The organism is Sphingobium terrigena (assembly GCF_003591655.1).
Classification (GTDB): Bacteria; Pseudomonadota; Alphaproteobacteria; order Sphingomonadales; family Sphingomonadaceae; genus Sphingobium; species Sphingobium terrigena.
The window spans coordinates 1-57,671 of the sequence record NZ_QVRA01000018.1 but is presented as its reverse complement, the minus strand read 5'-3'; the positions used below and the strand labels follow the sequence as shown (position 1 = coordinate 57,671).

Sequence of the window (57,671 nt, the reverse complement as noted above, 5' to 3'; positions counted from 1 at the left end):
ACGGGCGGGGCCGAATTTCGCGAAGAGTTTTCCGATAATACATCCCGTACCGCGCGGGAGGATCAAGCTGGCCATTTCATCGTTGACCAACGCCCGGAAACCAGGCCGTTCGATTGCAACGTGCATCGCGCTGGCGCTACCTAGCACCACTTTTTGCCGGTCTTCGTCGGCCACGCGACCGACAAGGATCAGGTATCGGGTGACCATTAGACGGCCATGATCGGCGTGAACGTTCGGACATATTCCACGCGATCGTTCAGCACGGTGTCTCCTGCCTGCAGCCAGCTGTGGGCCGAAAACGGCGACGGGTAGACGCCGAACACCAGCTGAGCGTCGGCACTAAGCGAGAGTCCGACATCAAGCGCCGCCAATGAGCTGGTGAGACAGTGATCGGAATTTATGCGTAGCATATGCGTGGCGAGGAAGGCGCCAGCGATTTTCGGCCACTGCCCCTCGGAGTTAGCCGAGATCCTGTCTGACAGTAACGTGCGGCGTTGGCATATCCACCGGACTGTATCGATAAGCGTCCTGCGCCGTAGGCGTCGGGCCGCCATAAGCTGAGCCAGAATGCAGTGGGCGAGCAATCGCTTGGTATTGGACCGCGTGACACACGGGATATCCCGCGTGGGAGTCGGAAGATTTGGCGCTGAATGCGATCTTCGCGGTTGAAAATCTTGAGACATCAGGCCTGCTTCGACCAGTTGGGCGATATCCGTTGGTTCGGCCATTTCCGACTGCATGGTTCGTTGGAACGCTGCATCGAGTGTGGGCGACAAGGCGAAATATCGTGCAGTTGCCAAGTTCAGAAAAACCACACGTCGATTAGCAACGCAAAAGGCGATATCGGCTCGGAGACTATAGCCGCGACTATCCATAGCGAGCATGTTGCCAATGTTTCTGAATGAAATCTGAGAAGGGCGCGCACTGCCCGAGCAGTGCGCGCCGCAGGCGGTCAGTCGTCCGAGATCCCCGACTGGTTCATGGGGAGCGTGAACGTGTCAGGGCCGCCTTTGTTGGCGCCCTTGGTTTCGGTCACGACCGACCCGAGATCGATGATGGGTTGGTCGAGTTCGGAATTTGCGCGGTCCATAACAAAGCTCCTTCATTTGCCGCGGATTGCGGCGGTGCAATGCTACCGGCCGGGGAGCGTATTCGAGACGTTATAAGTGCCCGATATGGGAGCTTATATGCGTGGCCGACGCTAGACCGGAGATGACGCTCACGTCGCTACGGATTGGGCCAATCTAATCAAATTCTTGCGCGGCCATCGCGCCGCCGCCCGATTTTATAAGAGCTGGAACGCGGCGCAATCTCCGCCGATGATAGGCCCAGATAGCGTCACGGATGGTCGATTCTCGACCGGACACGGTCGCGATCCAGACCGCTTGGAGTTCGCCAACACGGTCCTTGATCGACGACTCGCGCAACCGAGTCGCATACAGCTTGTCAGCCACGGTCGCGATCGCCGTCGCATGAAGCCGGTTGCGCGAGCCGGCTGCCAGTCGGCCGAACAATTCCGTCGTTGCGTCGGTGATCGCGCGGGTATCGTTTGGGTCAAGAGCGCCCAAGGTAGAAGACATGTCGATGCTGATGCTGGGGCTTGAGCGATGTTTGATCGCGAGACGCAAGACCTGGCCATGCCAGACATACAGATCCCGGAGATCTTGTTCGGTGAGGACGGGAAGCTGGAAGCCCCCGCCATGATGTGCCTCGATCAAACCCTCCCCTACCAGTCGGTGAATGGCATCGCGCACTGGCGCGATGCTTGTGCCAAATTCCTCGGCTATTGCCTGTGCGACAAGCGTGGTGCCGGGGGCGTAATATCCGCCGACGATCGCACGGCGCAGGCCTGCATAGACCCGCTCGGAGGTAAGCGCTTCGGGCGCCATCTTCCGCGCGACCTCAATCTTCGTCGTCAGTTGACGGACACGGAGCCGTTGGCCGTAGCCGGCTCGCGATCGAATCAACGTAATAGTCGCCGATGCATCTGATGCAGTGCTCTTCAAGAGCAGCAATATCATCGAGGAGTAGTTGCCGTGGAAACGCCATCTTATGATCCATGAACATCAGCGGGATCAGGAAATAGGAGGCTGGAAGCCCCACGCCGGAAGCGCAGCGCAGATGATCCTCAATCGAGGATTTCGGATTGCCCGACTCGATCTCTCGCAGCCAGCGCACACCGATGCCGACATCGGAGGCAAGCTGCTCCTGCGTCTTCCGTTCTTTCCGTCTCCGCTCTTCGATGCACTTTCCCGAGATCACCTTGATCTGCGCAAGGACAGTCGCATCTCCAATGCTGGATGTGCTTTGAAGCGACACGTGCAGGTTCTCCCTGACTGTTGCTCAAAGCTCCCTTTGCACAGTTCGACAGGGCGGAAACTGGTGTTAAATATGCCCGCGGTCAAATCCAATCGTTTCCAAATTGGAAGACGGCGAGGGTCGCAACACCGGAAGTGCGGCCCCTTAACTAACGTGGATACCGTTAATTTTTCTTTGCCCGTCTTGGTCTCTGGCCGGCGATACGGCGATAAGCCTGGGCAAGGTCCTTATCTTCCGCGGTTCGGAATGAAGCAAGACCGACGACGTAAAGCTTGCCGACTGGTGGGCTCTGCGCAAATCGATCGGATGCGACCAAGCGTTCGCACACCAGCTGCATGATCTCGGCGAGTTCCGCCGAAGATCCAACAAAGCAGGTCTTGTCGCCCGTGCATTGCAGGCAGGAGCGCGTCTCGAGCTCGGCCGCGATATCGTCGGGATCCATGCGCTCGAGAAGCGCGACCGCGACGGAAAAAGTCGCCCCATAAGGAATGAAGTCGCGCAGGACCTGTGCCAGGCGGTAGTGGCACGCAAGGAACAGGTCGATTCCCTGGTCCGACAGTCGCAATTTGTAGGTCCTTGAGGCCGCCTTTCCCATTTTCCCCTTCCCTGCGACTCGTGCCTGTCTCCTTATGGCTTGACGAGATTTGAGCCCAAATGGGCACTTGATGAACGATTAGAGACCCAAATTGCGGCACGGATGTGCCGATTGCGGTCCGCGATTGCCGCCTTCGGCACGGCAGTGCCCTGCCTATTGCGGTACCCCGATCACTTACTTCATGACGCGGTCATCCCGATTTGGGGTGACGGCGAGCACCGTTCGACAACTCAGCGCTCCCAGCCCGATCCCGATCAATTTCCCCGGTCATCGCAGACGCGATTCCCGGACAGAGGAGGCGTGTCTGATGACCAAACGAATAGTCTTGAACAGTCTGGGCGGCGTCTTGCTTGCGCTCATCACTATGCCAGCTTCGGCCTGCCCCCGGCAAGTTGCCGCGCCCGTCAGCACACCGGCGCCGCGGGTTCGGGTCATCGCGACGGCCGATGGTTTTGCCATCGCGGCGAAGACTGAGGCTCCTGCGGCGGCGGCGCCCCACTCGGCTGTGCCGCTCGGCGTACAGATGCAGATCGACCGTGATGCCTTCGAGTGCAGCACGCGTCGCTTCGCGAGTGCCCGCCCGTGAGTGGCGCGACGTCCAGGGCGGTTCGGCGCGTGTCACTGATTGCTTGCGCGATGACGCTTGGTCCGAGCGCGATCGCGCAGTCGGCGCAAACGGCGGAGCAGAGCGATACGGCGCCGTTCAGTGCTGCAACGGAGGAAGCGCAGCAGAAGCTGCAGCAGACCTTCACCAACCTGAAGTTCGACGACTTCGGACCGGCACCCGTCAAGGGTCCCATCTATCAGGCGACCGCGGGCGGACGCATCATCTATTATGCGCCGGAGAGCGAGCAAATCCTCTTTGCCGCAGTCTACGACAAGAATGGCGTCAACATCACGGCGTTGGCCCAGGATGCGAGCGCGCGAAAGAAGCTCGGCGTGTTGGATCCTGCGAAGGCACTGGCGATCGGGCCCGAAGGTGCGCCGACGGTGATCGAGTTCACCGATCCCGAATGCCCCTATTGCCGCGCGCTCGAGAAATTCTGGATCGCCAAGGCAGCAGAGGGGAAACCGGTCCGGCGGCTCATTTATTTCGTGAGCGGCATTCACCCGCAGGCCGCGGCGAAGTCCGAACACATCCTCTGCTCGGCGGACAAAGAGGCCGAGTTCAAGTCGATCTATGGCGGCGCGCAGCCGGCAAGCTTGCGCAAATGCGCGGCGGGCCATGCCAAGGTCGAGGCCGATGCGATCGCCGTCCAGAAGATCGGTATCAGCGGCACGCCGACGCTGATCATCGACGGCAAGCTCGTCTCGGGCTTCCAGCAGGGTGAGCTTGAGCAATTTCTCGCGGACCATTCGGCGAAGATCGATGCGAAGCATTGACGATCGTCGCGCGCGAACGCGCGCGCCCTTCCTTCTTGGCGGCCGTTCGGGGGGCCGGTCCGGGCGTAGCGCCTCGGCCCCACCGACACGGGCCGGAATGCCGACGGCCGTGGCTCCTTTGGAGCCGTCCACCACGCCGCTCGGCCGCCAACGTGTCCTCACGGTGTCGGCAGGCATCTTCCCGGGCGGCTCTACCAGTGCACGGAGTGGCAAAATGATCAGGAAAATTGGCAAGCATGTGTTCGGGGTCGCGAATATCGGCGTCCCTTTGGTTTTGTTCGCAACGATGAGCGGGGGCGCCCACGCGTTCACCGCGCCCGCAACGGGCGACCTTGGCTACGACATCTACAACATTGTCGTGAACAAGGGCGTCAAGGGCCCGATGGGGTTCGTCGCCGGCGTCGCGGCCTTCCTCTTCGGCGTGTCGCGGCTGTTCTCGAACGTCATGATCGGGATCCCGACGATCGTCGCCGCGGTGTGCCTCATCAAGGCGGACACCATCCTCCAGACCTTCGGGATGGTCGTCTGAACTGATCGGCCGTGCGGGGCCGATCAAGTCCCCGTGCGTCCCACGAGCCGGGCCGAGAGGCCTGGACACGACAACCCGGGCTCTTCGGGCTGTCTTGAAGCAGGAGGAGAAGAGCGTTGGACGAACGTCTGCCCCAGTATCTTCATCTGCCGGTCCAGATCCTCTGGTTCGGCGCGGATGAATTCATCCTGGTCATGTCGACGATCTTTGTCGCCGTCATCGTTGGCGGCGTGATCGGATGGACGCTGATCGGCGCTCTTCTCCTTTTCATCCCCTGGAAGCGCACCAAGCCGCGCGGGTTCATCCCCCACCTCGCCTGGCGCTGGGGGCTGCTTCGCTTCCGTCATTATCCGGGTCCGACCCAGACCCGCTTCTTCGAGTAGAATGGCCATGGCGCTTTTCCGCAAATCACGCCCGAAGGACTGGGATCCGCTCGCCGACAAGCCGGCGAGCTGGGGCATCCACCGCTATCTTCAGGGTTCAGCCAATCTCTTCGAGGAGAACAGGCTGCTCAAATTCGCGATCGCCGGTCTGTTCGGCATCACCGCTGTGCTCGGCATGCTGATCTACACCTCGAACCAGAATCAGCGGACGGTCATCGTGCCGTTCGGGACGGGCGGCGACCTCTATGTGACGGGAAATGCGCCCTCGGCGCCGTACCTGCGCACGATGACGCGAAACATCGTCAGCCTGTCGGGTACCTATTCGGCCTATTCCGCCGATCCGCAGTTCCAGGAACTGCTGAGCATCGTCCACCCCTCCGCCTATAACAGCATCCGCGACACCCTGACCGCCATTCTCGACGAGCTCTCGGACAATCCGACGCTTTCGATCGCGACCTATATCCGGCCAGACCAGCCCGTCCTGACCACCAGCACCGACATCGTCGTGCCGGTCGAAAAGGTCCGCGTGATCGGCGGCGTGATCCGCAAGTTCCGGGGCAATCTTCGGATTGGCTACGCGATCGACAACGGCCGCTTCTGGCTGACGTCCCTGCATGAGGAGAATTTCGATGCCGAAACTCGGTAATCGCGGCCGTGCGAGCCTGCTGACGGCCGGCCTCATCTTCGCGGCACCGCCGGCATTCGCCCAGGCGATTACCGCGCTGCCCGATCAGACCGCCTCGATCCGGCTGTCCAATCGCGACGTCAACCACATCATCTGCCAGGGCGGCGAGATCGAGGACGTCAAATTCTCGGCCGAAAAGGCGATCGCGGTCGAGCGAGGCGGGTCGGACGCGTGGATCAAATTCCTGGTGAAGGAGATCGACGGCGAAGGCACGCCGACGCGGACCTATGTGACCACGCCTTCCGAATTCTTCGTGTCGTGCAATGGGGCGATCTACCCGCTCTACACCGAGCCGTCGGACATCCCCGCGCAGACCGTGATCCTGGCCTCGGGCACCGCGCAGCGCGCCCGCGCCAATCAGGATCTGCTCGGTCCGCTGGTCGAGGAAGAGCGCGCCGTCTCGATTACGCTGTCGATGTTGCAGGACCGCGTGCCGGCAAGCTTTGCCGAGGTAGCGCCGATCGCCGGTGATATCGTCCTGCCGACCTTGCCCGCGGCGCGCCTCCATGAACGCCGGCGGTTTGCAATTGAAGGCGCTGGCCTTTCGGCATCCGAATATCTGGTTCAGGCGTCAGCCGACCTTGTCCTCGCCGAGCCCGAGTTCCTGGTGTCGTTGCTCGGCTCGAACATCTTCGCGGTCACGCTCGATCGTATCGCGCTGAAGGCGGGCGATAGCGCACGGCTCATCATCATTCGCCGGGGAGCTGTCCAATGAGCGAGAGACCAGAAGAGACCGCACCGGATGCCGCTGGGCCTGGTGAGCAGAGCCCTTTCCAGGCGCATCTCGCCGCTCAGGCGGCGCAGGACGGCGGTGACGACGCGCGGGGTGCGGCGCTGCTCGACTGGCGCGCGCGCTGGGACTCGCTGAGTTCGACGGGCAAGCTGCGCGTGAAGCAATTCGGCGTGGCCACGGCGATCGGCGTGCTTGGCTACGGCCTCTATTCTGCGAGCACGGCCGACAAGCCGGTCGTTGCGGCGCCCGAGGCCTCCAAGCTCGATATGGGCGCGGGCCTGCGCGGCGACAGCCTCGAGGTGAAGCTGCGTGGCGATTTGAAAAAGGTTCTGGACGGCCAGTCCATGCTCGGCGATCGGGTGACGGCGATCGAGGAGGGCAAGACACCGATCGGAGCGCAAGGCACCGGCCCCGTGGCAGCAGGGGCGGACGGCGCGCCATTGCCGCCTGCCCTTCCCGGCGGCGGCGCGCCGGAGTTTCCGCCATCGCCATCCGGTGCTTCGGGCGCGGCGGGCGACAATAGTTTGCCAGCCCCGCCATCCGCACCGGTGGGACCCCCCGCTCCGCCGGCACCGCCGGTCGAAAAAGTGGTGGGTGCAATCGGGGCCGCCACATCGCCGGTCGTCCAGAAGGATGCGGCCGCGGCGTCGGACGAGTCGAAAAAAAAGATTCGGACGATCTATTTGCCGCCTGGTTTCATGAAGGCGCGGCTGCTGACGGGCGTGGACGCCTTGGCGAGCCACGACGCAACCTCGAACCCGGAGCCGATTATCGCGCGGGTCCAGGCGCCGGCCGTGCTCCCCAATGACGTCAAGGCGAACCTCTCGGGCTGTTTCGTCATCGGCAACGCGACCGGCAGCCTCGCCAAGGAGCGCGTCGAGATCCAGCTCGTGACGCTTTCCTGCGTCGACTTCGACGAACATTCGGTCGTCGACCAGAGCGTCAAGGGTTTCTTTGTCGATACAGACGGCAAGAAGGGCCTGTCGGGCAAGGTCGTCACCCGCGCCGGCGCGGCATTGGCCCGGACCTTTATCGCGGGGACCATCAGCGGCATCGCCCAGACGGTTGAGAACACCTTTGGTGATACGTCGACCTCGGCGCTCGGCACGGTGAGGACGCTTAATGCCGGCGATGCCGCCAAGTCCGGCATAGCGGGCGGCCTTTCCAAATCTTCGGACAAGCTGACCGATTTCTATCTCGATCTCGCGCGCCAGGCCGGCCCGATCGTCGAGGTCGGCGCGGCGAAGGACGTGGTCGTTGTCATCCAGGAGGGCGTGACCCTCGAAATCAAACCATCGGCGGGGAGCAAATTCTGATGCCCAGGACCCTTTCACGCAAAGTCTCGATCCGCAGTCACCGACTGCTTCTCATGCCCGTAATCGCGGCCCTCGGCGGGTGCGCGACACTCGGCTCGGTGATGTCGCCTTACTCCGAAAAATATAGCTGCAAGAACAGCGACCATGGGCAGTGCGTCCATCCCGAGAAGGCCTATGAGGATGCGGTCGCCGGCCGGCCGTCCCGGTCGGACCCTGCCGTCACCAACGACAAGAAGCTGCTGCGTGGCCAGGCTGCTGCACCGGCAATGCCCGGCATGGTGTCTGGTGCGCTGGGCAAAGGCGCGGCAGCGCCCGCGGGTGCCTATCTCGGGTATAAGGACAGCGTCTATCGCGAGCTTCAGGGGCTGATCGACCAACCGGTCACGCCGATGCTCAAACCGCCGCGAACCGTTCGCACGCTGATCCTGCCTTATGCCGACCGTCAGCGGCCCGACCGGCTCTACATGCCGCGCTTCGTCTTCTCGATCGTCGAGACGCCCGCCTGGGTCGTCGGCGACTATCTGGTCGATCCGGTCCAGCCATCGACCCAGGCGCCCGTCCTGGGTCAGGTTCAGGAGCGCGAGATTGACGGGACGATCTCTGCAACGGCGTTGGCACCGCCGGCCAGGGACCCGCGCACGCTGGTACCTGCGCCCATGAATGCGCGCCCGTTGGCACCGACGCCCAGGGCTTCGAGCAGGCTCGTGCCCGGGCCGAAGGATCAGAGCAAGTGAAGGCGCGCGGCACCCGAACTGGCGGCGACCTGAGCTTTGCCCAGCTTCGGCAAAGCGTCGCGCGTGATCGCTTCTCCGATTACCTGCCGCTCGTCGCATGGGACGAGGATGAGGAGGCGTTCCTCTGCATCGACGATGGCTGGGGTTATGGCTGGGAGCTTGTGCCGAGCGCCTACATGTTTGCGCATGTGCATCAGGCGCTGCTCGGGCTCCTCAACATCCACTTCCCCGATGGCACGGTCCTTCAGCTTCACAGTTTCGCCGATCCGCTGATCGAGACGACGCTCGATGCGTTTCTCGACCTCAAGACCCGCGACGATCCCCTGATCCAGGCATCGGCCAGGCGCACCGCCGATTATCTGCTGGCGGGGACGCACGGGCTTCGCGCAATGCACGGCATTCCCGTCCGGGATTTTCGTACGATCCTGTCGGTGAAGACGAGGCGGCCGCTGAGTAGCGACCTTCGCCGTCAGGTCGAGGAGCAGCTTGCAAAGCTTGGCATCGTTCGCTTGCCGCCAGAGGAGATCGTCTCCTTCTATCGGCGCATCTTCAATGGCGTGTTCGCCGCCGCTCCTGGCGTCTTCTCGTCGAGCCCCGATGCGACCGGCGCGGCGCCGCCGGTCCGCAAGCAGATCATCGACGCCGGTCCCGATCTCCTGTTCGAGGGACCGGAGCTGTTCCTCGGCAACCAGGTGGCGCGCTGCCTGACGCCCAAGTCACCGGCGCGGCGCATCACGGCCGAGCGCGCCAACCGACTGACCGGCGGCATGCGCGGGAGCGCGGAGGATAGCGACCAGATCGGGGGGCCGTTCCTCTACACGCTCAACGTCCTGTTCGATCACTCGCAGTTCGAGATTCACAAGCGCGCGCAGGTGCTCTCGGCGCAGAAGGCCGCCGGCAGCTTCGCGGTCGAGGTGAGCAAACAGATCGAGGAGATCGGTTGGATCCTCGACGAGGCCGGCAACTCCAAATTCGTGCGGGTGATCCCGACGGTATGGGTGTTCGGCCGCACCAGCGCCCATGCCCGCGAGATGGCGGCGCGCGCCAAGCGGCTTTGGGAAGGCGAACCCCTGCCCTTCATGATGCAGGAGGAAAGCTATCTCAATCCGATCCTGCTCACGATGAGCCTGCCGTTCGGGCTGTACCCGGACGGGCGCACCCTGCGAATGCTCGAGCGCGATTTCCGGATGCCGGTGAAGGCTGCGGTGCTGATGGCGCCGATCCAGACCGACTTTCGCGGTGGCGGGCGCCCTGCCCTCCTCTACACCGGCCGGAAGGGCCAACTGGTCACGCTCGACCTGTTCGATCCGCGCATCAACAATTACAATTTCATCGTCTCGGCGGAGAGCGGCGCCGGCAAGAGCTTCCTGCTCAACAATCTCTGCCAGCAATATTATGCGCAGAATGCGCTCATTCGCATCATCGATATCGGCGGCAGCTATCGCAAGCTCTGCACGCTCTGCTCGGGTCGTTACATCGACATCGGCGAGGAGAAGCTCGTCCTCAACCCGTTCGACATGGGCTTCGCGCTCGACGGCGAAGACAAGCAGTCGGCGATCTCGATGGCGGTCGCGATCGTCGCCGAGATGGCGAACGCCGCCACCCGCAAGGGTGTCACCACCTCGGAATGGAATCTCCTGAAATCGGCTGTCCAGTGGACGATCGATGAAGGTCATTCCGAAGAGGGCATCGATGCGGTCCGTGCATGGCTCGGCGCCTATCCCGCGTTCGCGGCATCGGATCTCGACCGCGTCGATCATCTGATACCGGTCTCGAGGGAATTGGCCTTCAACCTGCGCGATTTCGCGAGCGAGGGCGCTTACGGCCATTTCTTCAACGGCCCTTCGACCTTCGACATCACGGCCGACGAGTTCGTCGTGCTGGAGCTCGAACGGCTGAAGAGCATGCCTGACCTGTTCAACGTCATCGTCATGGTGGTGGTGAACGCGGTCACCCAGGAGCTGTATCTCTCAGGCCGCGACCGGCCGCGTTTCGTGCTCTGCGACGAAGCCGCCCAGTTCATGACCAAGACCGAAGGGCAGGATCTGTCACGACTCGCCGAAGCGTTCGGCCAGGGCTACCGCCGCGCGCGCAAATATCAGGGTTCGTTCGGTATCGTTCTGCAGTCGATGAACGACCTGATGCTGTTCGGGGGCACCGGTCAGGTCATCCTCGAGAATGCCGCGACGCGGTTCCTGCTGCAGGGCTCGACCTATGACAAGGCGGTCGAGAACAAGATCCTCGATTATTCGGGGTTCGTCCTCGAGCTGCTGAAGTCGGTCCGGAACTCGAAGCCCAATTATAGCGAGGTCTTCATCGACTCTCCGCTGGGTCTCGGCATCGCCAGGCTCGTCGTCGACCCCTTCTCGTACTGGATCAACACCAGCGCGCCGCAGGAGGTTGCCGCGTTCGAGGCGCTGCTGCGCGCCGGCCGCTCTCCGCTCGACGCGGTGTGTGAACTCGCCGGCGTCGATCCGGCCGAGATTCTTGGGTCTCGGCCCGAATTGCGCCTACATGAGGAGATTGCGTGATGCTGAAGCGCAAGCCTCCGCAGAACCAGATGGTCTTTGATCTGACGTCATTCGACAGCAGCAAGGATGCTCAGCTCGAACGGATGATCGAAGCACGCGTCGCGATCCGCGCCGAGGCGGCGGCGATCCGCTGGCGGTTCCGGCTGATGGTGATCGAGGCGGCGATGATGACGAGCCTGGTGCTCGCAGCCGGGTTCGCCCTCAACCAGCCCCATGCGATGGTGGTGCGCAGCGCGCTCATCGTCGGAGCGGCCTGCTTCGCGAGCGGCGTCATGCTGGTTGGCCTGTCCGGCGTTACCGGTCTGGCGATCTCCGCCGTTCGTCGGTGGAGGGCGCGATGATACGCGTGACACTCGCCGACGGCACCGCGGAGCTTATCGAGCGCGAGATCGAACCCCGCCGTCCGGGCGAGACGCTGTACGATTTCATGCTGCGCTCGGCGCATGAGACAAGCCTCGAGGCGAGAGCGCTGCGCGCCCTGCTCGATGCCCATGTGGCGAGCCTTGGCGCGGAGCGTGCGTCCGTCGTGCGGCGGCGACGTGCGATGCTGGTCGGGCAGAGTTTCATCTCAGGCTTGGTCGCGAGCGTCCTGATCCGGCCCGACACGGTCGGTGACGCCTGGATTATCGCGATGCCGGTGGCGGTCCTGACCTTGGGTGCCAGCCTGGTGCTGTCATTCTTCATGCCGGCCCTCGACAAGGGTGTCGTCCGGATGGCGCGGTGGTGGCGGCGATGAGGGGTATCTTGTCCTCGACGCCGTCGCTCGGCTCGATCCGTTTGCTGCTCGGCAGCAAGCTGCTGTTGCTGATCCAGGCGTGGATCGTGCTGCGCAGCGGTCAGCTTCTGGACGGTATGCACTGGTTTGTCGTCGGCGCGATCGTCGTCATCGCCATCCTGTGTCTCGTCGGCGCCGTCATCGGCGAGCCGGACGACAGCGCCGAAGACCATAACCGGCCGTGGCGGCGCAGAGCGGAGGGTCGTCATCATGAATGAGGCTATTGGCGGCGCGGCAAGCTTCACCACCCCTGCGCGCATTCGTGTCGTGTTGTTCCAGGGCGCCACAACGATCGTTCTGCTCGCCTGCGCGCTTGTCACCGCTGCGGCGCATGCCCAGACTTCGGTGATCGGACGCACCTGGCCGATCGCGGAACCCGATGCCCTGGAGGAAATCGAGGGTCGCACACAGAAGCTGCCCCCCAATATGGCGAGCCGTTTCGGCCCGCGCGCGAGCTGGTCGGCGATGAAGGCCGCTCCGCTGGCCGTAGCGCAGGCGAACCGCGTGCGGAGCGTCGTTCCTTTCTACACGCTCGATTTCGATGTGAAGCTTCCGGACGGCAAATTGCTTTATCCGAAGGGCTTCACCTTCAACCCGCTGACCTATGTGTCGCTGCCGCAACGCCTGGTCGTCGTCCGCCCCGAGGATCTTGGCTGGGCGCTGCGCACCGCCACGCCATCAGATTGGATCCTGCTTGCCGCCGGCCCGCGTGGCGGGAGCGATCCGATCACGCTCGGCCAGAAGGTTGGCCGCTCGCTCTTCATCCTCGAGCAGCGCGTGAAAGACCGTCTCGGTCTCGAGGTGGCGCCGGTCATCGTGTCGCAGATCGGCCAGAAACTGGAGCTGACCGAGGTGAAGCTCAACCGCACCGGGAGCGCGCCGCGATGACCCGTCTCGCATTGTTGCGCAGCATAGCGGCTGCCTTTCTGCTTCTCGTGCTGTCCCCGGCTTCGCCAGCGCATGCGTCGTCTTGTCCGACCGGGACGGTGTTCAACCCGATCACGAAAGTGCGCTGGACGTGCATCTTTCCGATCACTATCGGCGGCGTGAAGATCGGCACGGGCGACAAGCTCGGCAAGGCGCTCGACGCGCAGTCGTCCTCGAGTCCGATCTGCGCCTGCCGGAAGGGTGCGACCTTCTGGTTCGGGGTGAAGGTCTCCTTCTGGTCGCCCAATCGCATGGTCGACGTGGTGACCGAGCCAGGATGCATGATGGCGCTCGGCGTCGACCTGATGCCGACCCACGGCAAGCTGCAAGGCAGCCAGTCGTCGATCGCCGACGGGACGAACACGCGCAAGATGTTCGCGCAGATGCACTATTATATCTCGCCGGTCTGGAAGATGCTGGACATGTTCACGGACCTGCCCTGCTTCCAGGATGACGGGTTCGACGTGGCGCTCATCACCGAGGTGCTGCCGACCTGGCAGTCGGGGACGCTCGGCGCGATCATCCAGCCCGAGGGCATATTGTTCGGCAACCCCGCCGCGGGGCTCGCCTGCATGGCCGACAGCGCGGCCGCGGCTGCCGGCAAGGTTCTCGACCCGCTCTTCTGGTGCATGGGCAGCTGGGGTGCCACCTATCCGATCGCCGGCGACATTCATTTCGATGACTCGGTCGAAGCCTGGGCTGGCCTCGCCGCGCGCGGTACCTTCATGATGGGCCGCCTCGGCGCGCTCACCATCTCGTCGACTGACGGCTGCTCGTTCAAGGCCCAGCCGATCTGGACCAAGTCCCGCTACAAGCTCCAGCTGATGGAGCCGGTTAAGGGCGGGAGTTGCGTCAATATCGGCCGGCCAGGTTCCTTGTGGTCGAGCGCGAAGCACGCGCCCGGCAAGGACAATGCCCAATTCATGCTCTTCGAAAAGACGATCTGCTGCGCCGGAGTGTCGGTGCCATGAGCGGATCGTTTCACGGACACCTCGTCAGTTCCGGACGTCAGGCCGGGTCTGCCCGCCAGGACCCGTTGGGTCTCCCGGGACAAAGCGAGGTGGGAGCGGCGCTGCACAGCCCCCGCGGTGCCGCTCCAACCCCGGTCAGCGCGGCCGGCTCCCTCCCGGCTCGGCAGATGGCATTCCCCCGTGCCTCTGTCCTGGCGGCGGCCGCGCTGACCATTTTTGAAGGCCGGGCGGTGTCCCGCCTTTCCCGTTCTTCGGACTCCCAGGCAGCTCCACCGTTTCCGCCTTCGTCAAAGATCGCGGCAGGACGGGCCGTCGGAGCGCGTGCTATGAGGCGAGCTGTCGCGGTTCTGCTCGTCGTCAGCGCGCTTCCCGCGATGGCGCATGCCCAGACGATGGAGGATCGCGCCCGCGCGGCCGCGCAGGCGTCGCGTGCGAAGACGGGTGACAGCGATACGCTACTCAACACCACGATCACGCCGGCGATGAGCGGGCAGCCGATCGCGACCGTCGACAACAGCAAGACGTTCACGCCGACGATCGCCTGCCAGAAGACGCAGAGCCTGCTCGAAGTGTTGGTCCAGCCCTCGGCCAGCGGTGACATTGGTATCGTCCGGATCAGCCAAGACAAGGATTTCGACGGGACGTTCGACACGGTGAGCAACCTGCCCGTGCCGGTGTCCGGTATCTGCGCGAACGGCATCATCTCCTGCGCGCCCGGTACCTGGAACCAGTGCAAGTATTTTCGCTGGGATGTCGACTCGTCCAAGTCCTTGAAGCTGACCCAGGTCGACATGCCCGAGCTTTCCGGTTGCTACTGCGTCAACAATAGCTGCGGCGCCAATCTCGTCTGGAACAACCTCAATTCGGTGCTGGGCGATCTCGGCGGCGGCATGGTGGGCGCGCTCACTACCGCCGATCCGCGCATCGGCGTGGCGCAGGCACAGATCAATGGTCCGGTGATTGACTATGTCGGTGCCCAGTCGACCGCTTGCGCGAGCGACGGGACCGTCGCGCAGACGGCGTATAAGAACAACCCGGCCGCCATCCAGGGGGATGCCGCGTCGATCGCCGCCGGCAACAGCATCTTCCAGATGGTCGCGGCGTCACCTGCGGGTTCGGGAAAAGCGCAGCAGACCAGGGCCTGCACGATCGAGCGTCAGGTCAATGTCATCGACCCACAACTCGATGACATCATCGCCCGCACCGCCGGCGGTTATGCGACCAGCCGGACCGCCAACAACGTTGCCGATTTCCTAATGGGCTCCCCACCGGACAACAGCCTGAGCGGAGGGTCCTGCAGTCTCTTCGATTTCCGCATGACACTGCACGTATCCGACCCCGCGCGCATTCGGCAAGCATCCCTGGTCGAATGGTTCGCGGACGACTGGGGTCAGGTGCGGATCGACGGCAACCTCGTCGATTCGGGACCCTCGCCCTGGACAACCAGCGGTCTGCCGCCCGGAAAATGCGAGCTGAAGAAGACCTATTACGCTTTCCCCAATCTCGACCTGAAACCCTATCTGACCAAGGGAGACCACGAGATCTGGTTGCGGGCGGCGGTCAGCAGCGGTGGTGAGGCGTTCGCAGATGTCCATGTCGAGGTGGATGACAGCTGCGGTTCCACGGAGCAGCTCGTCGACCTGTGTTCAGGGTACGCGGCGGACAGCAAATGCCATCTCGACAGCGAGGATGTCGACGGCGTTGAGACCTTCCGGGGCGGCGTTGCCACCGGCCTGAGGCCCCTGCCCCAGACCTGGCTGTTCGGAGCCGACCGGTGCACGTTGCAGCTCACCCGCGACTTCTTCCTGCGCAAGCGCAACTATGTCTGCGAGACGGACAACGCGGCGTTGCCCGATCCGGACCTGAGCCGCGGCGCCTATATCATCGACCATTCGACCGAGACGTTGCTCGCTGACAAGCAAACCCAGGCGGATGGCAGCGTCACCACTACGACCCGGCCCTTCAGCCTTCCGGATCGGGGCAGCGTGCCCGCCTGCGAGACGATCTGCAAAACCCAGGCGCCCAAGGTCAACACCGCGGCGGCGCCCTCGGGTGTGATGGGAAGCCAGCAGAATGATCCGACAGGGATCGATACCTTCTATCATGTCTGCTCGGCCGACAATGTCTGCCCGACCGGACCCGGCGAGCAGATCGCCTCGGCCTGCGGTTGCCTCGACGATTTCCCTGAAGCCGTCGTGATGATGCAGACGGTCCGGCTCGGCGGCGCGGACATGACCTGCACGAGTGCCACGCCATGAAGAGCCTCTTCCTCACGCGATCCGTGCTGTTAATCTCGGCCATATCGGTCGTGAGCGCCCAGTCGGCGGCTTATGCGCAGGCGAGCGCCGCCGCGATGCCGCAAGCGCGCGCGGCGATCGCCATTCCGGTCGAGCCCACCGATCCGGTCGAACCGACCGACCCATCGGGCCCTACCGCGCCTACCGGTCCCGCGCCCACCAGCGCCAATGAAATGTGCGCGGTCGATCTGAACGGCAATGGCGATGCCGCCGATGAAGGCGAGACCGCGAGTTGCACGGCGACGGCGAGCGGCGGCTGGCAATGCCCGATCCGCGCTGTCGCCTGCACGGTGACGGGTCCGGCCACCTATGCCTGCCCGCTTGGATCCCAATTTGCGTGCGAAGTGCCCGCGGGCGGCGGGGCTCCGACCTGCTCGCCCGACGCCTGCATCGACACGGGCGCCAATCCGGTCGTCACCGATCCAGTCGTCGACGATCCGGGCGTGCCCAATGACGGCCAGGTCGACGCAGAGGGGAATTGCCTCGATCATATCGAGATTTTCTCGGGCCGCGCGCTGCGCTGCCGGCCGCCGGGCCTGCTCGATACCTTCGAGAATTGCTGCAAGGACAAGGGCAAGATCGTCAAGGACGGGATGGGCTCGTCGCTCACCTCGCTCAGCACCAAGATCGCGGTCGCCAAGGGCGTGCTGACCGGCATGAAGGCTGCCTACACCGCCTTCAAGGCTGGCGCGACCGCCAGTCAGGCGGCCACCGCCGGCCTTCACGGCATCATCGGTATCGATCCGACCTCGCTCGCGATCAGCCTGGCGATTAGTTTCATCATCGATGTACTGCTCCAGGGTTGCGACCAGCAGGACATGGAGACCGGCATGCTGCGGGGCTCGGGCATGTGCCATGAGATCGGCAGCTATTGCACCTCCAAGATCCTCGGCATCTGCATCCAGAAGGCCAAAGGCCATTGCTGCTTCAACACCAAGCTTGGCCGGATCATCCAGGAGCAGGGCCGGCCTCAGCTCAAATCGTTCAACGCGATCGGCTGGGGCACGCCGAAGAAGCCAATGTGCCGGGGCTTCACGCCTGAAGAATTTCAGGCCCTAGATTTCTCGAAGATGGACCTCTCCGAATATTATTTGGACATCGAGGCCCGGGCTCAATCCGACATCCAGATAGATATGAAGGACCGCGTCGATGCGTATATGCAGACGATCGGCAAGAATTAGCCTCGTCCTGACCCTGGCGCTGGGGGTGATCCCGGCCACCCAGGCGCAGACCGTGGCCGGATCGCCGCCAAGCCCACCGCCGGCCGACGCGCGCGCCAAGGCAGCCAGCGAAGGCGATGCCGCGATGGAGCGGCTCAAGCAAGCCGTCAGCGCGCAGAAGGGCCGCGCGACGACGGCGGAGCCCGGCCCATCGGTTCAACCTTCGGCCGAACTTCGTCGGCGGGCTTTCGATGCCGTGCGCCGACGTGCCCACTCGCCTGCGATGGATGCACGCGCTCGCGCAGCATACGCCGCGGGACAGGCTGGGCTCGATGCCGAGCGCGAGGCCATGGCCGCAAAGCTTGGCCAGGCCCTGGGCCTGAGCGCGCCCGACATGGCCGCCGTCGCGGGCGCTACCGCGCCGAATACTATCAAAGGGTGGGTGCCGGTCCTGTTCGCATCGTCGTCGATGCCGATCGCCACGCTTCGAACCTATGCCGCGCAGCTTGAGCGCGTGGGCGGCGTGCTGGCGTTCCGGGGTATGCCGGGCGGTCTTACCCGCGTTGGGCCCATGGCGAAACTGTCCGCCGAGATCCTGCGGATCGATCCCGGCTGCTCGGGCCCTGCGTGCGTGATGCGGAATGTCCAGCTGATCGTCGATCCGATCGTCTTTCGCTTGGCGGGCATCACCCGGGTGCCGGCGCTGGCGATGATCCCGGGCGATCCCACCCAGCCCTATTGCGAGCGCGACGCCGCCAGTCCGCCGATCGCTCGCATCGTGTTCGGAGACGCGAGCCTCTCCGGATTGCTTGAGGAATATGTCCGCCTTGGCGGCAAAGAGGAGGTGCGCGATGCTCAGAATCGCTTGGGCGCTCGCTAAATGGATCTGGCTGCAGCTGAAGGAGCTGCCGCTGCGCGCGGCGGTCGCGCTCGGCTGTAGCGGCCTCGGGGAACCACCGCGACCCGACCAGCTGTTGAAGGCCTATTGTATCGTGCTGCCGGTCGGCCTGCTGACCTGGTGGGCGATCCCGCAATTCACCCTCGTGATGACCCCATCGATCCATGCCTGGGCGGTGCGGGGCGATCCGGGCCCCATCCACAAGGGCGATCTCGTCTCGTTCATGCTCACGAACGCGGTCGCGGGACCCAAGCCGGTGTCGGTCACCAAATATGTGCTGTGCATGCCCGGCGAACGGCTCGACATGATCGAGAAGCCGTCAGTCGGAGGGCATACATGGGACGGCTGGTACTTCTGCGATGGCAAGCTGCTCGGTGTCAGCAAGCCCTACGGCCGCAAGGGACAGAAGCTCGATCATTATCAGCCAAAGGGCGTGATCATCCCATCGGGCTATGCCTATGTCGGTTCGAGCCATCCGGATGGATTTGACAGTCGCTATTACGGTCCCGTCGCCATCGACCAGTTGACCCGGATGGAGAAAATGCTGTGATTGCCCGCACGCGCTTACTGCGCGCGGCCCTCCTCGCCGCGAGCACCCTCCCCCTACCGGTGCAGGCCCAGGATCAAAGGCCGGCCATGACCGGAAAGGATGGATATTGGTGGTATCAGGCGCCGCCCAAGCCTGCCGAGGAGAAGCCCGATCCAGATGCGCTGGTGAAGCCGCTGATCCCGCCGATGGCCGAGCTCGCCACCTGGACGCCGCCGAAGATCCACAAGCTGATCGAGCAGCAGCGCGATTATGCCGCGACCGTCCTTACGGTGGATGCCGTCTCGGACTTCTGGAAGCTCGAGGATTTCGCGCGGCGCAAGGCTCGGGCGTTCGCCGGCGTGACCCAGATCGCGATGCTTCAGCATCCCGAACTCAATTCCAAATCGGCCAATCCGATGGTCGGCGATGCGCGCGACCAGCTCACCGCGTTCAAGGACGATACGCGCCGTCAGTATCTTCGGGCCCATGCGTCGGAATTCGCGCTCGTCATGTTCTCGAGGGCGAGCTGCGGCTATTGTCAGGTGCAATGGCCGATCGTCCAGCGCTTCCAGGAGGAGATGGGCTGGCAGGTGACGATGATGGATATCGGCCGCAGGCCCGATGTCGGCCAGCGCTTCGGCGTCGAGGTCACACCGACGACGATGATCATCAGGCGGAACAGCCAGCAGCGCATGGTGATCGCGAACGGGGTCGAGGCGTATCCAAACCTCGCGCAAATGGCGTATCAGGCCGTTCGGCTGCTGACCGGCGACATTCGGCCTGAGCAGTTCATGACCGGCGCCGGCGAGGAGGACGGATTCTTCGACGCGCTCGCGAACGGCCCGGTCTCGGCGACCGATCCACGCGTGCTCGGGGGCGATCTGGTCAACACCGGCGGGAGTCCGCGGCCGTGACGCGGCGCGCGCTCGCCATTGCAGCCATGGTGTCCGCCGTTGTTGGTATCGCTGCGGGCGCGATGGCTCAATCGGCATCGGCAGGGCAAGATGCGGCGCGGCGCGCGGCAATCCATCCTGTTGCCGACGCTGCCAGCCTGCAGGCGTGGCTCGCCCGCGTCCCGCTGACGCGGCAGTTCCCGCCGGACTTCGCCGATACGTTACGCGGCCAGGCGCCGGCGTTCGTCATCGAAATGAGCACGAGCCCGGGTTGCGTACCGTGCGGCGATATGTGGACCAAGCTATCGGCCTTTGGCCGGCAATATGGCTGGCGCGTCGCTGCGATCGGCGGCCAGGAAGCGATGGTCCGTTCGGGCCGGCTTGGGCTGCCCTGGGTTGGCCATCCGGTCGTTTGGGTCCGACCGATCGCGGATTGGAACAGGATCGTGCCGATCGCGATCGGCACCGATCATGCGCCGAACCTCGCCCGCAACGTTTATCTCGCCGTCAAGATGCTGACGGGCGTGCGACCTGATGTCGGCCTTCGGGCCATGTCCAAATATACCGGGATCGTCGGCGTGGGCGCGCCGCGGAATCCGGCCAACCGAGGAGGCTGAGCATGGCGGGCCAGCACCTCTTTCATCTCACTCGAACCCGAGGAAGCCCGCCATGTCGCTTGCCGTTCCCAGACTCTATCGTCGTCTAGCTCGCCGTCTCTCGTTCAGCCTGTGCGGGATCGTCGCTGCGTGCGGCACCGCGGCCCCGGCACATGCGCAGAGCTGGGCGGAGAGTTGGTTCGACAACGCGACTTATACCTCTCCCGGCAGCTTCGAGGATCAGACGCGCGGGTATGTGACCGCGGGCGGCATGTCGGGGCGGGTGGATGTCCATAACGACTATCTGATGTCGTTGAGCCTGCCCAAGATCAAGGCCGGCTGCGGCGGCATCGACATGTTCCTGGGCGGTATGTCGTTCCTCGACCCCGACTATCTCGTCCAGAAGCTGGAGAGCATCCTTCAGGCGGCCCCCGCAGTCGCCTTCCAGTATCTGCTCGAGACGCTCGACGAGAAGATGGGCAACATCATTTCGAAGATGGAGGCGGCGACCAACTTTCTGAATTCGATCCAGGTCAATGATTGCCGGTTGGCCAACCGCGCTGTCCAGATCGCCAAGGGCGACGACAATATGAGCGGCATCATCGAGGAGATGACCGGCTACAAGTCTGTAAAGGAAGGGTTCGCCAAGAGCTACCAGCAGAGCCGCGAGAAGATCCAGGCGAACCAGAACAACCCGACCGAGGATCTGAAGGACGCGCTGCAGAATTGCCCGGCCGAAGTCACCGACATCTTCCGCACAGGATCGCTGCTGTCGCATGCGGCTTCGCGGGTCGGCGCCGGCGACTGGGCGGATGTGATGCGTGCGCGCGTCGGCGACGTCTATATGCGCTGGGACCCGACCGACAAGGTGCCGCTCTTCTCGGCAATCCCCGCCTGCCCGAAACAGGATACCGAGTCGGCGGACGATTTTCTGAGCGGCCGGGTGCAGAAGCGCGCGCTCAATGTTCCGCCCACTGCCGGTGATTGCAGTCAGGACGGGACGAAGGGGGCGCTCGAACTCGCGCGCACCCGGATGGAGTCGATCGCTGACAAGATCAGGACGCGCGGTGGGCTTTCGGCTGATGAACGCCAGTTCGTCGCCAATGTCAGCACGCTTCCCGTTTATCGGATGCTCGAATGGGGCGTCCGCCAGGGCGTCCAGGGCTCGGTCATCAGTGATACCGATGAGTTGGTCGCATTTACGCTCGCCTATCAGATGCTGAACGACCTGACCCGCTCCATCGACTTCGCGCTCAGCAATGCCGAGCGTGGGACGACGGCGGCCGGCGCTGCCAGTGCGACGAGCACGAATATCTGCCAGACCCGCATCCTGACCAAGGGCATCGAGCAATTGCGGGACCTGCGCGAGGAGGTCCTCCGCCAGCGCGCGCAGATGCGTCAGTCCTATCTCGCGGCGCTAAGCCAGGCGAACCTCTCGACATCCTATGCCGGGCTTCTCCGTCAGCGCGATCGCGATGCGCGCGACGCCGCCGGTACCGCCGCGAACCGCAACCAATAGGTGCTCCAATGATGCGTCGGATCCTTCGTCCCGCTGTCACAGCTGCCGCATTGCTCGCCGCCTCGCCGGCCTTTGCCGTCGACACGAGCTTCTATACTTATGACGGATTCGCCGAGACGGTGGATGCATTCCGCCTCGTCGCGATGATCTTTGCCGACCCGCGTTACGAGACGCTGGTCGTTGTAATTGCGACGATCGGGATTGCGGTGGGAGCGACGCTGACCGCCATTCGTGGCCAGGGTATGGGGCTTGTCGCCTTCGGCTTTCAGATGCTGGTCGGCATCGGCCTGTTCGTCGGTATGATCGCGACCACCGGGACGGTCCACGTCTATGACAAGGTGCGCAACGCCTATCAGCCGGTCGGCGGCGTCCCCAATCTGCTCGTGCTGGTCGCCGGCACGACCAACCTGATGGAGCGCGCCCTGGTCGAGACGATCGACGACAACACGCTCGATCCGGATTCCAAGATCGAGTTCGGCGCCGGGGGGCACACGTTCGACCTGTTCTTCAATGCCGTCGCGCCGCGTGGCCCGATGACCGACACCTTCCTTGATGCAACGATCAAGGACTATGTCCGGCAATGCTATCCGGTCGCGCGCGTGTCGCCGGCTTACGGCATCGACGATGACAAGTTGTTCCGCACGACAACCGATCTGCCAGCCGCGTTCGCAGCGATGGCGGGACCTGCGACCTTCAGCACGGTCTATACGGCGGCGGACAAGGGCGGCACGACGAAGAGCTGCGACGAGTCTTGGCAATATATTTCTGACAGGCTCTCCGATCCGACCTTGTTCGACGATTACACCAGGCAGGTTTGCCTGCGGACGGGCTTCGACGCGACCGATGCCAATCAGCTCACTCGCTGCCGCGCCCAGCTCGGCGAGGTGGGCGGCATGATGATGGGCTCTCCGCTGTCGCTTCAGGCATTCATGACAGATGTCCTGCTCGGCAACACCGTGGGCGACGTCCTGTTCGAGGATAGCCCGGCAACAGCGGCCCGGGTCATGGCCAATCGCGCCGTAATGTCGAGCGGTCTTGCCACGATGTCGGTTGCAAACGAATGGATGCCGACGATCCGCGCGGTCGTATTCGGCATCATGCTGTTCATGATCCCGATCGCGCTTCTGTTCATCCTGACGCCGATCAACCTTCGGGTCATGAGCTTCGCGCTTGGGCTGTTCGTGTTCGTCGCCTTGTGGGGCGTGATCGATGCCGGCATTTACCAGCTTACCCTTGGGCGCGCGATGGGCGCGCTTGCCGAGATGCGCTCGAACGCCAACGGCGCCAACGCCTGGCTTCTCGCCCCTTCTTCCGCGCAAAAGGCCCTTGCGATCTTCGGCAGCTTCCGCACGGCGGCGGCGGGCCTGGCGGGCGCGTTCGTGTTCACGGTGTTCCGGTTCTCGGGGAATGTCTTCACGGCGTTCACCAGCGGCGCGCTCGGCGTCCAGGGTCAGGGCACTGCCGCCGCGTCGCCTATGGGCACAGCGGAAGGTCGCGCCTCGGCCCTTGAGGCACAGGCGTCCGCGTTGGGCACATCCGCGCGACGCGGGGCTTCGTCGAGCTTTGGTGACTTTGGCGAGCGATCGACATTTGGCGCCAACCGCAGCTTCGGCGCGGCGAGCACGATGTTGGGTGAGCGCAACAGCGGGGTGCCAGGAGTGCCGGCATTCGGCATGGGCGGGATCGACGCGGCGCGCGAACTTGGCGGGCTCGCACCGGCGCTCGTCAATGGGGATCTGTCCAACCCTGCGACGCAACGCGCAGTCAGGGCCAACGCCACGACGGCCGCGTTTCAACAGTTCGCCGAGAAGGACGCGCTCCGGGCTTTGGGTACAACCTATTTCGGTTCCGGTCAGGCTGGTGAGCGCGCCTTCGCTGCGTTCTCGCAGCATCTGGTGCAATGGCGCGCCTTTGGGGATCAGCGCGCTTACGACATGATGCAGCAGGGCGCGACGCGGGCCTTCGAGCGAGGCGGCTACTCGCCGAAGGACGCTGCGCTGAAGGCGTCCGGTGTCATCGCTCAGGCCTCGGCGGACCCGACCTTTGCAAAGCTGACCGCCAATGCCTTCGACCAGGAAGCGATGCTCCGCAATGACATCACCTCCGCGCAGGTCCAGGTCGGTGCTATGGAAGGGCGGCGCGATTTCGCCGGCAACAAGGTCGCCGGCATCGAGCGCGGAAACGTGGCAACCGAGCAGGCCCATCGGACCGGCACCAACCAGGGACAACGCGACGCCGCCGGCATGCTTGGCCTGTCGGTTCAGGAGACCAGCCGCCGCATCGGCTTTATCAACGCGCTCGCCGGCGAAGCGCGCTCTTCCGCGATCACCCAACTCTCCCGCGCGACTGGCCGCAATGAGGCGCAGGTCGAGCACGCGCTCGAAACCTATAATGCGTCGACGCAACTCGGTACGGCGGATGGGGCCACCGCGGAAGCAGGACGCGAGGGAACGAGTGTCTACGGACGGACGCGCGAGACAGCCGGGTTCGATTTTGCCGAGCGCGCGGGCAAGCTCGACGCGCAACGCGAAGTTGGGCGGGACGGTACGAGGAGCGCGGCGCGCATCGGGGAAGAGCGTCGACAGTCGGACAATTTTGGGTTTGCGGAGGGCGCGGAGGCGGCAGGCGTCTCGACGCGCGAAGCTGCGCGGCTCGATAGCTTCATCCGCACGCTTGCCGGGACGGCCGGCAATCAGGTCGATATGGCTGACGGCGGCGCCGGTGGGATCGCGGATCGCGCGCGTAATGAGCGTACGTCTCGAATCGTCGACAATCAGCGCCTGACGCGAATGCAGGGGCTGCTGCGCGCCAATGGCATCACGATGACGAAGAAGCAGCTAGCGATGAGCCAGAATGGCGACCTTGCCATGAACGTAACGCCAGAGGTCGCTGGTCAACTGCGCCGCGCCGGGCTGATCAATGACAGCCAATATGGTGCAATTGCCGGTGGCGGTTCGGCGCGGTTCAGTTTCGCCGATAATGACCTCTTGGTGTCGAGCAGCACGGGTTTCACTAGATCGGCGCGTAGCGACACCAGCACACGCTTCGAAGCCGGCAAGCAGGCCGGCCCTGACACGATCGAGCATTTCCTCGGTGGCGGTGCCGAAGGAAAGGCCGCCATGGCCCATTGGCTCAAGGGCGGGTTCGAGATGGACCGCCAGGGGAATTGGCGGCTGAAACCGCAGGTCGCCGACACGCTCGAACGGGATGTTCAAGCAATTATGGCTCAAACCGGATGGTCGCGGAATATCACTCGTCGCGCGGAGGACAGCACCACTATGGGAACCGATGTCGGTCTTTCGGTTTCAGCAAGCGCGCAGCGCGGGTCCTCCAAGGGTGGCGGAAAAGGGAGCTCGGCATCTCTTTCCGGCGGCGCGGGCGGTTCGTTAGGTTTCGCAGGCAGCGACCGCGGAACAACTTCAGAGAATGCCGACGCTACACTAGACATAGTGAATTATGACGTGAGAGGAGCCGTAGCTTCCGCAGAACGCGCGGCATCTCGCTCGCCCAATCCGGAGCAAGCTTTTACACGAGTTCTCTCCGATCAGTTGCTTGGCGACCGTGGATTGCGGAACCGGTACCTCGAGAACGCTGATTCCGCGCGTGGGACAGCCGATATTACCGGACCCCTTACCTCGATCGAGCAATCGTCAGTCCTAGGCAGCGGCAGATTTTCGGATGATCTCGCTAACGGCCCGTTTGATGGTGATCCAAAATTCAAGGAGCGGCGGGATAAATGAAACTATTTCATATCATCTAGGGAACCCCTGAGCAAGTAGGCCTTGCAGAGGCAATGATGGAATGATTCTCTTCGCAAAAGGAGGGCCGCATTAAGCAGGGTCGTTTTTCAGGGATTGGGATTTCACGGCCACGCAAACAGACGCGGCTGGCGGTATTTCTGGATCAGATGGCGGCTGTGGTTCCGTGGGAGCGGTTCGAGCAGTTGATCATTGCGCATTACCCGGTGGTGGGGCGGGGGCGTCGTCCTTATCCGTTGCGGTCGATGCTGAAGATCCATTTCATGCAGCAATGGTTTGGCCTGTCCGATCCAGCGATGGAAGAAGCGCTGTGGGAGACGCCACTGTTGCGGGAATTTGCAGGGCCTCGACTTCGAGGGCGTACCCGACGAGACGACGATCTTGAAGTTCCGGCATTTGCTTGAGAAGCATGAATTGAGCAAAGCGCTGTTTGACGAGATGACGGCGGTTTTGACCGAGCGCGGTTTGCTGTTGCGCCAGGGCACGATCGTGGATGCGACTTTGATCGCCGCGCCGCCATCGACCAAGAACCGCACGAAGTCGAGCGATCCCCAGATAAAGCAGACCAGGAAGGGCAATCAATGGTATTTCGGCATGAAGGCGCATATCGGCGCAGACGCGGCTTCGGGCTGCGTGCATTCGGCCGAAATGACATCGGCCAATGTGCATGATAGCGTGGCGACCGATGCCTTGCTTTACGGCGAGGAGGAAATTGCCTTTGGCGACAGCGCCTATGCCAGCAATGAGCGTTCGCTCGAAGCCGATCGAACCGAAGCCGACGTCGTCTGGGCCACGCCCTTCAAGCGCAAGAAGGGCCAGGCCCTGACCGATGAACAGCGCCGGATCAACCGGCTGACGTCTTCGTTCCGCTCCAAGGTCGAGCATGTCTTCCGGGTCGTCAAGCGCCAGTTCGGCTACACCAGGACCCGTTATCGCGGACTGTACAAGAACAACCAGCAGATTTTCTGCCAGCTCACCCTGGCCAATATCTACATCATGCGCGAGCAATTGGCCTGAACTGCAGGCTAATTGCGCCCGCAGAACGGGAAACGGCCCGGAAAACAGCCAAATACCGACGGAAATAGGCCGAAAATCCACAATATTGGCCAAATTCGCGCACCGCAAGGAGCGCGGCGCGGCAAAGCTCACCGTTGACGCCGCACGACGCCCAATTCTCTACCTGCGCAGAGGTTCCCTAGATATCGCCAGTGGTTGGGCGAGCGAGGATCGAGGGGGTCGGCCATCGGGTCGAGGTATCCACCAACGGAGCGCTTCGGAAACAACTCGTCATGAGATGGCTCGACCCATTCCCAGCCGTAATATTCCATCCACGCCGGTACAAAGCGCACTCCAAGAACCATCAAAGCGGTGAACGGATAGAGGGCGATATTGAGATAGCCGGCCACCGCGGTCGAATAAGCATCGTCGAGAACTGGGCTCCAATAGGAGGCGAGTTTGCCCGTCCAATAGATAGCGATGCTGGCCCACCAGAGTTTCGCATACCAGGGGCGCCACAGCCAGGCCGATGCTCGGGGCCGCGACCGCACAGCGCTCGCGTCCAATTCTGCCTGTTCGCTCATGACGTCGACTGGGCCCATGCCGGATCCTTTCTGCCGTGGAGAATACCATCGGCAAGGAAAGATTGGAATCCCGTCATGGCGAACTTCGGCTCCAATTCACGTCCTATGGTCATTCCCTTGGCGAGCGGCCGACCGCCCTTTCCCACTTCTCTCCTCACCCTGGAGTGGTCTGTTGTCGAGTTGCCTGATCCTCGGAGACAGCATCGCGATCGGTGTCGCCGCAGCGCTGCAGATCCTTCATTTCGGAGGGTGCGATGTCCTGGCGCGGAACGGGGCCTCTGTCGGGTCAATAGCGGCAATGGCACCTTCAATCGGGTATCGCCAGGTCGTTGTCTCAGCAGGCTCCAATGATCGTCTGAGCCCGTCGCGTGCACGCGACCTTGTCACACTGCGACGTAAGCTGTGGGGCGCAAAGGTTACGTGGATATACCCTCGGCAGCCGACGCCTGCATGGGATGTGTATCGCGTGGCGCGGCGTTTTGGCGACCGGACGGTCGATATAAAAAGCGCCGGCTCGAGGGACGGTGTCCATCCGCGAAGCTATATCGCGGTGGCACGCGCAATCCTTTTCCAAGCGGACCGGGCTAATTTTCAACAGTCGCGCTGGCGATCGGTAGGCGGGACGATGCGATAACGCCATCAGCGTTGACGTTACCTGCCCTGTTAGCGCCGAAGGAGATCGGTGAAGGCGATCTGTCCATCAAAGAGCGCCCGCACGATCAAATAGGCGCGCTGCGCGTTACCATAAGCCCGCCTCACCCCCTCGACATGTTCATGGGCGGTCGATCGCGATACGCCGAGAATATTGCCGATCTCCCGGTCGGTCTTTCCCCTTCCGACGAGGACAAGCGCTTCCATCTGTCGCGGCGTAAGGTCCGGTACAACGGTATCCTCAAGCCTCAATTTCTTCCGCATGATCCGCCTGGCTGCTTCGAATGCAAATGTACCGCACAGTTGGGCGATTGGCAGTGCGTTTTCGTGGAGTTGGTCGAGCGATCGCGCCGCGAAGGAGCATGTTCCCTGATATTCACCGGGCAGATGCACAGGCACCGTGAAACCAGCGCCAAGGCCGAAGCCGATGGCTTCCGAAAGAATCTGCTTGTGACGGGGCGTCAGACGGATGATGTCTCCGACGTCGTGCCACGAGAAGCCATTGACGGTCTTGGTACTTGCAAGATGGATAGGATCCTCCGCGAAATATGCGCGCTCGAGGACATGGGATACCCAGTCTTCGTTATAGGTCGATAACCGGATTGCTCCTTGCGGCGGGCACGTCAGGTCAACATGGTGGCCCATCGCAAACTGCGAGAACCCGAGCATATTGGTGACCCGCCTTAGGGCTTCATTTAAATCGTCTTCGGTCAGAACCGAGCGAAAGGCCTTAAGGAAGTGGTTCAGATCCAGTTTGGTCAACATAACGGCAGACCCTTCTAAAAGGAGGAATGCCTCTCGAGCCCTCTCCTGAACCGTGTACTTTTGAGCGAAAATCTCTTTCATTTCGTCGCAGGCCGAGTCTTCCCGATACCGCTAACTAGATGTGTTGTTCGCTAATTTCGACCAACAGCTCAAGGAACGTGGTTATCTCGCTATGGGCGGTCAGATCGTCGAAGCGACACCGGTGGCCGCGCCAAAGCAACACCGCGCCAGGATCCAGACCCTTTTTGATCAGCTATCGGGCAGTGTCGAGTTCGTGTATATCTGCCCGATGTGGGGAGCTTCGCTATGAAGCTCTGCCGGGCGCCGGATGCAGATCCAGGTCGCCTCCTGCAGTACCTTCGTCCAGCGATCCCACCTGCAGTTCCTTCACGACGATCTCGCGGATGGCTGTCTTCAGCAGCTTCCCGGTCGCGGTATGCGGCAGCTCCTCGACGACCAGCACATCGTCCGGAATACTCCATTTGGGAATCTTACCCGTGTACAGTTCGACCATGTCCTGACGTGAGAAATTCATCTCCGGCTTGAGCTGCACGATGAGCACCGGGCGCTCGCCCCAGCGCTCGTCCGGCTTGCCGACGACAGCGGCCTCTTTGATGGCCGGATGGGCCTGGGCGATATTCTCCAGCTCGATCGAGCTAATCCATTCGCCGCCGGATTTAACCACATCCTTGGTGCGGTCGACGATCTGGATAAAACCATCGGCATCCATGGTCACGACGTCGCCCGTGTCGAACCAGCCCTCTGCCGCGTGCGCCGGGCTGATGGGGCTGTTGTAGTAGCCGGCGGCGACCCAGGGGCCGCGCACGAGCATCGAACCGAAGCTCTTGCCGTCCCTCGCGATCGGCTCGCCATCGGCGCCCTTGATGCAGAACTCCATGCCGAAAAGCGGCCGTCCCTGCTTGGCCTGCAGCGCCAGTTTCTGTTCGGCCGGTAGTCCTTCGTGCTTCGTCTTCAACGTCGCGGCGAGGCCGATCGGGCTGGTCTCGGTCATCCCCCAGGCGTGCCGGACCATGACACCCTTGTTCTGGAAGCGGCTGATCATGATCGGAGGCGAAGCGGAACCCCCGATCGCGACGCGCTTCAGACTTGTGAACGATTGGGCGTGCGAGTCCATCCAGTCCAGCAGTGCGAGCCAAACGGTCGGCACACCGGCGGTAAATGTCACGCCTTCCTGCTCGAACAACTCATGCAGGCTGGCGCCGTCCAGCCTCGGCCCCGGCATAACAAGCTTGGCGCCGACCATCGGTGCCGCGAAAGGGACACCCCAGGCATTGACGTGGAACATCGGCACGATCGGCGAGGCCGAATCCAGGGCCGAGAGTCCCAGCACATCGGGCAGCGCGCAGGTCATGGCGTGCAATACGCTGGACCGATGGCTGTAGAGCACGCCCTTGGGCTCGCCCGTAGTCCCGGAGGTGTAGCACAGGCCCGACGCAGTATTCTCATCGAGATCCGGCCACTCGTATTCGTCCGATTCTCCCGCGATCAGTGTCTCGTAGCAGACGAGACCGGGAAGGATCTCGGATTTCGGCATATGGGCTTCGTCGGTCATGATGACGACGGCCTTCAGATCCTTCAGCCTGTCCGCCAGCACTTCGAGGATCGGCAGGAACGACAGGTCCGAGAAGAGGATCCTGTCTCCGGCATGCGCGATGATATAGGAGATCTGCTCTGGGAAGAGGCGCGGGTTGATCGTGTGGCAGACGAGGCCGGATCCGGACACGCCATAATAGAGCTCCATGTGCCGATAGCCGTTCCAGGCCAGTGTTCCGACCCGGTCGCCGTTTTCGAGGCCGAGGCGTCCGAGGGCATTGGCGAGCTTCTGCGCGCGCCTTGAAAGCTCGGCATAGGTATAGCGGTGGATCGGCCCTTCCACCGTGCGCGATACGACCTCCGTGTCGCCGTGATAGGCCGCCGCGTGTCGCAGAATCGACGACACGAGCAGCGGCGAGTGCATCATCTGTCCAAGCATCACATTTCCTCCCAAGGAATTTCTGATCAAAGCAGTTCGGCTTCGATATCCATCAAAGACGCTGCCCCGCTGATGATTGCCGCCTCCAGCCAGAGCGTCTGCGGCAGCACCCGCTCTGCGAAGAACGTCGCGGTCGCCAGCTTGCGGCGATGAAGCGGAGTCTGTCCGGTGGCCGCCTGGGCCGCCATCCGGACCCACACCCAGCCGAAGGCCACGAGTGCGAAAAGGCGCAGATAATCGGCGGCGGCAGCTCCGGCCTCCGCGGGCGCGGCTCGCGCCGCGAGAAGGTGGCGCGTCGTGGTTTCCAGGCGACCGAGCGCCTGGGCAGTGGCCTTCGTGATGACACCCGCTGCGGGTAAATCCGCAGCTGTACGCAGATCCTGCTCGATGAGCGCGAAAAAGCGCGAGGCCAGCGCGCCATCCTCCATCGGCAACTTGCGGCTGACGAGGTCGAGCGCCTGAACGCCGTTGGTGCCCTCGTAGATCTGCGTAATGCGCGCGTCTCGGACGAACTGCTCCATGCCCCATTCGCGGATGTAGCCGTGGCCGCCGAGCACCTGCTGCGAGGCCACGGCCGTCTCGAAGCCGAAATCGGTGAACGCTGCCTTCACAACCGGCGTGAGCAGTGCCACGAACCCGTCGGCTTCCCTGCGCGCGGCCTCGTCAGGATGCCGGGCGGCGATGTCCATTTGCATGGCGGTCCAGATCGCCAGCGCCCGGGAGGCATCGGCCAGGCTGCGGCCGGTCAGCAGCATCCTGCGTACGTCGGGGTGTTCGATAATCGCAACGGGACCGCGGGTGCCGTCTGAAGAACGGCCCTGAAGGCGCTCGCGTGCGTAGCCCGTGGCCTTCTGGTTCGCCGCTTCTGCGATGCCGAGTCCCTGGATGCCGACAAAAAGACGCTCGGCGTTCATCATCGTGAACATGGCGTTGAGGCCGCGGCCCGCCTCGCCGACGAGCCAACCGATCGCGCCGTCGTAGTTCATGACGCAGGTCGGCTGCGCGTGAATGCCCATCTTGTGTTCGAGCGACCCGACGGACATGTCGTTGCGCGCTCCGAGCGAACCGTCCTTCCCGATGAGGAACTTCGGAGCCAGGAACAGGCTGATGCCCTTGACCCCCTTCGGCGCGCCCGGCAAGCGCGCGAGGATCAGGTGGATGATATTGCCGCCGAAGTCATGGTCGCCGGAGGAGATGAATATCTTCGTGCCCTTGATCCGATAGGAGCCGTCGCCAACGGGCTCTGCCTTCGTTGTCAAAAGGCCGAGGTCGGTACCGGCCGCGGCTTCGGTGAGCGCCATTGCGCCAGTCCATTCGCCGGAGATCATCTTCGGCAGATAGGTCGCCTTGAGGTCCGAGTTCGCGTGGCGGGAGATCGCCTCCACCGCGCCTCGGGTGAGCCCGGGGAACAGGCCGAAGGACAGGTTCACGGAGGAGATCATCTCATCGACCAGTATCTGTACGACGCGCGGCAGACCCTGGCCGCTATATTCCGGATCGCCCGAAAGACCGGCCCAGCCGGCCTCTACGAATGCCCGATAGGCTTCGGGAAAGCCCTTCGGCGTGGAGACGGCCCCGTTTTCAAGCCGGCAGCCCTCCTCGTCGCCGGACCGGTTCAGCGGTTCGAGCACGCCGACGCAGAACTTGCCAGCCTCATCGAGAATCGAGACAGCGAGGTCCGCGTTGACGTCTTCGTGGCCCGGCAGCCTCCGCATCAGGCCGTCGAAGTCGAAGACCTCTCCGAGCAGGAAGGTTATGTCGCTGACAGGCGGTGCATAGGATGTCATTGTTCTGTCTTTCTCTCGTCAGTTGCGCAGCGGCTTGCCGGTCGCAAGCATGTGCTTCACGCGGGCCACTGTCCCCGGCGTCCCGCACAGGGCGATGAACGCGCGCTTTTCCATCGCGGTAATCTCGTCCTCGCCGACCGGCTTCAGCGGATCGGCGCTGACACCGCCCGTCAGGGTGTCGATCAGGGCAATGCCCACGACCCGATCATGCGCTGTGGCGCGACCGGCTATCACCTCGCTATCCAGCAGGTTGCGGATGGCGGGCGCTCCCGATAGACCGGCCAACGCGATCTTCGGCCTTTCCGGAGCCGAGTAGCCGGGCACGAGATCCAACGCCTTCCGCTTCGCATCGGCGAGCAGTCGGTCCCGGTTCATGGTGATACCGTCGGTTACCCTCAGCAAACCGAGATTGCGCGCCTCGAAGGCGCTCCCGGAGACCCTGGCCGATGCGATCAGATTGAAGGCGGCGATCGCGGGCGCCACAGGGCCGTGCGGTGCGGCTGTCAGTGCGTACTGCCTGATCAACATCTCCTTGCAGCCGCCCCAGCCGGGGACGACGCCGATCTTCGTCTCGACGAGACCGATCGACGCCTCGGCATGCGCCTGGATTGCACTGCAATGGAGCAGGATCTCGCAGCCGCCGCCGAACGCCATCCCCGCGAGTGCGCCGACGACCGGGAACGGGGCATATTTGATCGCCCTGAAGGTAGCGTGACCCCGATCGATGAAGGCATTGCCAGATGGGCCGCGATGCCGGAACCCATAACGCCCGCGCCGATCACGGCGGCTTCGGCAATCACCCTCATCACGCCGCTTCCAGGACCATAGCGATGCCTTGTCCTCCCCCGATGCACTGGGTGGCCAGCCCATAACGTCCGCCATCGCGCTTCAGTACGCTCGACGCCTTGCCCACCAGACGCGCGCCCGTGGCGCCGAGCGGATGACCGAGCGCGATGGCACCGCCATCCCGGTTGAGACTGGCCGGATCGATCCCGAGATCGCGACAGCAGGCGAGGACCTGCGCGGCGAAGGCCTCGTTCATCTCCACAACGTCGAGGTCAGCCACGGAGATGCCGGCTCGCTTCAAGGCCTTTCGGCTCGCCTCGACAGGTCCGATGCCCATGATCTCTGGAGCACAACCCGTAATCGCGTAACCCGCCACACGCGCTAGCGGATCGAGCCCGTGCCGCCTGACGAAGTCAGCGGAGCAGACGAGCGTCGCGGAGGCGCCGTCGGTGAGCGGGGACGAGTTGCCAGCGGTAACGGAGCCGTCGACCTTGAACGCCGTCTTCAATCCGGCAAGCTTCTCCGCATCCGTTTCCCGCGGACAACCATCGGAAGGGATATCGCCGACCGGGGATATCTCGGCAGCCAGCCTGCCGTCCGCCCGCGCCGCCAGCGCTTTTTTTTGGCTTTCGAGCGAATAGGCATCCTGCTCCTCGCGGGAAAGGCAGTAGCGTTCCGCCAGGGTCTCCGCGGTCAGACCCATGTTGAGGAAGACGAGCCGCTGAGCATCCGTCCAACCGGGGTTGGGTTGAGGATTGAAACCCATCATCGGTACGCGGCTCATGGATTCGACACCGCCGGCGATGAAGGCGTCGCCAGCTCCCATGGCGATCGCGCCGGCGGCCATCTGGATGGCCTGCATGGAAGAGCCGCACCAGCGGTTGACCGTTGAGCCGCCGACCGATTGCGGCAGGCCGGCGGTCAGCGCGGCGCAGCGAGCGATGTTGAGCCCCTGCTCACCTTCCGGAAAAGCACAGCCGAGATTGACGTCCTCGATCTCGTCGGCCGGGAATCCCGCTCGGGCTACGAGCGCCGCGATGACGCTGGCAGCGAGATCGTCGGGTCGGACCGGGGCGAGCGCACCCCTGTAGGCCGGAGCGAACGGCGTGCGCAGATAATCGACGATATAGGCTTCGGCCATTCCGGTCTTCCTTGATGTGTTAGTTATCGACCGTCAGATCGGGGGCATTCTCGCGCCGTTGATGGCATAGGCATGGAGGACAGTTGAGCGAAGTAAGCTGCGAGATCATCAACGGGCGGTCCATCATCAGACTCGACACTCGGATTTCCCCTTGAAATTCAGACCGCCCGTTAAGAAGCGCCCGATCGAACCTAGAACCGGTAAGTTACTCCGACGCTGGTCAGGACCGGGTCGATGTCCAAACGGGTCCGGACAGGCGCTCCACCCAGTGAACCGGTGGCGTGCGTGGAGAAGGGAACGTATCGAACGTCGGCGTTCAGCATCCATTCTGCGCCAAGCTCATACCGAACACCCACCTGAGCCGCAGGCGCCCAACTGTCGTCAATGCTGAAATTAGCCAAAGCCCTGTCACGCGCATTCAGAAAGATGATCCGTCCGACCCCCACTCCCAGATAGGGATGAACCTTGCCAAGATTGTTGAAATGGTACTGGGCCGACAAGATGATGGGTCCATAGTTGACTTTGGCCACTGTTCCGAGCGGCTCAAGCGAACCGGCGCCGTCAATTTGCGCGGTCGGTGGTACGCCGAGAAACAAATTTCCGGCAATATTGGGCGTGACGAAATATCCGATATCAGCGGTCACCGTCGTTGCGTCTCCGATCCTCACATTCGAGCCGGGGACATGCCCTCCCGCCAAGGTGATGTCGGGCGCATTCTCACTCACCAAGACCCGGGTTGCATTCACACTTACTGCCCACCGCTTGAAATCTCCCGAGTCCTGGGCCCACGCAGGTTGAGGGGAGGCACTCAAGACGGCGAGAGCGGCGGTGTATTGCGCAAGCCTTGTATAGGTATGTGCTGCATTTTTTCTCATGAAATTATCCTCCCTATGTGCCGCCACTATTCTGGATCGGCATTTTTTGATGGATCTATACGGTTCCAACTGTCGTCCTATTTCTGCGACGAGTTAGCGGGCTGCCTCCATGTCGGTGCTGAGTGCGAGTTTCGTTTTCCCAAGAATGAGCTCGGCAGCTCTTTCCGCAATCATCATCGTCGGGGCGTTGGTGTTTCCGGCGACCAGCGTCGGCATCACCGAGGCGTCGACGACGCGAAGACCTTGCACGCCACGCACCCGGAGAGACGGATCGACGACCGACTGAGGGTCTCGTCCCATCCGGCATGTTCCCACAGGATGATAGATCGTCTCCGCTCGCCGACGGATATCCGCCACGATATCCGCCTTGCTCTGGACCGCTGGCCCAGGGACCAGTTCGGTTTTCGAGAAGGCCGCCATTGACGGCGCCGACAGAATTTGCCGGCCGATCTTCACCGCCGCGACCATGGTCTCGATGTCTTCGGGGGCAGAGAGATAGCTTGGATCGATCAGCGGATCGTCGAGCGGGTTGGGGCTTGTGAGCCCGATGCGGCCCCGACTCTTGGGGAGAAGATCGCAGACATGCAATGTATAGCCATACCCGAACGCAATTTCGCGCCCATGGTCCTTCAAAAGCGTGGGGAGAAAATGAAACTGTAGATTCGGCCGACTCCGCGAAGGTGTGCTTTTGACGAAGCCGCCCGCCTCGGCGACGTTGCTCGTTAAGAAGCCCTTTCGGAGGAAAGCGTAAGAAAACGCTCCGGACAGCGCACGCGGGATGAATGACGGTGCGATGCCGATCGGTGTATGGTCGTTCGCCTCATGCATGATTGTGATATCGAGGTGATCCTGAAGATTCTTTCCGACTGCCGGAAGGTCGACGACCACCGGAATACCGAATGCGTTCAGCTCGGCTGCGTCGCCGATACCGGAAAGCAGCAGTAGTTGCGGGGAATTGACGGCGCCGCCCGAAAGAATGACCTCACCCTCCCTGGTTCGCACATCGACGAGTTTGCCCCCCACGGCATAGGTCACGCCGACCGCTTTGCGGTCCTCCAGAATGATCCGGGTAGCCCGCGCGCCCGTGACTATCCGTAGATTGGGCCGGCCCTTGGCTTTGGAAAGAAAGGCGCGCGCGGAACTCCAGCGCCGGCCTTTGTGCTGGGTGACCTGGTACAGGCCGACGCCGTCCTGCGTCTCCCCGTTGAAATCGACGGCACGCGGAAACTGGGCCTGTTGTCCAGCCTCGACGAAGGCATCGCTCAAGGGGTTGCGGGTTCGCAGGTCACTGACGTGAAGCTCACCGTCGCCGCCATGAAACGCGTCGGTTCCAAATCTTTCGTTGGACTCCATTGCTCTGAATAGCGGCAGTACATTATCATAAGACCAGATCGGATCGGCTGCCTCGCCCCACGAATCATAGTCATCCCGGTGCCCGCGAATATAGACCATCGCATTGATCGAACTCGATCCGCCAAGGGTTTTGCCGCGCGGCCAAAACAGCCGTCGACCGCCAAGATTGGCTTGTGGCTGTGTTTCGAATGCCCAATTGAGAGTCTTGCTCTTTGCCAGCAGCGCTATCCCGATGGGCATGTGAATCAGCGGGCTGCGGTCGGACGGGCCCGCCTCAAGCAGACAGACCCGCGTCCTGGGATTGGCCGACAACCGCTCCGCCAACAAGCATCCGGCAGATCCCGCTCCAACAATAATATAGTCAAACATCCTGATCTCCAGACGGCAGCTACCGACGCCGCTCTCTTGTTTCTCGATTCAACCCAAAAAGCGGACGATTAGATTGATCAGCTTCTTTACGGCCGGGGTGTACGGCGGGAATAGAAGGCGCAGGACAGAGAATTTGTCTCTCAGAACCGCACGTTCATGGGAGAAGGCTTTGAAGCCGTAGAATCCGTGTGCCGTGCCGATACCGCTGTTGTTCACACCGCCAAACGGCAGGTTGGGATGCAAGAATTGGACGACATTGTTGTTCACGCAGACGCCACCTGAGCTGGTACTCAGTATGATATCCTCGCGAACGGCGGCGTCGTTGCTGAAGACATAGATGGCAAGCGGCTTTGGACCCGCGTTGATCGCATCGACAACGACGCTGATGTCATCATACTCGATGATCGGAAGAACCGGACCGAATATTTCTTCCTGGGAAATCGCCATCTGCGGCGTCGTCCCGCCGAGTATGGTCGGCGAGAAATAGTTCTGGCCTGGATCTCGGTCTCCGCCTTCCAGGACGGTCGCGCCGCGCGATGTGGCGTCATCGGCCAAGGCAGTCAGGCGCTCGAAATGCCGCCGGTTCACGATTCGGCAATAGTCCGGCCCGTTTTTCTGCTGGCCGTCCGTTTGCCCGTAGACCCGCCTGATCTCGAGCCGCAGCGCATCAATCAGCGCCGGGGCCTGGTCTCGAGCGACATAGACATGATCCGGAGCGATGCAGGTCTGGCCGTTATTGGCGAACTTGCCCCAGACGATCTTGCGAGCGGCTTGCTCGATATTCGCGGTCGAATCGACGATGGTCGGGGACTTGCCCCCGAGTTCAAGCGTCACGGATGTTAAATGTTTCGCCGCGGCCGCCATCACGATCTTGCCGACCTGGGGACTGCCCGTGAAGAAGATATGGTCGAAGGGCAGATCCAGCAAGGCCTGCGAAACCTGGACGTCGCCCTCGCAGACGGCGACTAGATCCCGGGGGAAGGTTTGCTCGACGATGTCCCTGATCAGGGCGGACGTCGCCGGCGTCAGTTCGGAAGGCTTGATGATGGCGGTGTTTCCGGCCGCAAGCGCGGACACCAGCGGCCCGAAACTGAGATTCACCGGATAGTTCCACGGGGAAATTATCAGGCAGACGCCCTTGGCCTGATAGCGGACCTCGGCCGCGATTCCGAACATCCCCAAAGAGCCGTGAACCCGGTGCGGTCTCAGCCAGGATCGGAGGTGGCGCCGGGCATGCGATATTTCCTGATAGACCGGGAACAGTTCGGTCAGACGCACCTCGGATTCTGGCTTCCTGAAATCCGTGTAGAGAGCTCGGATAATCTCGTCTTCCCGGGTCTTCATCGTTGCCTTTAGTCGCGACAACATAACCAGTCGCGCTTTTAGCGTGAATTTCGTCCTGTTCTCTACGGCCGATCGGCGGTGCGATGAGAACAGGGAATCGATCTCGCCGTCGGGATGAATCGGTGCCGCGGTTGTCGCGGTGACTGCATGAACGTTCACTCGGCCCTCCTCAAGGAATCCGCAAGGTTGCAAAGCGGGAAGACAAGCGTCCGCTCGAATGGGTCACCGATAAAGGTCATAATCTTCCTTGGTCGCGCCGCAGTCCGGGCAGTACCAATCGGCGGGCACATCTGCCCAACGGGTGCCAGGTGCCACGCCCGTATCGGGATCACCGAGGGCCTCATCGTAGATATGGCCGCAGGTCACGCAGTGCCATTTCGCGAACGGCACGGTTTCGACGGCACCTGACGGTTCCGCCTCCTGGTCGCCCTTGGTCATCGTTCGGCTCCGGAACCAGATTGAGGCCCCGCCTCTTCTCCGACCTCGCCCGAGTCCAGAGGGATGAAATCGGCTTTGTCGCGCACTGCGCAATCGGGACAGGCCCAATCCTCGGGGATTTGCGCCCAAGACGTATTGGGCGGGAATCCCTCGTGGGCCTCACCCCTAAGTTCATCGTAGATGTAGCTGCAATCGGGACACTGATACCGCGCCATGGCGCCTTGTTCCTTTTGTCGACTTGAGTTTTTAAAAACCTTCGGGACAGGCCGCTGACGAGGATGCGATCGCGCGGCACGCCCTTTTCAGGACGCCATCGCGGCCCGCGACTGCCGGCCGAGGAGACTCGGAACGAGCTCCTCGGCTAGTCGCCAAGGCAGGCGACTATTCGGCGGCCGCCCGCGTCGGCCGGTGTGAAGCAGCACCAAACTTGCGTTCGATCTTCTTCCTGCGCGCGCCGTCGATCTGAATCTTGCCAAGATCGCCGTCAGCCCATCCCACGACGCGGCGGTCCATGACAGATCGGAACACAGGCGGAATCAGCGCCATGAAGAACATGCCGGGGTAGCCGCTCGGCAACTCCGGCAGGCCCTCGAAGTCCCGGAGCGACTGATAGCTGCGGGTCGGGTGGGCGTGGTGATCGGAGTGCCTTTGGAGATGGAACAGGATCAGATTGGAGGCGATGTGATTGCTGTTCCAGGAATGCCGGGGCTGGGCGCGTTCATAACGTCCGTCCGCCATTTTTTCGCGCAACAACCCATAGTGCTCGATGTAGTTAGCGCTGGTCAGCTGCCACCATCCAAAGGCGATCTGGATAGGCAAGAACACCAGCAGCTTGGGGTCGGGTCCGAACGCCAGCAACAGGGACGTGTAAAGGACGATTGTAATCAGCAGCGGCGGGATGATTTCGTTGTCCAGGCTCCAGACACCCTTGTTCAAGCGCTCCAGCCGCACCTTTTCCAGATTCCAGGCGCGCTTGAAGGCGCCCGGAATTTCGCGCAGCGAAAATTTATAGATGCTTTCACCCATCCTGGACGTAGCGGGATCTTCGGGGGTCGCAACGTCGCGATGGTGGCCTTTATTGTGCTCGATGAAGAAGTGGCCGTAGCCGACCACGGCCAGAACGATCTTGGCCATCCAGCGGTCAAAGGCTTCCTTCTTGTGTCCCAATTCATGGCCGGTGTTCAGAGCCAGGCCGTTGACGATGCCCAGAGACAGCGCAAGCGCGACAACTTCCCACCAGGCCATCGGCTTGGTCACCACCCACCATGCCGAGACGATGAGTGAGGCATAATGCACTGGGACGGTAAGATAGGTTAGAACTCGATAATACCGATCCGCCTCGAGACGGGCCACGGCCGCCTCCGGGGGGTTATTCGGATCATTTCCAAACAAGACGTCCAGCGCCGGGATGACGGCATACCAGACGACCAGCGTAAAGGCGTAAAACACACTCCACCCGGTCACGCTGACAAGGTAGAGGCCAATCAGCGGCGCCGCTGGCCAGACGACCGACAACATCCATAGATAGCGCTTCCTGTCGACATAGCGATCAGGCGCGGTATAGGGAGACGGATCTCGTGCGATGGTGCTCATCAGGTACTCTCCTCATCTCAATGAAGACACACTTCACTGGACTTATTAAATCGGCTCTCATTGCCCGTTCCCACCAAATTGGATTCATCAAGGTCACGGAACAACCCCACTAAAGTGTGGTTTTAGCCGGGCGCCTCTAAAATCCTGCAGCCTTTAACCGCGTGAGGCGATTCACTGCCACCGGCGAGAGCGGGAGGCAGCGATGGTACAGCACGGTTTCTTCGATGTGGATGAGCGGCTTGCGGCATTGTCGGCGGCGGGCGACCCGCTGGACCGACTGAGTGCGGTGGTAGACTTCGAGCTGTTCCGGCCGGTGCTGGATGCGGCCCTTGCGCGGTCGGATCGCAGCACGAACGGTGCCTCGCCCTGTGACGCCCAACCCGTCAAAACCTCTGTGCAGAGGTACTAGCGGACTACCTGTTCTCGGGGCGCCGTGCAGCCGGTGCGCTACAGTAACGCACCGGCTGAAACAGTGAACGGAGACGCCGGTTTAGTGCTGCGATTGCGGGGTGCGCACGACCAAGCCTTCGAGATCGCCGGACACGGTGATCTGACACGCCAACCGCGACGCGGCGGTGACACCCTCGACCATCTCCAACATCGAGCGCTCGGCCTCGCCGATTTCTGGCAGTTTTCCCGCCAGCGGACCCTCGATGTAGCAGTGGCAGGTCGCGCAGGCGCAGGCGCCACCGCAGTCGCCGTCGATGCCGGGCACTAAGTTGTCGACCGCCGACCGCATCAGCGACTGGCCGTTTTCGGCATCAACGCTGCGCTCGGTTCCGTTGAATTCGATGAAAGTGATCTTGGTCACGTTGTAACCCTTTTAGTGTTGATCCGCATCATGCGGAAATTCGAAAAAATTGGGGATGCGGCACTCGGCCGCGCATGAAATCATACCGCCAGCGCCTTTGCTTCGATGCTGTCGTCACCCAACTGCTGCGGCGACGGCGCCTTGCGGTCCCAGATCCAGCGCTTGGCCAGGGTGAACTCGGCCGGCCGGTTGACGGCGTCGACAGCCAGTAGCCGCCCGTCCTTTAGGTAGAACGCCGCAAACGAGCGCATCGCCATGTTGCCCCGGATCACGACCTGGTCGTAGCCCTGACTCAGACCGGCGGTCTGCAGCTTGAGCTCGTACTGATCGGACCAGAACCACGGCACCTGGTCGTACGCCAGCGGTTTACCGCAGATGTCAGCCGCCGCCGTTTTGGCCTGCTCCAGAGCGTTGTGCACGGATTCAAGACGCAAGCGCCGACCGTACAGGCGGCTCGGATGGTTGCTGCAGTCGCCGACCGCATAGACCCCCGATGCCGACGCCCGGCAGAACGCGTCGACGACGATGCCGTTGTCGCAGTCGATCCCGGCCGCCTGCGCCAGCTCGACGTTTGGCAGCAGGCCGACACCGGCGACGACCAGATCGGCCTCGATCCGGTCACCCGCCGTCGACACCACCACCGCCTTGCCGTCCCGGTCCTCGATCGCGCTGGCCGCGACACCGGTGCGCAGATCCACACCAGCACCGCGATGAACGTTTTCGAAGAAGCCAGCGACCTCCGGGCTGGCGACGCGCGCCAGCACCATCGGCGCCATTTCCAGGACGACCGGCCGCAGCCCGTGCTTGATCGCGACTGCCGCCACCTCCAGACCGATGTAACCGGCGCCGACGATGACGATGCACGCGCCCGGAACGAAGCGGGGACGCATCGCGTCGACATCGGCGATCGTGCGCAGATAGTGCACGGCCGGGTGATCCGCGCCCGGACACGGCAACGGCCGCGGCCGGCCGCCGGTAGCCAGGATCATATGATCGTACGTCAGTTGCCCTCCGTCCGACAGCGTCAGGCTACGGCGCCCGGCGTCGAGGCCGGTCACCTCGATGCCCAGACGCACATCGACTCCCGCGCCCTCGTAGAAGGCGGACGGCCGCATCAGCAGGCGCTCGCGCGGCAACTCGCCGGCGAGGTAGGCCTTGGACAGCGGCGGCCGCTGGTACGGCAGGCTCTGTTCGGCCGTGACGAGGGTGATGTCCCCGTCAAAGCCACCCTGCCGCAGGCTGGCCACCGCCTGCCCACCGGCGTGCCCGCCGCCGACGATCACGACGTTCGCGCTCATTGCGTCGATCGCTCAGGCATTGATCCGGACCGGCAGCGCCTCGAAGCCCTTGACGAAGGTCGAGAAAACCCGGCGCGGCTCGCCCACGACCTCGATCTGCCCGGGCTTCGGCCATCGCTTGAGCGTTTCCTCCCACAGCACGCGCAACTGCATCTCCGCGAGGCGATTGCCGACACAGCGATGGATGCCGAAGCCGAACGACAGGTGATGACGCGGATTGGCACGGTCGATGATGAACCGGTCGGCGTTCTCGATCTCGTCGCCGTCACGGTTGCCCGAGACGTACCACATCACAACCTTATCGCCCTTCTTGATCTGCTTGCCGCCGAGTTCGAAGTCTTCCAGCGCCGTGCGGCGCATGTGCGCCAGCGGCGTCTGCCAGCGGATGATTTCCGATACCATCGACGGAATCAGTGTCGGGTCCGCGCACAACTTGCGGTATTCCTCCGGATTCTCATTGAGCGCGAGCAGGCCACCGCTCATCGAGTTGCGGGTGGTGTCGTTGCCGCCGACGATCAGCAGCACCATGTTGCCCATGAACTCTTCCGGGCTCATGTTGCGGGTGTTTTCCGAGTGCGCCAGCATCGACAGCAGATCGGGCTGCGGATCAGAGTTCGCACGCTCGTTGAACAGCTTGGTCATATAGGCGCCGCACTCTTGGATCTCCTTGATGCGCTGCTCTTCGGTCTCGACCCCGCAGGTGCCGAGTTCGCAAGTCGTGACGTCTGACCAGTGCGTCAGCTTGGTGCGATCCTCGAACGGGAATCCGAACAGCGTCGCCAGCATCTGCGCGGTCAGGTTGATCGAGACGCGCTCGACCCAGTTGAAGGTCTCACCGGCCGGCAGCGCATCGAGTGCATTCTGGGTGCGCTGACGGATCAGGCCTTCGAGCTTGGCGAGGTTTTCCGGCGCGACGATCGGGGTCACCGTCTTGCGCTGCACGTCATGCTTGGGCGGATCCATCGCGATGAACATCGGCAGCGACGCCGCCGCATTGTTGTCCATGATCGTGATGCCGCCGGAGCGGGACGCGGACGAGAACACCTTGTGGTTGGTTTCCACGCTCATGATGTCCTTGAACCTGGTGACCGACCAGTACGGCCCGTACTGGCTGTCATTGCAGTAGTGAACCGGATCTTCCTTGCGCAAGCGCTCGAAGTAGGGCCACATCATGTTGTCGCGGAACAGCGCCGGATCGGCGACGTTGATCCTGTCCAGCGGAATCGAATATGCATCGGCGCGATCGGCGGTCGCAGCAGCCTGAGTCATCTCCTGGTCTCCTTCTGAGTCATCTCTAGTCTCCTAGTCTTCTTTTTGGGCGCAGCGGCGGGCTTCGATACCAGCAAGGTGCTGGCGCCGGTTCGGTGGACGGATTTCATGCGATGGTGCTCATCCGGCGTTCTCCTCATCCCATTGGAAGACACATTCACTGTGTTCTAAAATCAGTTCTAATTGACAGTCCTCAGCGAATGGGGTTCGGCAAGGCACGGAACAACCCCACTAAAGTGTGGTTTTCAACCCCTCCCCTTCAGGCCCCCTTATGCTTGGAGCAGGCTCGCAGGCGCGGCGGGTGCTTTGACATCCCGCGCGAGGCGCTCGGTTTGGGCGAGAGGGCTTCTATGAGCCGATCGGACGCGCATGGGGTGATCTTTGGCGCGGGCCACGCCGGGGGAAACGGTCGCCGCCCTGCTTCGTCAATATTGGTTTGAGGGAGCCGTAACGCTGGTCGGCGAGGAACTCATCGCGCCTTATCATCGCCCGCCGCTGTCCAAAGCGTGGCTCCGGAACGGTCCCGGCGCCGCATCGCTCCGCTTGAAGCCGGTGGAATTCTACGCCGGACACGGCATTGGCCTCCGACCTGGTGTTCGCGCGGAAAAGCTGACGCGTCAAACCAAGGCAGTTCATCTCTCGACGGGCGAAGTCCCGAACTGGGCAACCCGCCTTCGCCCTGAAGGAGATCGCGGAGATCGCAGCCTAACTAACAGCCGGAGATTGAAAGTTGATGACACGGACACTGCCTTGAACGCATACGAACGGCGAGTGAGGGCCTGCGGTCGGCCAACCCAATCGGCCCAAAGCCCACACTAAAGAGTGGTTCTGGATTGCACACGGGCGGCCTGCTGCTATAGTTCCGCCCCGATGACGCATGTAAAAACAGACACAGCATCTGCGAAAGTGAGAGGCATTCGAGCGGATGAGCCTGCGTCGACTCATCCGCTCGGATTTGAGATGCGGCCTCGGGAGACCGACTCTAGCCCGCGACAAAGGGCACAGCCTCCCACAGGCTCTATCAATGAGCGAGTGGCGTCGTTGGCCTCCGGATGCCTTTCGCGCCCTCGCCTCTTCGCTGCCGAAAAGCCGACGCGCTGCTATCTCCTTCGGGCGCCTCAAGGTTACGGAAAGACTGTCGCGATGGCACAGCATTGGGCCGATCGTCGACAAGTCTGTGCTGCGGCGGCATGGGTTTCCATCAAAGAATGCCGGGGCGATCTGCAACTCCTCGCGGACCGTATCTGCGCGCAGCTCGCCGCTACCCAAGAGGCCGGCGGCCACGACACGCCGCCCCCGCCGCGGCCGAGAGAATGTCCTCGCAGCCTCTATGACCTCGCCACTTGGCTATGGGAGACCAAGGATCGACTAGGATCGAAGGTTCTCATCTGTTTCGATGATCTCGAATTTGATCTGCATTCGATAGACGAGATCGAGGCCTTCATGCTGGCGACGCCAGCCGAAGTGGAATTCATCGCGGCAAGCTCGGCAGACATCGGCTTTGCGCGCATGAAAGCGCGACGAGAAACCCACGAGCTAAGACATGACGCGCTTGCCTTCAATTTCGACGAAGCAAAAGCAGTCGGGCTCACGGAGGAAAGGCGAGCAGTCTCAGAAGTTGAAACTTATTCGCTTTGGAAGCGCACCCAAGGCTGGCCAGAGATATTCTGCCTTTTGATGCAAGCAGCATCGGAGAACCACTCAACCAATCGCCTTATAGTCAACAGCATCACAGGCGTAGATATTGACTTGGATAAATATTTCCGGAGCACAATACTACACTCACTTCCGAATGATATTCGAGAATTTTGTCTCTGCGCCTCCATTCTTGGATCGGTATCAGCAGAATATTTCAACCATGCGTTCCAACGAAACGATGCGGCTTATTTTATAGACAAACTTTCCACCGAGCAGATGCTTCTCCAGCCTCTGGACCGATCGCAGACAGCTTATGAGTTCCACCCTTTGCTTCGCGAATTTCTAGAGCACAGATTCTCGGTGGAGAACCCCGGCTTGAAGCCGAACCTGCTCGCCCGCGCCGCCCAATGGCAAAGACAAAACAACAACATTCGCGACAGCATCAATCTCTCCTTACGCGCGGGTGAGAACGAATCGGCCGCTGATGTTGCGTCTGAAAATATGATGGATATTGCTCTGCGGGAAGGCGAGATAGACCAAATCCAGTTTTGGCAAGGCCGTTTTTCCGCTGCTGTCATTTCGGGTTCTCCAACAATCGCCCTTGGCCTGGCCTGGGCCCAGATTTTTAGTCACGACCACCGGCGGGCGAGTGGGCTGTTGGCCGATTTGCGGGCCACGGAACTTAGCGGTCTTGATCAACAAGTAAGCCGACAAATAGAGTGCTGGTGCGACCTCATCGAAGCCATCGGAGAAGCAACCGGCGACAATCTGTCGGAAAGTCGGCGTCAGTGCGAAGCCTGGATGAAAGTCTATAACGAGGCGGACCTCGTCAGCAAAGGTGCTGTGCTCACCTGTCTTTGCTTCCTTGCGGCCAGCGAGCACCGGTTTGGTGATTTAAGGACACTGTCCTTGGAGACGTCATCGGTAAACAACATCGCGGATCACCACTACGCACTGGGATGGCTTTACGGCGCCATGATTCTCGCCGAGCTTTCAAGAGGAGATATGCGCGCAGGTGCTGCCTTACTCAAAAAAGCGCGCGGTGACGAAAATGCTCAAATTAACACGACACCTTTCTCAGTAAACCTTCTGAACACGCTGGAACTAGAAATTCAGTACGAGGCGAACCAACTTGACGGCATAGAAGCACACGTCGACGAGATTCTTGATTTTGTACGGCGGCATGGCATTGTCGATTTTACATTCTCGGCCTATCGCACCGCTGCAGCAATTGCCCGCTGCAAGGGCAATCCAAAACGTGCTGCCGAGCTTCTTAACGAGATGCGCGTGATAGCGGGAGAATCTGGTTTCGTCCGGCTTGAGGTCCTGGCGCGACTGACGCTCGCGGATATGTTCGTTGCAGAGAGCGCGGAGCAGGCGCTCTCCACCTTGCCGAACCACAATCACCCAATTTTTCTTTCGACACATGGACCGTATCTCCGCGCACGGCAATCGCTGACCGAAGCGCGCATTGCGGCGCGACAGGGGAAGTTTCACCTTTCCAACCGCTTTGCAAACGTCGCTTTAGACCACGCACGCCGATCAGAACTTGGCCGGCTGGAGGTTGCGGCGTTACTCTGCACCGCCGTTGCTTGTGCCGGGACAGGAAGATCGGCCGTGTCTGAACAGCGCGTAGCCGACGCGATCGCCATTGCTTCGCGACTTGGATGTTATCGCACATTCCTCGATGAACGGTGGCATCTGGAAGCGCTTGGACCCATCTCGACGCCACTGTTGAATCTCATTCCGAGCGAGGAGGAATTGGGGCGTCGAGAACCCGCGCCCGGCGACTATCGCGTCCGCTCGCCGAGAAGCACAACTTCGGTTGTGCTCACGAGAAAGGAACTGGCGATGCTTCAAAGGATAAGAGAAGGCCTCTCTAATCGTGACATCGCGTCCAAGCATCGCATAAGTGAAGACACCGTCAAATGGCACATTCGCAATCTATTTGCCAAACTGGCAGTCAAGAACAGAGTCCAAGCGCTGCTGGAATCGGAGAGGCTCGGAATTCTACAGTAAAACTACCCGCGACCATGAGCGCTACACGATTTCAGAGGTCGTTCCTTCGCCAAATCACCCTCCGGTTCCGCTTCGCTCCACCTGCAGCCAACACTGGCGAGGGAGACAACGATGCGCTAACACTTAAGCGGGACCGCCCGGTGGAGGCGATCGAAATGCGGGCTGTCGGGTCGGGCGCAGAAATGAGATCACCTATGAATGAACCAAGCCGAGCGATCTTCAGAACAACCGATGGCCTCGACCTCGCCGCAGATATGTATGGTCGGCCAACGCGCGGCTCAGTACTCATGGCGCACGGCGGCGGCCAGACACGGCATGCCTGGGCCAAGACGGCGGCGGCGCTTGCGGATCGGGGCTGGGAAGTGGTCACGCTCGATCTTCGCGGCCATGGCGAGAGTGGCTGGTCACCGACGGGCGACTACGGGATTCAGCGGTTCTCGGAAGATCTCGCGGAGGTCGCGCGCGCGATGGGTGGCCGTCCGGCGTTGATCGGCGCGTCGCTCGGCGGTCTCGCCGGACTGTACGCGGAGGCCGAGATCGCGCCCGGGGGTTTCAGCTCGATCACCCTGGTCGACATCGTTCCGAACATGGACCCAGACGGCGCCGCCAAGGTCATGGAGTTCATGAACGCCCATGTCGCCCAGGGATTTGGCAACCTTGAAGAGGCCGCAGACGTCATTGCGGCCTATCTACCTCACCGACCGCGGCCAGCGGATCATTCTGGACTGGCCAAGAACCTGCAGCAGGGCGATGACGGGCGGTTCCGCTGGCATTGGGATCCCGGCGTTGTCTCTGGCATGCAAAGCTGTCGATCCTTGCGGGATGCCGACGCGTTCCAAGCCCGATTGACCGGCTTGACGCTTCCGGTGCATCTCATCAGGGGTCGGCTGAGCGAGTTGGTTTCTCGGGAGGCGGCGGAAACCTTCGTCGCGCAGCTTCCGAACGGAAAGTTCACCGATGTCGCCGGCGCGTCGCACATGGTAGCTGGTGATCGCAACGACGCCTTTCTCAGCGCCGCGGTCGGATTTCTTGAGCGGCTGGACCGGCAGACGCGAGCCTATGACGGCTGAAGCCTTACCGAACGTCTTCGCCCTGACTCCTCTCGACCCGAAGTTCAGAGCCGATCCCCATGATGCGCTCAACGACCTGCGAACATGTTGCACCGTGAATTGCGATAAGGCGACCTCCGGCTCATCAAGGTCGCCGCCCGCATCGTCGAAACCGCCAGCCGTATCCGCATCGCCTTCGCCAGCGCTTGCCCCGAGGCTGGGCTCTACCGCGAGCTTGCCATCGCGCTTCGCGCCGCCAGCTAACCCCTGAACGGCGCGGCCGTGCCCGCCAACAATCCCCTCAGCCCAACCCCCAGCCATGCAAAACAGCGATGAAACAGGCGCCACAGCCGACCGTGTCCGACTCACCCCGACACGCCAGGACAAACCCCCGACAATCCCTATCGACCAGCCTCGAGAATAAGGCGGGTTAGGAGTTTCGCCAAAAAGTACCTTTGGATCAATGATGACTGGTTTGCCGAGCAGCGAGTTGGCACATGCGCTTAGCCCCACATCATCGTGCTGGCCCAATCAGGTCGAGCGCTTCTTCGCCCTGCTGACCGAAAAGAGGATCAAAACGAGGGGCCGATAGCTCCAGGAGGGCGCTAATCGAGGACATCGAAAGCTTCATCGACAACACACATCCAATCGACAAAGCTGCAAGCTCGCCTGTCGTCTCTTGGCTCAGTTGGTTTATCCACTCACCCCCATCGCTAGTGCTTTTTGCAGCGCGACGAACTGTGTCGTCAGGGCCATCCGGGCCTGAATCTGTAGATCCGCAGCCGCCAACTGATCGTTTTCGGCGGCAAGCGCGGCGAGCGCGGACGACCGCCCTGCACGCCAGGATTGCTGGGCGAGGCCAGCGCTGTGGTCCGCCAGCAGAGAGTTGCGCGTCTGCATCGCGAATGCCTTGCGCGCCTCGCCGAATCTGTTGAGTGAACTTTCGGCATCCTGAAGGGCCACGAGCACGGCGGCGCGATACGCTGCCGCCGCCTCATCGCGACCGGCGACGGCCTGCAACACGCCCGCCCGCCCGCGTCCAAAATCGGCAAGGTTCCATTGGATCGTCGGACCGGCGAGCGACCAGAGATTGTCGGCACTCGCAATATCGCCCTTCATGGCGCTGCCAAGACCGACCACGCCTGCCAGGCTGACCTTGGGCATCCGCGCGGCCTCCGCCACGCCAATCCCGGCATTGGCGGCATGCAGGTGCTGCTCGGCCGCCCGGATATCGGGCCTGCGGGCGAGCATGGCGGTGGGATCGCCGACCGGGACGGCGGCGGGGGGAAGCGGCACCGGGCCCGTGCCATCGAGCATGGCATCGAGCTCGCCGGGGGCTTCTCCCAGCAGCACGGCTATCGCGTCCTTGCGATCGTTCCGGTCCGCTTCCAGAGCCGCGATGGCTTGCCGCCGGACTTCCACGGTGCGATCGGCCTGATCGCGCTCGATGCGCGACAGCTTGCCCGCGCCTTCAAGCTGCGCCGTGAGGTTCGCGATCTTCTGCTGGTTGGCAAGCAGACGGCGCGCGAGGTCCAGACGTTGTCGGCTGGCGCGCAGGGCAAGATATTGGCGCGCGATCTCCGCAGTCAGGCTGAGGCGGGTATTCTCCGCATCGGCCTGCGCGGCATCGAATTGCGCGCGCGTGGCCTCGATATTCCGCCGCGCTCCACCGAATAGATCGATTTCCCAAAGGGCGTCGAAGCCTGCGAGGAAGAGCGACGAGGACTTGGCCTCTCCACCCGTCACCAATCTCGATGCCTGGATATTCCCGGCCCCTGCCCCGGTGCCGACAACCGGCGCCAATGCCGCGCGCGAGCTTCGCAGTTGGGCCCGCGCCTGCCGGACACGCGCTTCGGCGATATCGATCGCCGGGTTGGAGGACAGCGCCCGCCCGATCAGTTGATCGAGCAGCGGATCGTTCAATTCCCGCCACCATGGCGTCAGTTGCTGCGTGGCGGGCATCGAAACCTGATCCGTTCGCACGAAGGAATTGCCCATCGAGGCGGGGGGTGGCGGTGCATCTTTGTAATTCGGCCCCATCATACATCCGCCGAGTGTGGGCAACAGCAGGAGCGGAGGGACAAAGACAAGCGCACGCATCGACAGTATCTCCGGTTCAGGGCCGTAGCGACGCAAGCTTGCTGGACAGCCACGGACGAATCACTTACTAACCCACTTAACGGTCGTTCAACAAGTGAGCATTCCATGTCCGATATGCGGTCCCAATTACTCGAAACCGCCGCCCGGCTTTTCGCCGAGCGCGGCTACGAAGCCGTGTCGATGCGCAATATCGCCAGGCTGGTCGGGGTGACCCAGGCGAACCTCTATTATCACTTCCGGGACAAGGCCGACCTGATCGAGGCCACCCTCGCCTCGGTGTTCGAGGCTTGCGCCCGCGATCTGGATGCGTGGCTGGCCCAGCACCCGTCGAACCAGCTCGAGGCTTTTGTGCGATGGTTCGTCCGGAGGCTGATGACCGACCGGATATTCGCCCGCCTGCTGTATCGGGAACTGCTGGATGGAGACGAAGCCCGCATCGCCACCCTTTCAAGCACGGTACTTCGGCAACCATTCCAATCGATCGTCGCTGCAGTGGAGCAAGGCAGAACGGACATATCTGCCAAGGAGGTCGCGTTGTCGCTGGTTGGCTTCGCGCTTGGACAGGTCCTGATCCTGCCCCTCGCCCCCGGCCTGACCGGAGACAGCGAGAGGTCCGAATCCGTGGATCAGGTGGCCTCTCAACTTCTCGCCCTGATCCAGTCCGCTTCGGTGGTGGGCTGACATGGATCGCAAGCACCGTGTGGCGAAGGCGATCGCCCTGTCGTTTCCTATCCTTCTCGCAAGCTGCGGCGGTGGGGACCAGACATCGCAATCGGCGGAACCTCCCGCCGTCAACCTGCCCGTGACGACTGCCTCCCTGACGACATCCATGGACGGAACTGCCGCGAGCGGCACGGTCGAATCCGATGATCGCGTGCAACTCGTGGCCCGCGCCTCGGGCACTATCCGGGCAGCCGACCTTTATGACGGCCAGCCCGTCAGGCGCGGGCAAATCCTTGCGACCATCGACGCGCGGCAGGCCGAGGCCGCTGTTCGGCGCGCCAGCGCCGCGCTGGATGCGGCGCTGGCCGAACAACGCGATGCGCATGGGGATGTCACGCGCGATGCACCGCTCGCCCAAAGCGGTGCCTTGGCGATGGATGCCTATCGCAAAGAACAGCTTCGAGACAGCACGGCCGCCGCCGGAGTCACCCAGGGACAGGCGGCGCTCACCGCTGCCCAGGTGGACCGCAGCTACACCTCGATTGCCAGCCCTTTCGACGGTTTCGTCGTTTCCCGGCAAATCCGCGACGGAGATATGGTGATGCCAGGATCGCCGCTGGTGACGGTGGAGAGCCGTGGCCAATTGGTGTTCCGCTTTGCCGCGCCCCAGGCCAGTCTCGGGATGTTCGTGCCGGGAGCGGCGACTCCCGTGCTGCTCGACGGGCGCGAAGATCGCCCCGTAACCGGCACGGTCCGGGGCGTCGTCCCCTCCGCGGACCCGGCTACCCGCCGCTACACGGTAGAGATCGTTCTTCCCGCCGATAGCGGAATCATGCCGGGCATGTTCGGTCGCGTCCGGCTCCCATCGGCGACGAATCACGGGGTCAGCGGAGATACCGTCGCGGTGCCTGCCGCCGCGATCACCGACCGCGGCGGGCTGACCGGGGTTTTCGTGGTGGGCCAGGACAAGCGTCTCACCTTCCGCTGGGTGCGGCCGGGTGACCGGCTGGGCGATCGGGTCACCGTAACCTCCGGCCTGTCGGCTGGTGAACGCATCCTCGCCCGTGTCGATCGGACCGTTCGGGACGGCGCACGCCTCGCCGGCGGAGCCACGCGATGACCGAGGCGCCGCTCAATTTAGCGGGCCGCCTTGCCAGGACATTCATCACCTCCAAGCTGACGACCGTCTTCCTGCTGGCCGCGCTGCTGCTCGGCGCGCTCGCCGTGTTGCTGACCCCGCGCGAGGAAAATCCCCAGATCGTGGTGCCCGGTGCGATGGTCACGGTCGCCCTGCCCGGCGCCACCGCCGAAGAGGTGGACCGGCTGGTGGTGGCACCGCTTGAAGGCGTGCTCAGCGAGATGACCGGGCTCGACCACAGTTACGGCACCGCCCAACCCGGCCTCGGCACGGTGCAGGTGCAGTTCAAGGTCGGCCAGCCGCCCGAGGATTCGCTGGTCAAGCTCTACAACCGGGTGATCGCCAACCGCGGCAGGCTTCCCGCCGATGCGGCTATCCCACTGATCCAGGCGGTCGATGCCGACGATGTGCCCATCGTTACCGTGACCCTCGCTTCCTCCGCCTATGACGACTTCGGCCTCAAGCGATTGGCGGATTCGATGGCTGAGCGCCTGCGCAGCACGCCGGGCGTTTCGGTGGTTTCCGTCTATGGCGGGCGCAACCGAGAGATTGATGTCGCGCTCGATCCGGTCCGATTGCAGTCCTTCTCGATCTCGCTCGCCGAGGCACGCGGAGCGCTGGGCGCCTCCGATGTGGGCCTCAACCTCTCTGGGCCGGCACGGGCGGGCCGACTGGAACGACTGCGCTACTCCGGCGAGCTGGGATCGGTGGCGGCGGTACGCGATCTCGTGATCGGGGTGCGCAATGGCCGCACGATCAAGATCGGAGATGTCGCAACCATCTCCGACGGCCCGCATGTCGAAATCACGCGCCTCAGCCGTTTCGGATTTGCGGCGGGCGACCCGCGCGCCAAGCTCGGTGAAGGCGAAATGCCCGCCGTCACCATCGCCATTGCAAAGAAGAAGGGTGAGAATGCGGTCACCGTGTCCGAAGCCGTGGCCAATCGGGTCGCGCGGATGCAGGCCAGCTTCATCCCGCGCGCGGTCCATGTCGTAACCACCCGCGACGACGGCCAGAAAGCCGACGAGGCCGTCAACGCGCTGATGGAGCATCTGGCGATCGCGCTGATTACCGTCAGCTTCATCATGCTGTTGTTCCTCGGCTGGCGCGAGGCGCTGATCGTGTCCGTCACCGTTCCGGTCATCTTCTCGATCACGCTCGGAGCGGACCTGCTCGGCGGGGTGACGATCAACCGCATCACCCTGTTCGCGCTTATCCTGGCGCTGGGCCTGCTCGTCGATGCCTCGATCGTCGTGATCGAGAACATCCACCGCCACTACCATCACGAGCGCTCCGACGCTTCGCAGGAGGATGTGACCGTCCTTGCCACCAACGAGATCGGCGGCGCCACCAATCTCGCGACATTTGCCGTGATGCTGGTGTTCGCGGCCCTGCTGCTCGTGACCGGCATGGCGGGCGATTATTTCTATCCCATCGCCTATAATGTGCCGATCGCGATGCTCGCGTCGATCATTGTCGCCTATATCGTCACGCCCTGGGCAGCGAACCGCTGGGTCAAGCGACCTGCCTCTACCGGCGGCATATTGGATGATGGAAGCGCGGAAGAGGCCGGTGCTCATGCGGAGCGCAAGCCCGACAAGTTGCGGGACGCCTATCTCTGGCTGATCCGACCGCTTCAGGAGCACTCAAAGGCACGTCGTGCCCTGATGATCGGCGCGGTCGTTGCCCTGCTCCTTTCGATCGCGCAAGGCGGCTGGCAGTTCATCCGCCCGGCGGGCGTCGGCGGGCCGGTGCCGCCGCTTGGGGTTGCCATGGGCTTCCTTCCCAAGGACAACAAGAACACCTTCAACATCGTGATCACCATGGCCGAAGCCAGCCCCGTCGAGAATACGGCCCGGATGGTTCACGAGATCGATGGCCTGCTTGCCGCCAATCCGCTGGTGGTGAACTACCAGAACTGGATCGGCCAGGCTGGGGTCCCGGATTTCAATGGATTGATGCAGGGAACGGCGGCTCGCACGGGTGAGAATGTCGCCGAAATTCGCGTCAACCTCCTGGACAAGCACCAGCGTTCGGAAAGCTCGATCACGTTCGTCCGCGAATTGCGTCTGAAGATCGAAGCCATTCGGACCCGCTATCCGGGCGCCCGGGTGAGACTGGTCGAGGATCCGCCGGGGCCACCGGTGCGTGCGACGGTGCTCGCCGAATTGCACGGCGAAGATCTCGTGGGCTTGCGCCGGCTGGCGAAGCAGGTGGAAGCCGAGTTCGCCAACACCTATGACATGGTCGATATCTCGAACAGCGAGCCTACCGACGTGTCGCAATGGCGCTTTGTTCCTGACCGCGAGAAAGCAGCGCTCTCCGGCGTGTCAGCTGCCGATATCGCCGAGGTTCTGGGACTTGTCTATGATGGCCAGGTGGTCGGGCGTGCCCATATCGATCCAGAGCGCAACCCCGTTCCGATCCGCGCCTATGTGCCGCGCGCGGATCAGCCCGCCCCCGCACGGCTCGAAGGCCTCTACGTGACCAGCAGGGACGGCCGCCAGATACCGCTGGCCGAATTGGTCCGGCGCACACCATCTACCGCCGACAAGCCGGTCCAGCGCAAGGACAATGAGCGCGTGATCTTCGTCGGAGGAGAACTTGCGCAGAGCGTGCCGGTCTATGCGGTGCTCGATCTCAACCGGCGCTTGTCGAGATTGCGCACCCCGGACGGGCAGCCGCTCGCCACCGGCAATCTCAGCCTCAGCGAAAAGGCACCTGACATCATCGACGGCTACCAACTGCTATGGAGCGGCGAAATGCGGATGACGCTCGATATCTACCGCGACATGCTGATGGCGCTCGGGGCGGCGCTGACGGCGATCTATTTCCTACTGGTTGCTTATTATCGCTCGTTCCTCACCCCGCTGATTGCCATGTCCGCAGTGCCTCTGGGGGTCATCGGCATCTTTCCGGGCCACTGGCTGCTGAAAACCGACTTTTCGGCGACCTCCATCGTGGGCATCATCGCACTGTCCGGCGTGGTGATCCGCAACTCGCTGCTCATCATCGACTTCATCCAGGATAACCAGAAACATGGCATGCCGCTGGCGGAGGCGGCGCGGATGGCCGGCGCGGTCCGCCTGCGGCCGATCCTGCTCACCACGCTTGCCATCGTGCTGGGCTCGGCGATCATGATCCCCGATCCCGTGTTCGGCGGCCTTGCGATCTCGCTGATCTTTGGCACACTCGTCTCGACCGTGCTCACTGTCTTCGTGGTGCCGATCCTCTATGAGCGCCTCATGCGCGCATGAGGCTTCCGTCCCATGCCGCGGCCCTAGGAAAGACGTTTGCGACGCAGGCTGACGAGCACGAGGATCGCCGCGCGCCGGATCCCGGTAGCGGGGCTTCCAATTCGGCTTACGTCGCGTGGTCGATATGTTCCAGCAGCGCCGCTGGCGGCGCATGGTCCGGCCTTCTCGCAAGATTGCGATAATGCCACGCGGCCTCTTCAAGGATGGAATCCGCTTCGATCCGGGCGTCTTTGGGACGACTTGATCTCAGCCCGGCCAGTTCGGCGGGCGAAAGGCCGGCCCTGAGATCGCGCAGTGCTCAGCCGTTGGCGGGCTGTCGAATGCCCCGCGCGTCGTGAGGAGGGCGAGCCGATGGCCCACCCAGCCTCCTCGGGCGAAATGCCCCCTGCCCCCCAGACCGTCGTGCCGACAGCACGGTGCCGGCTTTGGGTGGGGTCAAGGTTGGCAGCAAGTTCGGCCTGCCGCACTGTACCAAGCCGCTGCGCCATCGCGAGGGTGTCCATGCCCATCGTGCTGGCCTCGATGCGGGCGAGGACGCGGCGCTGGCATGCCCATTTTTTGGCGCCGTAGTGGTCTCGGCATAATTGCGCAGGACCGGATGCTGCGCCTTCGCCCGCCTGACCGCACAGGCATCGGCAACCGTGACGATTTCAAGATCGGCGCGCAGCACGGCGTTGGTGGGCAGGCCGAGCGTACGCTTCGCGAAGGCTCGGCCATCACGGCCCCGCCATCCCTCCTTCCCAGCCGCCGCCGAGCGCAAGGAACAGCCGAACGCGATCCGAGGCGATGGACGCATCCGAGGCCGCCAGCGCCGCTTCGGTTGTGGCAAGGCTTCGCTGCGTGTCGAGCAGTTCAAGACCCGTTCCAAGACCGCCCCGAGTCATCCGGGCTTGTAGCGCGGAAGCCCTCCCGCTCTCATCACGCGCGACCCTGAGCTTGGCATTCTGGTCCAGATCGCGGGCATAGGTGCTGAGGACCGTCTCGGTTTCGCGGAGAGCTGCGAGGACGCTGCCGTCAAATGCCGCCAGCGTCGCGCGCGCCGCTGCATCGCTTTCCGCGATCCGCGCCCTGGCGACGCGCCGGTCCGGGAAGGACCACGAGATGAGCGGGCCGAAGCTGAACCGCAACGCCGAATCATCGACCAGCCCGCCCACGCTCCGCGAGGTCGTGCCGAGCGATGCGCCGAGGCTGACGCTCGGATAGAGGTCCGCCGTCGCCACTCCGATGCGCGCCGTCGCAGCCGCGAGCCGGCGTTCAGCTTCGCGGATGTCGGGCCGGCGCCGGATCAGCGCCATACCGTCGCCAATCGGCAGCGGGCGGTCGACGGAAGGGATGATCCGGCAGGTCGCGAGATCGGGCGGATAATCTTCGGGCGTCCGGCCGAGCAGCACGGCAAGGCTGAATAGTGCAGCTTTGCGGCCTGCCTCGATCGGCGGCAGCGCTGCCTCGAGCTGAGCCAGGAGCGCGCGCGAGCGGGTGGCGTCGAGGTGCGTGTAGAGGCCAGCGCGCACGCCTCTTTCGGTGAGCGCGAGGCTTTGCCGCTGCAGTTCGACCGAATGGCGGGCAACGGTCATCCGCGCGCCGGCCGCGCAGGCATCTCCATAGGCGCCGACCACTCCGGCCACGACCGTCGTGCGCGCAAGGTCATAGGCGGCGGCCTGCGCTTCCGCATCGGCCTGCGCGGCCTCGATCGTGCGCCGAATCCGGCCCACGACGTCGAGTTCATAGGATATGCCGACGCCGGCGTCGAAGGTTGCATGGGTCCCGTTGGGCGAGCCGAGACCGAGATTGGACGGCTCGCCCACCGATACGCCGCCCGCCGTGGAAGTCTGGACGCCCGCGCCGGCCTCGACCTCCTGGACAATCGCGCGCGCGCGTTCGAGATTGGCCGCCGCGACCCTGAGGTCGGTGTTGGCCTCGATCGCTTCCTGGACGAGCGCATCGAGCTGGGGAATAGCGTAGAGGCGCCACCAGCGCTGGGGCAAGGGTTCAGCCGAATAGGCGGGCGATTTTCCTTCGGCAAAGCTCGCGGGCCGATCCGAGATGCCTGCGGGCAAGGGCGGCGCCCGATAGCTGGGGCCGACCGTGCCACAGCCAGCCAGCATCAGCGCGCCCATCAGTCCGAGCGGCCTTTTCGTTCCGACGCGCCCCATCGTCATTCGCTCCGGCCGGGGCCGAGCGCATTTTCCGCGCCATTGAGCGTCACGGTGACCGTCCGGCCCG

The 57,671-nt window shown here is 62.9% G+C and carries 51 protein-coding genes and 3 pseudogenes (1 of these 54 running past the window's edge); 30 read left to right on the top strand and 24 right to left on the bottom strand.

Annotated features, from left to right (window positions below):
* The 6 genes from D0Z70_RS17260 to D0Z70_RS17235 form a co-directional block, all read right to left on the bottom strand.
* Positions 1-174: the 5' portion of an asparagine synthase-related protein gene (locus tag D0Z70_RS17260; protein ID WP_182914013.1), read on the bottom strand. 1,554 nt of this gene lie to the left of the window's left edge; 174 of the gene's 1,728 nt are visible here — the first part of the coding sequence; its start codon is at positions 172-174; the stop codon falls past the left edge of the window.
* Between the two features lie 32 nt (positions 175-206).
* Positions 207-683: a lasso peptide biosynthesis B2 protein gene (locus D0Z70_RS25450; RefSeq protein ID WP_275402223.1), complete on the bottom strand. Its 477-nt coding sequence runs from the start codon at positions 681-683 to the stop codon at positions 207-209.
* Between the two features lie 269 nt (positions 684-952).
* Positions 953-1,090, bottom strand: coding sequence for a benenodin family lasso peptide (locus tag D0Z70_RS17250; protein WP_119748591.1), 138 nt, complete (start codon positions 1,088-1,090; stop codon positions 953-955).
* A 154-nt stretch (positions 1,091-1,244) separates the two neighbouring features.
* Positions 1,245-1,889, bottom strand: coding sequence for a GntR family transcriptional regulator (locus tag D0Z70_RS17245; RefSeq protein ID WP_182914011.1), 645 nt, complete (start codon positions 1,887-1,889; stop codon positions 1,245-1,247).
* A 13-nt stretch (positions 1,890-1,902) separates the two neighbouring features.
* A complete protein-coding gene (locus tag D0Z70_RS17240; protein WP_119748587.1) occupies positions 1,903-2,319 on the bottom strand; it encodes a helix-turn-helix domain-containing protein in 417 nt (138 codons plus the stop codon).
* Positions 2,320-2,482: 163 nt separating this feature from the next.
* A complete protein-coding gene (locus tag D0Z70_RS17235) occupies positions 2,483-2,914 on the bottom strand; it encodes a hypothetical protein (protein ID WP_119748585.1) in 432 nt (143 codons plus the stop codon).
* Between the two features lie 307 nt (positions 2,915-3,221).
* On the opposite strand from D0Z70_RS17235, the gene D0Z70_RS17230 reads away from it, so the two are divergent.
* From D0Z70_RS17230 to D0Z70_RS17120, 23 genes are all read left to right on the top strand, one after another.
* Positions 3,222-3,500, top strand: coding sequence for a hypothetical protein (locus tag D0Z70_RS17230; RefSeq protein WP_119748583.1), 279 nt, complete (start codon positions 3,222-3,224; stop codon positions 3,498-3,500).
* A gap of 50 nt (positions 3,501-3,550) precedes the next feature.
* On the top strand, positions 3,551-4,297 hold the full coding sequence (locus D0Z70_RS17225) for a DsbC family protein (RefSeq protein ID WP_119748581.1): 747 nt from the start codon (positions 3,551-3,553) through the stop codon (positions 4,295-4,297).
* Positions 4,298-4,511: 214 nt separating this feature from the next.
* Positions 4,512-4,826, top strand: a complete 315-nt coding sequence (locus D0Z70_RS17220; RefSeq protein WP_025549873.1) for a hypothetical protein — start codon at positions 4,512-4,514, stop codon at positions 4,824-4,826.
* Between the two features lie 116 nt (positions 4,827-4,942).
* A complete protein-coding gene (locus D0Z70_RS17215; protein WP_033964762.1) occupies positions 4,943-5,209 on the top strand; it encodes a type IV conjugative transfer system protein TraL in 267 nt (88 codons plus the stop codon).
* Positions 5,210-5,216: 7 nt separating this feature from the next.
* Positions 5,217-5,855: a TraE/TraK family type IV conjugative transfer system protein gene (locus D0Z70_RS17210; protein WP_119748655.1), complete on the top strand. Its 639-nt coding sequence runs from the start codon at positions 5,217-5,219 to the stop codon at positions 5,853-5,855.
* Complete coding sequence (locus D0Z70_RS17205) at positions 5,839-6,609, top strand: type-F conjugative transfer system secretin TraK (protein ID WP_119748579.1); 771 nt, start codon at positions 5,839-5,841, stop codon at positions 6,607-6,609. The genes D0Z70_RS17210 and D0Z70_RS17205 overlap by 17 nt, the downstream gene beginning before the upstream one ends.
* Positions 6,606-7,943, top strand: a complete 1,338-nt coding sequence (locus D0Z70_RS17200; RefSeq protein ID WP_025549877.1) for a TraB/VirB10 family protein — start codon at positions 6,606-6,608, stop codon at positions 7,941-7,943. The genes D0Z70_RS17205 and D0Z70_RS17200 overlap by 4 nt, the downstream gene beginning before the upstream one ends.
* Before the next feature lie 53 nt (positions 7,944-7,996).
* On the top strand, positions 7,997-8,677 hold the full coding sequence (locus tag D0Z70_RS17195) for a TraV family lipoprotein (protein ID WP_239018988.1): 681 nt from the start codon (positions 7,997-7,999) through the stop codon (positions 8,675-8,677).
* Positions 8,674-11,208, top strand: a complete 2,535-nt coding sequence (locus D0Z70_RS17190; protein ID WP_119748576.1) for a TraC family protein — start codon at positions 8,674-8,676, stop codon at positions 11,206-11,208. Before D0Z70_RS17195 ends, D0Z70_RS17190 begins: the two co-directional genes overlap by 4 nt.
* The gene (locus D0Z70_RS17185) at positions 11,208-11,549 is read left to right on the top strand and encodes a hypothetical protein (protein WP_081988696.1); all 342 of its coding nucleotides are present in this window, start codon (positions 11,208-11,210) and stop codon (positions 11,547-11,549) included. Before D0Z70_RS17190 ends, D0Z70_RS17185 begins: the two co-directional genes overlap by 1 nt.
* Complete coding sequence (locus tag D0Z70_RS17180) at positions 11,546-11,944, top strand: hypothetical protein (protein WP_147418783.1); 399 nt, start codon at positions 11,546-11,548, stop codon at positions 11,942-11,944. Before D0Z70_RS17185 ends, D0Z70_RS17180 begins: the two co-directional genes overlap by 4 nt.
* A gap of 8 nt (positions 11,945-11,952) precedes the next feature.
* Positions 11,953-12,201: a hypothetical protein gene (locus D0Z70_RS17175; RefSeq protein ID WP_182914010.1), complete on the top strand. Its 249-nt coding sequence runs from the start codon at positions 11,953-11,955 to the stop codon at positions 12,199-12,201.
* A complete protein-coding gene (locus tag D0Z70_RS17170) occupies positions 12,194-12,871 on the top strand; it encodes a conjugal transfer protein TraW (RefSeq protein WP_239018987.1) in 678 nt (225 codons plus the stop codon). The genes D0Z70_RS17175 and D0Z70_RS17170 overlap by 8 nt, the downstream gene beginning before the upstream one ends.
* A complete protein-coding gene (locus D0Z70_RS17165; protein ID WP_119748572.1) occupies positions 12,868-13,881 on the top strand; it encodes a TraU family protein in 1,014 nt (337 codons plus the stop codon). Before D0Z70_RS17170 ends, D0Z70_RS17165 begins: the two co-directional genes overlap by 4 nt.
* A gap of 326 nt (positions 13,882-14,207) precedes the next feature.
* A complete protein-coding gene (locus D0Z70_RS17160; RefSeq protein ID WP_220475662.1) occupies positions 14,208-16,139 on the top strand; it encodes a hypothetical protein in 1,932 nt (643 codons plus the stop codon).
* 212 nt (positions 16,140-16,351) lie between these two features.
* Positions 16,352-17,359: a conjugal transfer protein TraN gene (traN, locus tag D0Z70_RS17155; RefSeq protein ID WP_033964806.1), complete on the top strand. Its 1,008-nt coding sequence runs from the start codon at positions 16,352-16,354 to the stop codon at positions 17,357-17,359.
* Positions 17,328-18,218 (top strand): type-F conjugative transfer system pilin assembly protein TrbC, encoded by an 891-nt coding sequence (locus D0Z70_RS17150; protein ID WP_033964758.1) that lies wholly within the window; start codon positions 17,328-17,330, stop codon positions 18,216-18,218. The genes traN and D0Z70_RS17150 overlap by 32 nt, the downstream gene beginning before the upstream one ends.
* Complete coding sequence (locus D0Z70_RS17145) at positions 18,190-18,786, top strand: S26 family signal peptidase (RefSeq protein ID WP_119748570.1); 597 nt, start codon at positions 18,190-18,192, stop codon at positions 18,784-18,786. Before D0Z70_RS17150 ends, D0Z70_RS17145 begins: the two co-directional genes overlap by 29 nt.
* Positions 18,786-19,679: a conjugal transfer protein TraF gene (locus tag D0Z70_RS17140; RefSeq protein ID WP_373278247.1), complete on the top strand. Its 894-nt coding sequence runs from the start codon at positions 18,786-18,788 to the stop codon at positions 19,677-19,679. Before D0Z70_RS17145 ends, D0Z70_RS17140 begins: the two co-directional genes overlap by 1 nt.
* 62 nt (positions 19,680-19,741) lie before the next feature.
* Positions 19,742-20,275 (top strand): hypothetical protein, encoded by a 534-nt coding sequence (locus tag D0Z70_RS17135; RefSeq protein WP_119748646.1) that lies wholly within the window; start codon positions 19,742-19,744, stop codon positions 20,273-20,275.
* A 52-nt stretch (positions 20,276-20,327) separates the two neighbouring features.
* On the top strand, positions 20,328-21,773 hold the full coding sequence (locus D0Z70_RS17130; protein WP_025549891.1) for a conjugal transfer protein TraH: 1,446 nt from the start codon (positions 20,328-20,330) through the stop codon (positions 21,771-21,773).
* A gap of 11 nt (positions 21,774-21,784) precedes the next feature.
* Positions 21,785-25,513, top strand: coding sequence for a conjugal transfer protein TraG N-terminal domain-containing protein (locus D0Z70_RS17125; RefSeq protein ID WP_119748642.1), 3,729 nt, complete (start codon positions 21,785-21,787; stop codon positions 25,511-25,513).
* An 89-nt stretch (positions 25,514-25,602) separates the two neighbouring features.
* Positions 25,603-26,548, top strand: a protein-coding gene (locus D0Z70_RS17120; RefSeq protein ID WP_420820390.1) for an IS5 family transposase whose coding sequence is annotated in 2 segments (ribosomal slippage) — positions 25,603-25,880 and positions 25,879-26,548 — 948 coding nt in all. Because the reading frame shifts where the segments join, the coding sequence is not laid out codon by codon here.
* Positions 26,549-26,676: 128 nt separating this feature from the next.
* Here the strand turns inward: D0Z70_RS17120 and D0Z70_RS17115 are convergent.
* Complete coding sequence (locus tag D0Z70_RS17115; protein WP_025549893.1) at positions 26,677-27,111, bottom strand: hypothetical protein; 435 nt, start codon at positions 27,109-27,111, stop codon at positions 26,677-26,679.
* A gap of 663 nt (positions 27,112-27,774) precedes the next feature.
* Positions 27,775-28,527 carry a helix-turn-helix transcriptional regulator gene (locus D0Z70_RS17110; RefSeq protein ID WP_052192319.1) on the bottom strand — a complete coding sequence of 251 codons (753 nt, stop codon included), beginning with the start codon at positions 28,525-28,527 and terminating at the stop codon, positions 27,775-27,777.
* A 115-nt stretch (positions 28,528-28,642) separates the two neighbouring features.
* Here D0Z70_RS17110 and D0Z70_RS25840 point away from each other — a divergent pair.
* A pseudogene (locus D0Z70_RS25840) lies at positions 28,643-28,759 on the top strand (IS5/IS1182 family transposase); the annotation flags it as partial.
* 72 nt (positions 28,760-28,831) lie between these two features.
* On the opposite strand, the gene D0Z70_RS17100 reads toward D0Z70_RS25840, so the two are convergent.
* The 10 genes from D0Z70_RS17100 to D0Z70_RS17055 form a co-directional block, all read right to left on the bottom strand.
* Positions 28,832-30,520, bottom strand: a complete 1,689-nt coding sequence (locus D0Z70_RS17100) for a long-chain-fatty-acid--CoA ligase (protein ID WP_119748563.1) — start codon at positions 30,518-30,520, stop codon at positions 28,832-28,834.
* 26 nt (positions 30,521-30,546) lie between these two features.
* Positions 30,547-32,307, bottom strand: a complete 1,761-nt coding sequence (locus D0Z70_RS17095; RefSeq protein WP_119748561.1) for an acyl-CoA dehydrogenase C-terminal domain-containing protein — start codon at positions 32,305-32,307, stop codon at positions 30,547-30,549.
* 18 nt (positions 32,308-32,325) lie between these two features.
* Entirely contained in the window at positions 32,326-33,177 is an 852-nt protein-coding gene (locus D0Z70_RS17090) for an enoyl-CoA hydratase/isomerase family protein (protein ID WP_200887632.1), read from the bottom strand.
* Positions 33,113-34,234 carry a thiolase family protein gene (locus D0Z70_RS17085; protein WP_119748557.1) on the bottom strand — a complete coding sequence of 374 codons (1,122 nt, stop codon included), beginning with the start codon at positions 34,232-34,234 and terminating at the stop codon, positions 33,113-33,115. Before D0Z70_RS17085 ends, D0Z70_RS17090 begins: the two co-directional genes overlap by 65 nt.
* Before the next feature lie 191 nt (positions 34,235-34,425).
* A complete protein-coding gene (locus D0Z70_RS17080; protein ID WP_043154047.1) occupies positions 34,426-35,109 on the bottom strand; it encodes an OmpW/AlkL family protein in 684 nt (227 codons plus the stop codon).
* Between the two features lie 93 nt (positions 35,110-35,202).
* Complete coding sequence (locus tag D0Z70_RS17075; RefSeq protein WP_025549961.1) at positions 35,203-36,831, bottom strand: GMC family oxidoreductase; 1,629 nt, start codon at positions 36,829-36,831, stop codon at positions 35,203-35,205.
* Between the two features lie 48 nt (positions 36,832-36,879).
* Complete coding sequence (locus D0Z70_RS17070; RefSeq protein WP_025549962.1) at positions 36,880-38,334, bottom strand: aldehyde dehydrogenase family protein; 1,455 nt, start codon at positions 38,332-38,334, stop codon at positions 36,880-36,882.
* Between the two features lie 63 nt (positions 38,335-38,397).
* Positions 38,398-38,613 (bottom strand): rubredoxin, encoded by a 216-nt coding sequence (locus D0Z70_RS17065; RefSeq protein ID WP_025549963.1) that lies wholly within the window; start codon positions 38,611-38,613, stop codon positions 38,398-38,400.
* Positions 38,610-38,828 (bottom strand): rubredoxin, encoded by a 219-nt coding sequence (locus tag D0Z70_RS17060; RefSeq protein WP_119748555.1) that lies wholly within the window; start codon positions 38,826-38,828, stop codon positions 38,610-38,612. Before D0Z70_RS17060 ends, D0Z70_RS17065 begins: the two co-directional genes overlap by 4 nt.
* Positions 38,829-38,994: 166 nt before the next feature.
* Entirely contained in the window at positions 38,995-40,206 is a 1,212-nt protein-coding gene (locus tag D0Z70_RS17055) for an alkane 1-monooxygenase (protein WP_119748553.1), read from the bottom strand.
* A 202-nt stretch (positions 40,207-40,408) separates the two neighbouring features.
* On the opposite strand from D0Z70_RS17055, the pseudogene D0Z70_RS17050 reads away from it, so the two are divergent.
* A pseudogene (locus D0Z70_RS17050) lies at positions 40,409-40,579 on the top strand (IS5/IS1182 family transposase); the annotation flags it as partial.
* Positions 40,580-40,696: 117 nt separating this feature from the next.
* Here D0Z70_RS17050 and D0Z70_RS17045 read toward each other — a convergent pair.
* From D0Z70_RS17045 to D0Z70_RS17035, 3 genes are all read right to left on the bottom strand, one after another.
* Positions 40,697-41,017, bottom strand: a complete 321-nt coding sequence (locus D0Z70_RS17045; RefSeq protein ID WP_025549965.1) for a 2Fe-2S iron-sulfur cluster-binding protein — start codon at positions 41,015-41,017, stop codon at positions 40,697-40,699.
* Positions 41,018-41,097: 80 nt separating this feature from the next.
* The gene (locus tag D0Z70_RS17040; RefSeq protein ID WP_119748551.1) at positions 41,098-42,315 is read right to left on the bottom strand and encodes an NAD(P)/FAD-dependent oxidoreductase; all 1,218 of its coding nucleotides are present in this window, start codon (positions 42,313-42,315) and stop codon (positions 41,098-41,100) included.
* A 12-nt stretch (positions 42,316-42,327) separates the two neighbouring features.
* Positions 42,328-43,584, bottom strand: coding sequence for a cytochrome P450 (locus tag D0Z70_RS17035; protein ID WP_025549967.1), 1,257 nt, complete (start codon positions 43,582-43,584; stop codon positions 42,328-42,330).
* 1,143 nt (positions 43,585-44,727) lie between these two features.
* Between D0Z70_RS17035 and D0Z70_RS17025 the strand changes: the two genes are divergently transcribed.
* Both D0Z70_RS17025 and D0Z70_RS17020 read left to right on the top strand, forming a co-directional pair.
* On the top strand, positions 44,728-47,241 hold the full coding sequence (locus D0Z70_RS17025; RefSeq protein WP_220475660.1) for a winged helix-turn-helix domain-containing protein: 2,514 nt from the start codon (positions 44,728-44,730) through the stop codon (positions 47,239-47,241).
* A 194-nt stretch (positions 47,242-47,435) separates the two neighbouring features.
* Positions 47,436-48,311 (top strand): alpha/beta fold hydrolase, encoded by an 876-nt coding sequence (locus D0Z70_RS17020; RefSeq protein ID WP_025549969.1) that lies wholly within the window; start codon positions 47,436-47,438, stop codon positions 48,309-48,311.
* Positions 48,312-48,983: 672 nt separating this feature from the next.
* On the opposite strand, the gene D0Z70_RS17010 is transcribed toward D0Z70_RS17020, so the two are convergent.
* Positions 48,984-50,390: an efflux transporter outer membrane subunit gene (locus D0Z70_RS17010; protein WP_119748547.1), complete on the bottom strand. Its 1,407-nt coding sequence runs from the start codon at positions 50,388-50,390 to the stop codon at positions 48,984-48,986.
* A 105-nt stretch (positions 50,391-50,495) separates the two neighbouring features.
* Between D0Z70_RS17010 and D0Z70_RS17005 the strand changes: the two genes are divergently transcribed.
* Genes D0Z70_RS17005 through D0Z70_RS16995 form a run of 3 tightly spaced genes read left to right on the top strand, consistent with a single transcriptional unit; the run spans position 50,496 to position 55,448 of the window.
* Positions 50,496-51,071 carry a TetR/AcrR family transcriptional regulator gene (locus D0Z70_RS17005; protein ID WP_119748545.1) on the top strand — a complete coding sequence of 192 codons (576 nt, stop codon included), beginning with the start codon at positions 50,496-50,498 and terminating at the stop codon, positions 51,069-51,071.
* A gap of 1 nt (position 51,072) precedes the next feature.
* On the top strand, positions 51,073-52,173 hold the full coding sequence (locus D0Z70_RS17000) for an efflux RND transporter periplasmic adaptor subunit (RefSeq protein WP_119748543.1): 1,101 nt from the start codon (positions 51,073-51,075) through the stop codon (positions 52,171-52,173).
* Positions 52,170-55,448 (top strand): efflux RND transporter permease subunit, encoded by a 3,279-nt coding sequence (locus tag D0Z70_RS16995; RefSeq protein ID WP_119748541.1) that lies wholly within the window; start codon positions 52,170-52,172, stop codon positions 55,446-55,448. The genes D0Z70_RS17000 and D0Z70_RS16995 overlap by 4 nt, the downstream gene beginning before the upstream one ends.
* 467 nt (positions 55,449-55,915) lie before the next feature.
* Here D0Z70_RS16995 and D0Z70_RS16990 read toward each other — a convergent pair.
* Both D0Z70_RS16990 and D0Z70_RS16985 read right to left on the bottom strand, forming a co-directional pair.
* A pseudogene (locus tag D0Z70_RS16990) lies at positions 55,916-56,136 on the bottom strand (IS1380 family transposase); the annotation flags it as partial.
* A 28-nt stretch (positions 56,137-56,164) separates the two neighbouring features.
* Positions 56,165-57,607 carry an efflux transporter outer membrane subunit gene (locus D0Z70_RS16985; RefSeq protein WP_119748539.1) on the bottom strand — a complete coding sequence of 481 codons (1,443 nt, stop codon included), beginning with the start codon at positions 57,605-57,607 and terminating at the stop codon, positions 56,165-56,167.
* Positions 57,608-57,671: the final 64 nt, after the last annotated feature.

Bases quoted from the DNA above. Each gene is read 5' to 3' on its own strand.
- D0Z70_RS25450 (WP_275402223.1), bottom strand. From the start codon at position 683: ATGTCTCAAGATTTTCAACCGCGAAGATCGCATTCAGCGCCAAATCTT.
- D0Z70_RS17250 (WP_119748591.1), bottom strand. From the start codon at position 1,090: ATGGACCGCGCAAATTCCGAACTCGACCAACCCATCATCGATCTCGGG.
- D0Z70_RS17245 (WP_182914011.1), bottom strand. From the start codon at position 1,889: ATGGCGCCCGAAGCGCTTACCTCCGAGCGGGTCTATGCAGGCCTGCGC.
- D0Z70_RS17235 (WP_119748585.1), bottom strand. From the start codon at position 2,914: ATGGGAAAGGCGGCCTCAAGGACCTACAAATTGCGACTGTCGGACCAG.
- D0Z70_RS17230 (WP_119748583.1), top strand. From the start codon at position 3,222: ATGACCAAACGAATAGTCTTGAACAGTCTGGGCGGCGTCTTGCTTGCG.
- D0Z70_RS17225 (WP_119748581.1), top strand. From the start codon at position 3,551: ATGACGCTTGGTCCGAGCGCGATCGCGCAGTCGGCGCAAACGGCGGAG.
- D0Z70_RS17220 (WP_025549873.1), top strand. From the start codon at position 4,512: ATGATCAGGAAAATTGGCAAGCATGTGTTCGGGGTCGCGAATATCGGC.
- D0Z70_RS17210 (WP_119748655.1), top strand. From the start codon at position 5,217: ATGGCGCTTTTCCGCAAATCACGCCCGAAGGACTGGGATCCGCTCGCC.
- D0Z70_RS17205 (WP_119748579.1), top strand. From the start codon at position 5,839: ATGCCGAAACTCGGTAATCGCGGCCGTGCGAGCCTGCTGACGGCCGGC.
- D0Z70_RS17200 (WP_025549877.1), top strand. From the start codon at position 6,606: ATGAGCGAGAGACCAGAAGAGACCGCACCGGATGCCGCTGGGCCTGGT.
- D0Z70_RS17195 (WP_239018988.1), top strand. From the start codon at position 7,997: ATGCCCGTAATCGCGGCCCTCGGCGGGTGCGCGACACTCGGCTCGGTG.
- D0Z70_RS17185 (WP_081988696.1), top strand. From the start codon at position 11,208: ATGCTGAAGCGCAAGCCTCCGCAGAACCAGATGGTCTTTGATCTGACG.
- D0Z70_RS17180 (WP_147418783.1), top strand. From the start codon at position 11,546: ATGATACGCGTGACACTCGCCGACGGCACCGCGGAGCTTATCGAGCGC.
- D0Z70_RS17170 (WP_239018987.1), top strand. From the start codon at position 12,194: ATGAATGAGGCTATTGGCGGCGCGGCAAGCTTCACCACCCCTGCGCGC.
- D0Z70_RS17165 (WP_119748572.1), top strand. From the start codon at position 12,868: ATGACCCGTCTCGCATTGTTGCGCAGCATAGCGGCTGCCTTTCTGCTT.
- D0Z70_RS17160 (WP_220475662.1), top strand. From the start codon at position 14,208: ATGAGGCGAGCTGTCGCGGTTCTGCTCGTCGTCAGCGCGCTTCCCGCG.
- traN (WP_033964806.1), top strand. From the start codon at position 16,352: ATGTGCGCGGTCGATCTGAACGGCAATGGCGATGCCGCCGATGAAGGC.
- D0Z70_RS17150 (WP_033964758.1), top strand. From the start codon at position 17,328: ATGCGTATATGCAGACGATCGGCAAGAATTAGCCTCGTCCTGACCCTG.
- D0Z70_RS17145 (WP_119748570.1), top strand. From the start codon at position 18,190: ATGCTCAGAATCGCTTGGGCGCTCGCTAAATGGATCTGGCTGCAGCTG.
- D0Z70_RS17135 (WP_119748646.1), top strand. From the start codon at position 19,742: ATGGCTCAATCGGCATCGGCAGGGCAAGATGCGGCGCGGCGCGCGGCA.
- D0Z70_RS17130 (WP_025549891.1), top strand. From the start codon at position 20,328: ATGTCGCTTGCCGTTCCCAGACTCTATCGTCGTCTAGCTCGCCGTCTC.
- D0Z70_RS17125 (WP_119748642.1), top strand. From the start codon at position 21,785: ATGCGTCGGATCCTTCGTCCCGCTGTCACAGCTGCCGCATTGCTCGCC.
- D0Z70_RS17115 (WP_025549893.1), bottom strand. From the start codon at position 27,111: ATGAGCGAACAGGCAGAATTGGACGCGAGCGCTGTGCGGTCGCGGCCC.
- D0Z70_RS17110 (WP_052192319.1), bottom strand. From the start codon at position 28,527: ATGTTGACCAAACTGGATCTGAACCACTTCCTTAAGGCCTTTCGCTCG.
- D0Z70_RS17100 (WP_119748563.1), bottom strand. From the start codon at position 30,520: ATGCTTGGACAGATGATGCACTCGCCGCTGCTCGTGTCGTCGATTCTG.
- D0Z70_RS17095 (WP_119748561.1), bottom strand. From the start codon at position 32,307: ATGACATCCTATGCACCGCCTGTCAGCGACATAACCTTCCTGCTCGGA.
- D0Z70_RS17090 (WP_200887632.1), bottom strand. From the start codon at position 33,177: ATGGGCTGGCCACCCAGTGCATCGGGGGAGGACAAGGCATCGCTATGG.
- D0Z70_RS17085 (WP_119748557.1), bottom strand. From the start codon at position 34,234: ATGGCCGAAGCCTATATCGTCGATTATCTGCGCACGCCGTTCGCTCCG.
- D0Z70_RS17080 (WP_043154047.1), bottom strand. From the start codon at position 35,109: ATGAGAAAAAATGCAGCACATACCTATACAAGGCTTGCGCAATACACC.
- D0Z70_RS17075 (WP_025549961.1), bottom strand. From the start codon at position 36,831: ATGTTTGACTATATTATTGTTGGAGCGGGATCTGCCGGATGCTTGTTG.
- D0Z70_RS17065 (WP_025549963.1), bottom strand. From the start codon at position 38,613: ATGACCAAGGGCGACCAGGAGGCGGAACCGTCAGGTGCCGTCGAAACC.
- D0Z70_RS17060 (WP_119748555.1), bottom strand. From the start codon at position 38,828: ATGGCGCGGTATCAGTGTCCCGATTGCAGCTACATCTACGATGAACTT.
- D0Z70_RS17055 (WP_119748553.1), bottom strand. From the start codon at position 40,206: ATGAGCACCATCGCACGAGATCCGTCTCCCTATACCGCGCCTGATCGC.
- D0Z70_RS17040 (WP_119748551.1), bottom strand. From the start codon at position 42,315: ATGAGCGCGAACGTCGTGATCGTCGGCGGCGGGCACGCCGGTGGGCAG.
- D0Z70_RS17035 (WP_025549967.1), bottom strand. From the start codon at position 43,584: ATGACTCAGGCTGCTGCGACCGCCGATCGCGCCGATGCATATTCGATT.
- D0Z70_RS17025 (WP_220475660.1), top strand. From the start codon at position 44,728: ATGGCACAGCATTGGGCCGATCGTCGACAAGTCTGTGCTGCGGCGGCA.
- D0Z70_RS17020 (WP_025549969.1), top strand. From the start codon at position 47,436: ATGAATGAACCAAGCCGAGCGATCTTCAGAACAACCGATGGCCTCGAC.
- D0Z70_RS17010 (WP_119748547.1), bottom strand. From the start codon at position 50,390: ATGCGTGCGCTTGTCTTTGTCCCTCCGCTCCTGCTGTTGCCCACACTC.
- D0Z70_RS17005 (WP_119748545.1), top strand. From the start codon at position 50,496: ATGTCCGATATGCGGTCCCAATTACTCGAAACCGCCGCCCGGCTTTTC.
- D0Z70_RS17000 (WP_119748543.1), top strand. From the start codon at position 51,073: ATGGATCGCAAGCACCGTGTGGCGAAGGCGATCGCCCTGTCGTTTCCT.
- D0Z70_RS16995 (WP_119748541.1), top strand. From the start codon at position 52,170: ATGACCGAGGCGCCGCTCAATTTAGCGGGCCGCCTTGCCAGGACATTC.
- D0Z70_RS16985 (WP_119748539.1), bottom strand. From the start codon at position 57,607: ATGACGATGGGGCGCGTCGGAACGAAAAGGCCGCTCGGACTGATGGGC.